Annotated in this window: 56 protein-coding genes and 1 riboswitch (2 of these 57 cut by a window edge); of the genes, 25 read left to right on the top strand and 31 right to left on the bottom strand. The window is 63.8% G+C overall.

The window, feature by feature from the left end; all coding sequences use genetic code 11:
* Positions 1-643, bottom strand: partial view of a Crp/Fnr family transcriptional regulator gene (locus FHP89_RS05270; protein ID WP_144179537.1) — the 5' portion only. Its footprint begins 29 nt before the window's first position; the window shows 643 of its 672 coding nt (coding positions 1-643); it begins with the start codon at positions 641-643; its stop codon lies beyond the left edge, outside the window.
* Positions 644-869: 226 nt separating this feature from the next.
* Here FHP89_RS05270 and trxB point away from each other — a divergent pair, with 226 nt between their 5' ends.
* Positions 870-1829 (top strand): thioredoxin-disulfide reductase, encoded by a 960-nt coding sequence (gene trxB, locus FHP89_RS05265; protein WP_144179536.1) that lies wholly within the window; start codon positions 870-872, stop codon positions 1827-1829.
* A 4-nt stretch (positions 1830-1833) separates the two neighbouring features.
* Positions 1834-2823 (top strand): Smr/MutS family protein, encoded by a 990-nt coding sequence (locus FHP89_RS05260; RefSeq protein ID WP_144179535.1) that lies wholly within the window; start codon positions 1834-1836, stop codon positions 2821-2823.
* A gap of 55 nt (positions 2824-2878) precedes the next feature.
* On the opposite strand, the gene FHP89_RS05255 is transcribed toward FHP89_RS05260, so the two are convergent.
* Together FHP89_RS05255 and FHP89_RS05250 are read right to left on the bottom strand one after the other, a co-directional pair.
* Positions 2879-3217 (bottom strand): P-II family nitrogen regulator, encoded by a 339-nt coding sequence (locus FHP89_RS05255; protein WP_144179534.1) that lies wholly within the window; start codon positions 3215-3217, stop codon positions 2879-2881.
* Between the two features lie 31 nt (positions 3218-3248).
* The gene (locus FHP89_RS05250) at positions 3249-4865 is read right to left on the bottom strand and encodes an NAD+ synthase (protein ID WP_144179533.1); all 1617 of its coding nucleotides are present in this window, start codon (positions 4863-4865) and stop codon (positions 3249-3251) included.
* Positions 4866-5079: 214 nt separating this feature from the next.
* Between FHP89_RS05250 and FHP89_RS05245 the strand changes: the two genes are divergently transcribed.
* Positions 5080-6216 (top strand): GNAT family N-acetyltransferase, encoded by a 1137-nt coding sequence (locus tag FHP89_RS05245; RefSeq protein WP_144179532.1) that lies wholly within the window; start codon positions 5080-5082, stop codon positions 6214-6216.
* A 45-nt stretch (positions 6217-6261) separates the two neighbouring features.
* Here FHP89_RS05245 and ppa read toward each other — a convergent pair whose 3' ends face one another.
* The gene (gene ppa / locus FHP89_RS05240) at positions 6262-6786 is read right to left on the bottom strand and encodes an inorganic diphosphatase (RefSeq protein WP_144179531.1); all 525 of its coding nucleotides are present in this window, start codon (positions 6784-6786) and stop codon (positions 6262-6264) included.
* A 182-nt stretch (positions 6787-6968) separates the two neighbouring features.
* Between ppa and FHP89_RS05235 the strand changes: the two genes are divergently transcribed.
* Entirely contained in the window at positions 6969-9905 is a 2937-nt protein-coding gene (locus tag FHP89_RS05235) for an EAL domain-containing protein (protein WP_186300391.1), read from the top strand.
* Here FHP89_RS05235 and FHP89_RS05230 read toward each other — a convergent pair.
* Positions 9869-10075: a heavy-metal-associated domain-containing protein gene (locus tag FHP89_RS05230; RefSeq protein ID WP_144179529.1), complete on the bottom strand. Its 207-nt coding sequence runs from the start codon at positions 10073-10075 to the stop codon at positions 9869-9871. The genes FHP89_RS05235 and FHP89_RS05230 overlap by 37 nt on opposite strands.
* 21 nt (positions 10076-10096) lie before the next feature.
* Entirely contained in the window at positions 10097-12493 is a 2397-nt protein-coding gene (locus FHP89_RS05225; protein WP_144179528.1) for a heavy metal translocating P-type ATPase, read from the bottom strand.
* Between the two features lie 62 nt (positions 12494-12555).
* On the opposite strand from FHP89_RS05225, the gene FHP89_RS05220 reads away from it, so the two are divergent.
* Complete coding sequence (locus FHP89_RS05220) at positions 12556-12996, top strand: MerR family transcriptional regulator (protein ID WP_144179527.1); 441 nt, start codon at positions 12556-12558, stop codon at positions 12994-12996.
* Here FHP89_RS05220 and FHP89_RS05215 read toward each other — a convergent pair.
* The 3 genes from FHP89_RS05215 to hemN all read right to left on the bottom strand — a co-directional run bounded on the left by FHP89_RS05215 (position 12969) and on the right by hemN (position 15628).
* The gene (locus FHP89_RS05215) at positions 12969-13352 is read right to left on the bottom strand and encodes a rhodanese-like domain-containing protein (protein WP_144179526.1); all 384 of its coding nucleotides are present in this window, start codon (positions 13350-13352) and stop codon (positions 12969-12971) included. The genes FHP89_RS05220 and FHP89_RS05215 overlap by 28 nt on opposite strands.
* A 77-nt stretch (positions 13353-13429) precedes the next feature.
* Positions 13430-14137 (bottom strand): sulfite exporter TauE/SafE family protein, encoded by a 708-nt coding sequence (locus FHP89_RS05210; protein ID WP_144179525.1) that lies wholly within the window; start codon positions 14135-14137, stop codon positions 13430-13432.
* 99 nt (positions 14138-14236) lie between these two features.
* Complete coding sequence (gene hemN, locus FHP89_RS05205) at positions 14237-15628, bottom strand: oxygen-independent coproporphyrinogen III oxidase (RefSeq protein WP_144179524.1); 1392 nt, start codon at positions 15626-15628, stop codon at positions 14237-14239.
* Positions 15629-15742: 114 nt separating this feature from the next.
* Between hemN and fnr the strand changes: the two genes are divergently transcribed.
* Complete coding sequence (gene fnr, locus FHP89_RS05200) at positions 15743-16486, top strand: fumarate/nitrate reduction transcriptional regulator Fnr (RefSeq protein ID WP_144224964.1); 744 nt, start codon at positions 15743-15745, stop codon at positions 16484-16486.
* Here fnr and FHP89_RS05195 read toward each other — a convergent pair whose 3' ends face one another.
* From FHP89_RS05195 to FHP89_RS05185, 3 genes are read right to left on the bottom strand one after another with little or no spacing between them, the layout of a single operon-like run.
* Positions 16487-17029: a hemerythrin domain-containing protein gene (locus tag FHP89_RS05195; protein ID WP_144179522.1), complete on the bottom strand. Its 543-nt coding sequence runs from the start codon at positions 17027-17029 to the stop codon at positions 16487-16489.
* A 10-nt stretch (positions 17030-17039) separates the two neighbouring features.
* Positions 17040-17426: a SirB2 family protein gene (locus tag FHP89_RS05190; RefSeq protein ID WP_144179521.1), complete on the bottom strand. Its 387-nt coding sequence runs from the start codon at positions 17424-17426 to the stop codon at positions 17040-17042.
* Positions 17427-17431: 5 nt separating this feature from the next.
* Positions 17432-18646 carry an NnrS family protein gene (locus FHP89_RS05185; protein ID WP_260851488.1) on the bottom strand — a complete coding sequence of 405 codons (1215 nt, stop codon included), beginning with the start codon at positions 18644-18646 and terminating at the stop codon, positions 17432-17434.
* A gap of 85 nt (positions 18647-18731) precedes the next feature.
* On the opposite strand from FHP89_RS05185, the gene FHP89_RS05180 reads away from it, so the two are divergent.
* Positions 18732-19424, top strand: coding sequence for a Crp/Fnr family transcriptional regulator (locus tag FHP89_RS05180; RefSeq protein ID WP_144179519.1), 693 nt, complete (start codon positions 18732-18734; stop codon positions 19422-19424).
* Here the strand turns inward: FHP89_RS05180 and FHP89_RS05175 are convergent.
* The 4 genes from FHP89_RS05175 to FHP89_RS05160 form a co-directional block, all read right to left on the bottom strand.
* Positions 19412-20653, bottom strand: coding sequence for a hypothetical protein (locus FHP89_RS05175; protein ID WP_144179518.1), 1242 nt, complete (start codon positions 20651-20653; stop codon positions 19412-19414). The genes FHP89_RS05180 and FHP89_RS05175 overlap by 13 nt on opposite strands.
* Positions 20654-20724: 71 nt before the next feature.
* Positions 20725-20964: a DUF2249 domain-containing protein gene (locus tag FHP89_RS05170; RefSeq protein WP_144179517.1), complete on the bottom strand. Its 240-nt coding sequence runs from the start codon at positions 20962-20964 to the stop codon at positions 20725-20727.
* Complete coding sequence (locus FHP89_RS05165; RefSeq protein ID WP_260851487.1) at positions 20961-21389, bottom strand: hemerythrin domain-containing protein; 429 nt, start codon at positions 21387-21389, stop codon at positions 20961-20963. Before FHP89_RS05165 ends, FHP89_RS05170 begins: the two co-directional genes overlap by 4 nt.
* A 522-nt stretch (positions 21390-21911) precedes the next feature.
* Complete coding sequence (locus FHP89_RS05160) at positions 21912-23567, bottom strand: PHA/PHB synthase family protein (protein WP_260851486.1); 1656 nt, start codon at positions 23565-23567, stop codon at positions 21912-21914.
* A 260-nt stretch (positions 23568-23827) separates the two neighbouring features.
* On the opposite strand from FHP89_RS05160, the gene FHP89_RS05155 reads away from it, so the two are divergent.
* Both FHP89_RS05155 and FHP89_RS05150 read left to right on the top strand, forming a co-directional pair.
* The gene (locus tag FHP89_RS05155) at positions 23828-24271 is read left to right on the top strand and encodes a universal stress protein (RefSeq protein ID WP_144179515.1); all 444 of its coding nucleotides are present in this window, start codon (positions 23828-23830) and stop codon (positions 24269-24271) included.
* 16 nt (positions 24272-24287) lie between these two features.
* Entirely contained in the window at positions 24288-24878 is a 591-nt protein-coding gene (locus tag FHP89_RS05150) for a hemerythrin domain-containing protein (protein WP_144179514.1), read from the top strand.
* 133 nt (positions 24879-25011) lie between these two features.
* Here FHP89_RS05150 and FHP89_RS05145 read toward each other — a convergent pair whose 3' ends face one another.
* The 11 genes from FHP89_RS05145 to FHP89_RS05095 form a co-directional block, all read right to left on the bottom strand.
* Complete coding sequence (locus FHP89_RS05145; protein WP_144179513.1) at positions 25012-25257, bottom strand: hypothetical protein; 246 nt, start codon at positions 25255-25257, stop codon at positions 25012-25014.
* 36 nt (positions 25258-25293) lie between these two features.
* Positions 25294-25440 (bottom strand): DUF3149 domain-containing protein, encoded by a 147-nt coding sequence (locus tag FHP89_RS05140; protein ID WP_144179512.1) that lies wholly within the window; start codon positions 25438-25440, stop codon positions 25294-25296.
* A gap of 12 nt (positions 25441-25452) precedes the next feature.
* Positions 25453-25956 carry a FixH family protein gene (locus FHP89_RS05135; RefSeq protein ID WP_186300390.1) on the bottom strand — a complete coding sequence of 168 codons (504 nt, stop codon included), beginning with the start codon at positions 25954-25956 and terminating at the stop codon, positions 25453-25455.
* A gap of 14 nt (positions 25957-25970) precedes the next feature.
* Positions 25971-27422, bottom strand: coding sequence for a cytochrome c oxidase accessory protein CcoG (ccoG, locus tag FHP89_RS05130; RefSeq protein ID WP_144179510.1), 1452 nt, complete (start codon positions 27420-27422; stop codon positions 25971-25973).
* A 95-nt stretch (positions 27423-27517) separates the two neighbouring features.
* Positions 27518-28438: a cytochrome-c oxidase, cbb3-type subunit III gene (gene ccoP / locus FHP89_RS05125; RefSeq protein WP_144179509.1), complete on the bottom strand. Its 921-nt coding sequence runs from the start codon at positions 28436-28438 to the stop codon at positions 27518-27520.
* A 4-nt stretch (positions 28439-28442) separates the two neighbouring features.
* Entirely contained in the window at positions 28443-28625 is a 183-nt protein-coding gene (locus FHP89_RS05120) for a cbb3-type cytochrome oxidase subunit 3 (protein ID WP_144179508.1), read from the bottom strand.
* A 17-nt stretch (positions 28626-28642) separates the two neighbouring features.
* The gene (gene ccoO / locus FHP89_RS05115; protein WP_144179507.1) at positions 28643-29263 is read right to left on the bottom strand and encodes a cytochrome-c oxidase, cbb3-type subunit II; all 621 of its coding nucleotides are present in this window, start codon (positions 29261-29263) and stop codon (positions 28643-28645) included.
* A gap of 15 nt (positions 29264-29278) precedes the next feature.
* The gene (gene ccoN / locus FHP89_RS05110; protein ID WP_144179506.1) at positions 29279-30703 is read right to left on the bottom strand and encodes a cytochrome-c oxidase, cbb3-type subunit I; all 1425 of its coding nucleotides are present in this window, start codon (positions 30701-30703) and stop codon (positions 29279-29281) included.
* A 367-nt stretch (positions 30704-31070) separates the two neighbouring features.
* Complete coding sequence (ccoS, locus tag FHP89_RS05105) at positions 31071-31280, bottom strand: cbb3-type cytochrome oxidase assembly protein CcoS (protein ID WP_144179505.1); 210 nt, start codon at positions 31278-31280, stop codon at positions 31071-31073.
* A 2-nt stretch (positions 31281-31282) separates the two neighbouring features.
* Entirely contained in the window at positions 31283-33751 is a 2469-nt protein-coding gene (locus FHP89_RS05100; protein WP_144179504.1) for a heavy metal translocating P-type ATPase, read from the bottom strand.
* Between the two features lie 140 nt (positions 33752-33891).
* The gene (locus tag FHP89_RS05095; RefSeq protein WP_144179503.1) at positions 33892-34659 is read right to left on the bottom strand and encodes an SDR family NAD(P)-dependent oxidoreductase; all 768 of its coding nucleotides are present in this window, start codon (positions 34657-34659) and stop codon (positions 33892-33894) included.
* 243 nt (positions 34660-34902) lie between these two features.
* On the opposite strand from FHP89_RS05095, the gene pyk reads away from it, so the two are divergent.
* The 7 genes from pyk (at position 34903) to FHP89_RS05060 (ending at position 43200) form a co-directional block, all read left to right on the top strand.
* The gene (gene pyk, locus FHP89_RS05090) at positions 34903-36348 is read left to right on the top strand and encodes a pyruvate kinase (RefSeq protein ID WP_144179502.1); all 1446 of its coding nucleotides are present in this window, start codon (positions 34903-34905) and stop codon (positions 36346-36348) included.
* Between the two features lie 161 nt (positions 36349-36509).
* Positions 36510-36717, top strand: a riboswitch (cobalamin riboswitch).
* A gap of 48 nt (positions 36718-36765) precedes the next feature.
* Positions 36766-37518 (top strand): 5,6-dimethylbenzimidazole synthase, encoded by a 753-nt coding sequence (gene bluB / locus FHP89_RS05085; protein WP_144179501.1) that lies wholly within the window; start codon positions 36766-36768, stop codon positions 37516-37518.
* A gap of 98 nt (positions 37519-37616) precedes the next feature.
* The gene (gene fba, locus FHP89_RS05080; protein WP_144179500.1) at positions 37617-38681 is read left to right on the top strand and encodes a class II fructose-bisphosphate aldolase; all 1065 of its coding nucleotides are present in this window, start codon (positions 37617-37619) and stop codon (positions 38679-38681) included.
* Positions 38682-38742: 61 nt separating this feature from the next.
* Entirely contained in the window at positions 38743-39171 is a 429-nt protein-coding gene (locus tag FHP89_RS05075) for a gamma-glutamylcyclotransferase family protein (protein ID WP_144179499.1), read from the top strand.
* A 93-nt stretch (positions 39172-39264) separates the two neighbouring features.
* The gene (locus tag FHP89_RS05070) at positions 39265-40557 is read left to right on the top strand and encodes a DUF3422 family protein (protein ID WP_144179498.1); all 1293 of its coding nucleotides are present in this window, start codon (positions 39265-39267) and stop codon (positions 40555-40557) included.
* Between the two features lie 142 nt (positions 40558-40699).
* Complete coding sequence (locus FHP89_RS05065) at positions 40700-42178, top strand: MBOAT family O-acyltransferase (protein ID WP_144179497.1); 1479 nt, start codon at positions 40700-40702, stop codon at positions 42176-42178.
* Positions 42178-43200, top strand: coding sequence for a hypothetical protein (locus FHP89_RS05060; RefSeq protein ID WP_144224963.1), 1023 nt, complete (start codon positions 42178-42180; stop codon positions 43198-43200). The genes FHP89_RS05065 and FHP89_RS05060 overlap by 1 nt, the downstream gene beginning before the upstream one ends.
* Positions 43201-43212: 12 nt before the next feature.
* On the opposite strand, the gene FHP89_RS05055 is transcribed toward FHP89_RS05060, so the two are convergent.
* Positions 43213-43428 (bottom strand): glycine zipper 2TM domain-containing protein, encoded by a 216-nt coding sequence (locus FHP89_RS05055; protein ID WP_260851478.1) that lies wholly within the window; start codon positions 43426-43428, stop codon positions 43213-43215.
* A gap of 263 nt (positions 43429-43691) precedes the next feature.
* On the opposite strand from FHP89_RS05055, the gene FHP89_RS05050 reads away from it, so the two are divergent.
* The 3 genes from FHP89_RS05050 to FHP89_RS05040 all read left to right on the top strand — a co-directional run bounded on the left by FHP89_RS05050 (position 43692) and on the right by FHP89_RS05040 (position 47713).
* Complete coding sequence (locus FHP89_RS05050) at positions 43692-44627, top strand: phosphoribosylaminoimidazolesuccinocarboxamide synthase (protein WP_144179495.1); 936 nt, start codon at positions 43692-43694, stop codon at positions 44625-44627.
* A gap of 97 nt (positions 44628-44724) precedes the next feature.
* Entirely contained in the window at positions 44725-45498 is a 774-nt protein-coding gene (locus FHP89_RS05045) for a DUF2189 domain-containing protein (protein ID WP_144179494.1), read from the top strand.
* Between the two features lie 145 nt (positions 45499-45643).
* The gene (locus tag FHP89_RS05040; RefSeq protein ID WP_144179493.1) at positions 45644-47713 is read left to right on the top strand and encodes a M3 family metallopeptidase; all 2070 of its coding nucleotides are present in this window, start codon (positions 45644-45646) and stop codon (positions 47711-47713) included.
* Between the two features lie 19 nt (positions 47714-47732).
* Here FHP89_RS05040 and FHP89_RS05035 read toward each other — a convergent pair whose 3' ends face one another.
* Positions 47733-49529 carry an EAL domain-containing protein gene (locus FHP89_RS05035; protein WP_144179492.1) on the bottom strand — a complete coding sequence of 599 codons (1797 nt, stop codon included), beginning with the start codon at positions 49527-49529 and terminating at the stop codon, positions 47733-47735.
* Between the two features lie 163 nt (positions 49530-49692).
* On the opposite strand from FHP89_RS05035, the gene FHP89_RS05030 reads away from it, so the two are divergent.
* The 6 genes from FHP89_RS05030 (at position 49693) to FHP89_RS05005 (ending at position 54218) form a co-directional block, all read left to right on the top strand.
* Complete coding sequence (locus FHP89_RS05030; RefSeq protein WP_144179491.1) at positions 49693-49992, top strand: antibiotic biosynthesis monooxygenase family protein; 300 nt, start codon at positions 49693-49695, stop codon at positions 49990-49992.
* Between the two features lie 8 nt (positions 49993-50000).
* Positions 50001-51071: a cobalamin B12-binding domain-containing protein gene (locus tag FHP89_RS05025; protein ID WP_144179490.1), complete on the top strand. Its 1071-nt coding sequence runs from the start codon at positions 50001-50003 to the stop codon at positions 51069-51071.
* A gap of 54 nt (positions 51072-51125) precedes the next feature.
* A complete protein-coding gene (locus FHP89_RS05020) occupies positions 51126-52019 on the top strand; it encodes a GGDEF domain-containing protein (protein ID WP_186300389.1) in 894 nt (297 codons plus the stop codon).
* Between the two features lie 66 nt (positions 52020-52085).
* Positions 52086-52847, top strand: coding sequence for an exodeoxyribonuclease III (xth, locus tag FHP89_RS05015; protein ID WP_144179488.1), 762 nt, complete (start codon positions 52086-52088; stop codon positions 52845-52847).
* The gene (locus FHP89_RS05010; RefSeq protein ID WP_186300388.1) at positions 52844-53581 is read left to right on the top strand and encodes an alpha/beta fold hydrolase; all 738 of its coding nucleotides are present in this window, start codon (positions 52844-52846) and stop codon (positions 53579-53581) included. The genes xth and FHP89_RS05010 overlap by 4 nt, the downstream gene beginning before the upstream one ends.
* The gene (locus FHP89_RS05005) at positions 53565-54218 is read left to right on the top strand and encodes a Crp/Fnr family transcriptional regulator (RefSeq protein WP_144179486.1); all 654 of its coding nucleotides are present in this window, start codon (positions 53565-53567) and stop codon (positions 54216-54218) included. The genes FHP89_RS05010 and FHP89_RS05005 overlap by 17 nt, the downstream gene beginning before the upstream one ends.
* A 4-nt stretch (positions 54219-54222) precedes the next feature.
* Here FHP89_RS05005 and FHP89_RS05000 read toward each other — a convergent pair whose 3' ends face one another.
* The gene (locus tag FHP89_RS05000) at positions 54223-55110 is read right to left on the bottom strand and encodes a toll/interleukin-1 receptor domain-containing protein (RefSeq protein ID WP_144179485.1); all 888 of its coding nucleotides are present in this window, start codon (positions 55108-55110) and stop codon (positions 54223-54225) included.
* A 91-nt stretch (positions 55111-55201) separates the two neighbouring features.
* Positions 55202-56612, bottom strand: the 3' portion of a protein-coding gene (locus FHP89_RS04995; protein WP_144179484.1) for a methyl-accepting chemotaxis protein. The gene runs 215 nt beyond the window's last position; the window shows 1411 of its 1626 coding nt (coding positions 216-1626); the start codon falls outside the window, past its right edge; it ends in the stop codon at positions 55202-55204.

Raw genomic sequence — 56612 nt, 5'->3', positions numbered from 1 at the left:
TGATCCCGTTCGGGGTTTCCTCGATCAGGCCTTGCAGCCCGAGATCCTTCATGACACGGCTGACCATCTCGCGCGACGCGCCGATCATCTTGGCGATATCCTGCTTCGAGATCTTGCGCACCACCACCATCTCGCCGTCCTGTTCTTCGCCCATTTCGAGCAACAGATGGGCGACGCGGCCATACACATCCATCAGCGCCAGGCTCTCGATCTTGCGATCGGCATTGCGCAGGCGGTCAGCCAGGTTGCTCATGATGCGCCAGGCGATGTCGAAGTCGTCGCGCATCAGCTGCTTGAAGTCGTGCTTGGAGATCATCACCAGATCGGAGGGCATCACCGCCACCACCGAGGCCGAGCGCGGCTGCTCTTCAAAGATGCCCATCTCGCCGAACAGCTCGCCCTGCCCGAGAATGGTGAGAATCACCTCGCGCCCGTCTTCATCGCTCACCAGCACCTTGAGGCTGCCCGTGAGCACGAAATAGACGTAATCAGGCGGATCGCCCGCACGCACAACAGCTTGGCCTCGCGGTATACGACGCATCATGGCGCAACGGGCCACGCTCACCAGGCGCTCATCACTGAGCCCCTGAAACAACGGAAAAGTACGCAATGCGATGTTGGAAACCGCGGCCGTCTGGACCATACAACTCTCCTGTCGGTAAGGCTGCTCCGGCGCTAAGCCCCTGAGACCACGGGCGATTCACTGCGAACGGGCAACTGCGACACTATCACGTTCTCATAGAAACGTAACGCCCCCCGGCACTGCAAAACCAGATATCTCAACAAATCGGCGGCTTGAAATGCCTCAAGGCCAGCTCCAGTTATAATCTGCCGCTACTGTCACTCCACCATCGAGAAGACCCACCACCATGAGCACCCGTCACGACAAACTCCTCATCCTCGGTTCCGGCCCGGCCGGCTACACCGCCGCCGTCTATGCCGCACGCGCCAACCTCAACCCCGTGCTGATCACCGGCATGGCTCAGGGCGGCCAGCTGATGACCACCACCGACGTGGACAACTGGCCGGCCGACGCCGATGGCGTGATGGGCCCTGACCTGATGGCGCGCTTCCAGAAGCATGCCGAGCGCTTCGACACCGAGATGGTGTTTGACCACATCCACACCACGCACCTCAACGAAAAGCCGATCCGGCTGGTCGGCGATCAGGGCGAGTACACCTGCGACGCGCTGATCATCTCCACCGGCGCCACCGCCAAATACATCGGCCTGCCGTCCGAAGAAGCCTTCATGGGCAAGGGCGTGTCCGCCTGCGCGACCTGCGACGGCTTTTTCTACCGCAACAAGCCGGTGGCTGTGGTCGGCGGCGGCAACACCGCCGTGGAAGAGGCGCTGTATCTGGCCAACATCGCCAGCAAGGTCACGCTGGTGCACCGTCGCGACACCTTCCGCGCCGAGAAAATCCTGATCGACAAGCTGATGGCCCGCGTCGACGAAGGCAAGATCGAGCTCAAGCTGTTCGCCACCCTCGACGAGGTGCTGGGCGACAACATGGGCGTGACCGGCATGCGCCTGCGCAATGTGCAGACCGACGCCAAGGAAGATATCGAGCTGATGGGCGTGTTCATCGCCATCGGCCACAAGCCGAACACCGACATCTTTGAAGGCCAGCTCGAAATGGAAGGCGGCTACATCGTCACCCACGGCGGCCGCGAAGGTAACGCCACCGCCACCAGCGTGCCCGGCGTGTTTGCTGCCGGCGACGTGCAAGACCACATCTATCGCCAGGCGGTGACCAGCGCCGGCACCGGCTGCATGGCCGCGCTCGACGCCGAGCGCTACCTCGACAGCCTGACCCAGGCTGGCTGAGGCCATGGCACGCAAGCGTCGCCCCGCCGCCGCGCAAGCGGCGTCGCCGGCGCGCTTGCCCGACACCCGCTTCGCCTCGCTCAAGCGGATCAAGCCGAACAAAAACAAGGCCTCGGAACATGTCGCCCCGCCGGCGGCCACCAACGCCCCGCCCGTCGACGAAACCCTGCCGCCGCCCGATCTGTTTCGCGCCAGCGTGGGCGACATCCAGCCCATCGCCGACACAAACCGCGCCGAGATAACCCCCCCACGCCCGCGGCCCGTCCCCAAAGCCCGGCCGGTCGACACCGACGACGACCTGCCGCGCCGTCATGCGCCACCGCCGGAACACGACGAAGGCGCCTGGTTTCAGCACCACATGCAGGACGTGGTCCCGCTGCCGCAGGACGATCGCGGTTGGCTCGACCCGCTGCCGCGCGCCGAAACCGCCAGGATTCTTCAGCCCAGCACGCCTCAACCCACCGACATCATGTCCTGGCTGGCCAGCGGCACGCAGCCGCTCAAACCCGCCAACCGCGCCGATATTGCCACCCCGCCACCGGTCGCTGCCCCCCGCCTGAGTGAGGCCGACGAGCAAGCCGCGCTGCGCGAGAGCATGGAAGCGCCGCTCAGCTTCGAAGACCGGCTCGACATGGGCGACGAGGCCGTATTTTTACGCGCCGGGCTGCCGCGCCGCGTGCTCACCGACCTGCGCCGCGGCCGCTGGGTGGTGCAGGGCGAAATCGACCTGCACGGCCTGACCCGCGACGAGGCCCGCACCGCGCTGGCAGAGTTCCTCGCCAGCGCGCTGCGCCGTGGCATCCGCTGCGTGCGGGTCGTGCATGGCAAGGGCCTGCGCTCGCCGGGCAAGGTCGGCATTCTCAAGCAGCTCTCCAAAGGCTGGCTATCGCAGCGCGAGGAAATTCTTGCCTTCTGCCAGGCCCGCGCCAACGAGGGCGGCAGCGGCGCCCTGCGCGTCTTGCTGCGCGCCCCCGACAAGATTCGCGCCCCGTAAACGGCACAGCGGCCACCCGTGGGCGGCCGCTGCATGACTCGGCGTCGGCGATCGATCAGATCGCGTCTTCGTTCAGCTCGCCGGTGCGGATGCGCACCACCTGCTCCACCGCCGTGACAAAAATCTTGCCATCGCCGATCTTGCCGGTACGCGCGGCCTTGATGATGGCCTCGATGGCCTGCTCGACCACGGCCTCGCCGACCACGATCTCGATCTTGATCTTGGGGAGAAAATCCACCACGTACTCGGCACCGCGATACAGCTCGGTGTGTCCTTTCTGGCGGCCGAAGCCTTTGACTTCGCTCACCGTCAGGCCGGTGATACCGACCTCCGACAGTGCCTCACGCACCTCATCCAGCTTGAACGGCTTGATCACCGCTTCGATCTTCTTCATGCATCGCTCCTGTGTCGTATCGTTCTTGTGTCTAGTACGGGTCCTGATACCGGGCCGTAATCGGGAAGCGCCAGTCCTTGCCAAAGGCCCGCCGGGTCAGGCGAATGCCCACCGGCGACTGACGGCGCTTGTATTCATTGCGTTTGAGCATGCCCACGGTGCGTCGCACCACCGCCTCATCATACCCTTGGGCGACGATCTCCCGCGGCGACTCGTCGCGCTCCATGTAGGCTTCGATGATCGCATCAAGCACCGCATACGGCGGCAGGCTGTCCTGGTCGACCTGATCCGGCTTGAGCTCAGCCGACGGCGGCCGGGTAATGATGTTTTCCGGAATGATCGCGCTGCGCGCATTGCGCCACACAGACAGGCGATACACCAGCGTTTTATAGACATCCTTGAGCACCGCAAAGCCCCCGGCCATGTCACCGTACAAGGTGGCGTAGCCGGTGGCCATCTCGCTCTTGTTGCCGGTGGTCAGCACGATACTGCCGGTCTTGTTCGACAAGGCCATCAGCAACATGCCGCGAATCCGGCTCTGCAGGTTTTCTTCGGTGGTGTCTTCAGCCAGGCCCGCAAACTGCGCCTCAAGCATGCCGGCAAACACCTTCATCGCCGGTTCGATCGGCAGTACGTCGTAGCGCACGCCCAGAATCCGCGCCATCTCGGCCGCATCATCCAGGCTCATCTGCGCCGTATAGGGCGAAGGCATCATCACCGCGCGCACCTTGTCGGCACCCAGGGCGTCGACCGCCACCGCCAGCGTCAGCGCCGAATCGATGCCGCCCGACAGGCCAATGATGGCGCCAGGGAATCCGTTCTTGCCGAGGTAATCGCGCACGCCCACCACCAGCGCGGTGTAGGCCTCTTCTTCGAGCTCTGGCAGCGGTGTGACCGTGGCCGGCAGCCAGGCCGAACCATTAAGCCGCAGCACACAGGCATGCGCGTCAAACGCCGGCGCCTGCCAGGCAATCGATCCATCGGTCTGCATGGCGAAGGACGCGCCATCAAACACCAGCTCGTCCTGACCGCCGACCATGTTGGCGTAGAGCACCGGCAAACCGCTTTCGCGGGCCCGATCGGCGGCCACCCGGTAGCGATCCTGCTGTTTGTTCAAATGACAGGGCGAGGCGTTGATCACCAGGATCACGTCCGCACCCGCCTCGATCAGCCCCTTGGTCGGTGCGGCGCCCCACAGGTCGGCGCAGATCAGCAGCCCGCAGCGCACGCCATCGATCTCAAAAACGCAGGCCGCGTCACCCTCGTCGAAATAACGAAGCTCGTCGAAGACTTCGTAGTTGGGCAGGCGCTGCTTGCGATAGTGCGCCACGATCCGACCGCGATGCAGCACCGCCGCCGCGTTGTAACGGACGTCGCCATCGGCCTCGGGGTAACCGACCACCACCGCCAGTTCGTCGGTCTGCAAGGCCAGCGTCTCGACGGCCTCGCGGCAGCGATCGTAAAAATCGGGGCGCAGCAGCAGGTCTTCCGGCGGATAGCCGCAAATCGACAGCTCGGGCGTGAGCAACAGCCGCGCGCCCTCGGCCGCGGCGGCATCCATGGCCGCGCGAATTTGCGCCACATTCCCGGACAGGTCGCCCACCACGGGGTTGAACTGGGCGACGGCAATAGCAAGCGATGTTTTCATAGGCGTGTAACTATACCGTCTGCCCCCGGATTTGTGCGGAGTGCGGCGCACTTCAAGCTATCCACAATTCCGGTGCACAAGCCTGTGGATAAACCGTGGATAAACCCCACAGGGCCGGAGCCCCCGTCAGGCGGGAACACTCTGCCCCATCATGCAGCAGTCGCCCCGTGCCGCATTGTCGGCGCGCGGCCGGCTCCGCGAAGAATGCCAACCGATGAGCGACACACTCCGATTTTTCAGCCGTATCGAAGACATTCCAGCATCGGCCTGGAACGCGCTGGCGGGCGACCACGCCGGGCTGCAGCACGCCTTTTTGCATGCCCTCGAAGTCAGCCAGTGCGCCAGCGCCGATACCGGCTGGACGCCGCACCACGCCACGCTATGGCGCGACAACACGCTGGTCGCCGCCATGCCGCTGTACCGAAAAACACATTCTTGGGGCGAATATGTTTTTGACTGGGCCTGGGCGCAGGCCTACGAGCAGCACGGCCTCGACTACTACCCCAAATGGCTGTGCGCCATTCCCTTCTCGCCGTTGCCGGGCCGCCGCCTGCTGGGCATCGACATCGCCGCACGCAACCAGTTGCTGCACAAAACGCTGGCGTGGATCGCCGCCGGCGACGGCAGCTCCTTGCATGTACTCTTCCCCAGCGAAGAAGACACCGAACTGCTCGCCGCCGCCGGGATGCAGATTCGCCATGGCGTGCAGTTTCACTGGCGCAATCGCAACTACACCGATTTCGCCGACTTTCTGAGCCACCTCACCCGCGACAAGCGCAAGAAGATTCGCCAGGAGCGTCAGCGGGTGGCCAAGGCCGGCGTGCACTTCGTCTGGAAGACCGGGGATGAGATCAGCGAGGCCGATCTCGACTTCTTTCACCACTGCTACTGCCTCACCTACGCCCTGCGCCGCTCGACGCCCTACCTCACGCGCGACTTCTTTGCGCGCCTGAATGCCGCAGCGCCGGCCTCGGTGCGTCTGCTGATCGCCTATCGCGATGGCCAGGCGGTGGCCTGCGCCTGGTTTCTGGCCGACGCGCAGGCGCTCTATGGCCGCTACTGGGGCGCAGTGGAGGACATCTCCTGCCTGCACTTCGAAGCCTGCTACTACCAGGGCATCGACTACGCCATCACGCACGGACTATCGCGCTTCGAAGGCGGCGCACAGGGCGAACACAAGCTCTCCCGCGGCCTGGCCTCGACGCCGATCACCTCGGCCCACTGGATTCGCGATGCGCGCTTTGCCAATGCGATTGCCGACTACCTGCGCCGCGAGCGCGACGGCATCGCGGGCTATCTGGACGAGCTGGACGAACGCAGCCCCTTCCGCCCCAAACCGCCCGCACCATGAAAAAAGCCCGCGCAAAGCGGGCTTTTCCAGACAACCGCGCGCGGATCAGCCCGCGTTGGCGATGCCGGTCAGGATTTCCTGGCGGGCGTCTTCGACGGTGCCCCAGCCGGTGACCTTGACCCACTTGCCCGGCTCCAGATCCTTGTAGTGCTCAAAGAAATGAACGACCTGCTTCATCAGCAGTTCGGGCAGGTCGTCGGTGGTTTCGACCTTGTTGTACAGCGGCGTGAGCTTGGACACCGGCACGGCGACCACTTTGGCGTCTTCACCCGACTCGTCTTCCATCTTCAGCACGCCGACCGGGCGGCAGCGGATGACCACGCCCGGCTGCAGCGGGAAGGGCGTGACGACCAGCACATCCACCGGATCGCCATCGCCAGCGACGGTGTGCGGCACATAGCCGTAGTTGCAGGGGTAGCGCATGCTCGTACCCATGAAGCGGTCGACGAAAACGCAGCCGCTATCCTTGTCGACTTCAAACTTGATCGGCTCGCCCTGCGCCGAGATCTCGATGATGACATTGACGTCGTTCGGTACATCCTTGCCGGCGGTGACTTGATCGAATCCCATACAACCCTCCCCTTGAAAAAATTCGGTCAATTATAGGGGTTTTTGCGGATGGCCAAAAACCTTACGGCCAAATCATTCCCCGCTCGACTCAAGCCTTGGCGCTCACCGCCGTTAATTCAAACGATTGATCGATTCCGATGCGCCGGCCATGCCCCGGTGCCAACAAGGAGACACACCGGCCGATGTCAGAGCCGTCCACCGACGCCGCCAGCGCCCGCACCGCTGGCAAATCTTCAGCCCGCGCTGAGCGCTGGCTGCCGCGCGTCATGCTCGGCGGCATGCTGGCGCTGGTGCTGGGCTTGCTGGTGAGCATGGGCAGCTACTACATTTACCGCCACGAACAGAACTTTCAGGTCCGCATCAACGACATCAAGACGCAAGCCTTCGCCCGCTTAGAGCAATCGCTTCAGGAAGAAATCCGCCACCTGGCAACCAGTCTGGCCGAGCGCCGCGAAGGCTTTGAACAGGACCTGGCCACCCAACTCCAGCAGGAAACAACGGTCGCAATCGAGGCCATCGAGCGCACCTATCAGGGTCTGAAGGGCACGGTCAGCGATGCGCAGCTACGGCTCATCCTGACCGAACTCTTGCGCCCCATGGGTCGCCCCACCCAGGGGTTTGCACCCTTCATCATCGAAGCGGACGGCAGAATCCGCCTGTTTGCCTCCGACCCCGGCCTAGAGGGGCAATCCCTGACCGGTCGCATCGACGATATCGGTCAAGACTTGATGGCGCGCCTGAGCGACGCAGCCACCCTGGGCGATGGACAGACACGGCTTCGCTGGCGCCCGACAAGCGATGCCAAGGCCATGAAGGACTACTTCGCTCACGCCACCCGCTTTGCGTCTTTTGACTGGATTGTGGGTATGGCCACGCTCAGTCAGCACGCACAGATATCGGCACGCGCTGAGGCACTTGACGCCCTCTCGCGCTACAGCCCGCTCGACGGCCGGCTCATCGTGGTGGTGAATCAACACAGTCAGCTTCTCGCCAGCAGCGCCAGCGCCAAGCCGCCCTCAGCCGACGGTTCGGCACCCGAGTGGGTCCATAAAATCGCCCGCGCCGGGCGCCTGGGCGGCCGCACCCTGCGGCTTGCGCTCGCACCGGGCGCGGCGGTGGGCTCGTCAAAGGCCCAGGAGCAGCACCTGGCCTATGTCGCCGGCCAGGACCCGTGGGGCTGGACCCTGGCGGCCATCGCCCGGCTCGACGACGCCAACCCGATGATTGCCCGCGAGCGCGCGCGCATGGAGGCCAACAAGGACGAAGACTTCACGGTGACGGTATTCACCCTGCTGATGGGCACCGCGCTGGCACTGCTCGCATCAATCATTTTCTACCGCTGGATCGACCGCCGCTTCCAGTACTACCAACGGGACATCGACGAACGCAAACGCGCCCTCAAGGAGAGCGCGCGCGAATTGCAGCTCTCGGCGCAAGTGTTCGACGCCAGCAACGAAGCGATCGCGATTCTCGATCACCGCTTCCGGATTGTGTCGGTCAACCCCGCGCTGGAACGAATCAGTGGGTATCGACAATCCGACGTTGTCGGCCGCCACTGCGCCGAACAGCTGATCGGCGAAGCGGCCGACGGCGAGAGCTGGCGCAGCACGGTCGCCCGCCTGCGATCGACCCGCCACTGGGCGGGCGAAGCGCAGTTGCTACGGGCTGACGGCAGTCATTACCCGGGCTGGATCTCGCTCGGCGCGGTCACCGGCGATGGCGGACGATCGACGCATTTCGTGGTATCGATTTCCGACATCTCCGAGCGCAAGCTCACCGAGCAGCGTCTGCGCCACATGGCCGAATATGACGCCCTGACCGGGCTGCCCAACCGCACGCTGCTGCTTGACCGCATGGGCAGCGCGCTCGAAAGCGCCCGACGCAATCAAAAGCACCTCGGTGTGCTGTTCATCGACCTCGACCGCTTCAAGAACATCAACGACTCGCTGGGCCACGCGGTCGGCGACGGTCTGTTGCGGCAGGTCGCCGCCCGCCTCAGCGCCGTCGTTCGCAGCGCCGACACGGTCAGCCGTCTGGGCGGAGACGAGTTCGTCGTCTTGCTCACCGAACTCGACACCGCCGGACGCGCCGCCGCGGTGGCCAGCAAGATCCTCAAGGCGCTCGCCACGCCCTACGAGGTGAGCGGCCACGAACTGTCGATCACGCCCAGCATCGGCATCACGGTCTCGCCAGAGGACGGCGACAACCGCGACCTGCTGCTGAAGAACGCCGACGCGGCGATGTATTCGGCCAAGGAAAACGGCCGAAACAGCTATCAGTTTTTCACCCCGGAACTGAACGAACGCGCCCAGACACGCCTGACGCTCGAAACCGAGTTGCGACGTGCCCTGCTGCGCGACGAGTTTTCGCTGCATTTCCAGCCCCAGTTCGATCTGGCAAGCGGTCGCCTGGTGGGCGCCGAAGCCTTGCTGCGCTGGCAGCATCCTGATCGCGGCATGATCCCGCCCGACCAGTTCATTCCCATTGCCGAAGAAACCGGCCTGATCCTGCCCATCGGCGCCTGGGTGTTGCAACACGCCTGCAGCCTCGCCCAAACATGGCGCAATGAAGGCCTGCAGGACATGTCGATCGCAGTGAATATCTCGGCGCTTCAGGTGCGCCGCGACATCCTCGAAACCACTGTCGTCGACGCGCTTGGCAACAGCGGCCTGCCCGCCCACCTGCTCGAGCTGGAAGTCACCGAAAGTGCGCTGATGGCGAACCAGGACGAGGCGACCAGCACGCTGGCGGCCATCCATACCCTGGGCGTCAAACTTGCCATCGACGACTTCGGCACCGGCTATTCATCGCTGGCCTATCTCAAACGCTTCAAGCTCGACAAACTCAAGATTGACCGCGCCTTCGTGCGCGGGCTCCCCGAGGACGCCGAAGACGCGCACCTGACCGAAGCCATCATCGGCATCGCCCACCACATGGGCATGGCCGTCGTCGCCGAAGGCATCGAGACCGAAGCCCAGGCGGCCTTCCTGACGCACCTCAAGTGCGATCTGGCGCAGGGCTACCTCTACGCCAAACCGCTCAAGCCCGACGCCTTCCGCCAGCTACTGATCAAGCTGGGCGATCACCCGGCCTCAAAGCCCGCGTCTTCAACGGCCTGATTCAGCGCCGCCGGCGTAACCTGCGTCGGGTCGAAGTCGACACGCGCTTCGCCCGCGCCCAGATCCACGCTCACCGTCGCCACGCCGGCCACCGCCCCCAAGGCGGCGGTCACGCCTTTGACACAACCCTGGCAGCTCATGCCGCCCACCTTGATCGTCACCTGCTCCATGTCTTTCTCCTGACTGTCTGTTCACAAAACCGGCTTGCTCGGCCGCCAGCGCTTGAGCAGCAGCGAATTGCTCACCACCGACACCGAACTGAGCGCCATCGCCGCCCCCGCCACCACCGGATTGAGGAACCCGAAGGCGGCCAGCGGAATGCCGAGCACGTTGTAGATAAACGCAAAAAACAGATTCTGACGAATCTTGACCAGCGTCGCACGCGACAACTCCACCGCATCGGCTACGCCGTTCAGGTCACCCCGCATCAAGGTGATGTCCGCCGCCGCCACCGCCACATCGGCGCCAGTGCCGATGGCAAAGGACACATCCGCCGCCGCCAGCGCGGGCGCGTCATTGATGCCATCCCCCGCCATGCCGACGCGATGGCCGTTGGCCACCAGGGCCTGCACCGCCTTCGCCTTATCCGCCGGCAGCACGCCGGCCTCGAAACGTGAAATCCCCACCGCCTCGGCCACCGCGCGTGCCGTCGCCGGATGGTCGCCCGTCAGCATCACCACGTCGATGCCTGCGCGCTGCAAACGCGCCACCGCGCCCGCCGAGCTGCTGCGCAGCGGATCGGCCACACCGATCACCCCCGCCAGGCGGCCATCGACGGCCACCGCCACCAGCGTGCGCCCCTGCGCGGCCAAGACGTCGACGCTGCCATCCGGCACATCCACGCCGTTATTGCGCAAGAAGACCGGACTCCCCACCAACACCAAGCGCCCGCCCAGCGTTCCGCGCACCCCCTGCCCGGGCACGGTGTCGACCGCTTCGGCGGTGGCAACCTGGCCGGCCGCCGCGACGATCGCCCGCGCCAGCGGATGGCCACTGGCCGACTCCAGCGCCGCGGCCCAGCCAAGCACCTCGTCCCGCGAAAATCCGTCAGCCGGCACCACATCGGTCACCGCCGGGCGACCCTCGGTGAGCGTGCCGGTCTTGTCGACCGCCAGCACCGTCAGGTTCTGCGCGCGCTCCAGGGCTTCGGCGTTCTTCACCAGAATGCCGTGGTTCGCTCCCAGACCAGTGCCCACCATGATCGCCGTCGGCGTCGCCAGACCAAGCGCACAGGGACAGGCAATCACCAGCACCGCGACCGCATTGACCAGGGCCTCGGTCACCGAGCCGCCCCACCACCAGCCGCCGAAAAACGTCAGCACGGCAATCGCCACCACCACCGGCACAAACACCGCGGCCACCTGATCGGCCAGACGCTGAACCGGCGCTTTGCTGCCCTGCGCCTGTTCAACCAGGCGGATGATGCTCGCCAGCATGGTTTCGCTACCCACGCCGGTCGCTTCGCAATGCAAGGTGCCATCGCTGTTCACCGTTGCGGCAAACACCGTGTCGCCCTCGGCCTTGGCCACGGGCAGACTCTCGCCAGTGAGCATGGATTCATCCAGCGCCGACTGCCCGGCACGCACCACCCCGTCGACCGGCACGCTGTCGCCAGCACGCACCACAAAGCGGTCGCCCGGCGACAGCGACTCAACCGGCACCTCCTGCAACACGCCGTCGCGCGCCACCCAGGCGCTGCGGGGCTGGAGCCGCACCAGTGCTTCGAGCGCCTCGGAGGTACGCGCCTTGGCCCTCGCCTCAAGCAGCTTGCCCATCAGTACCAGGGTAATGATCGTGGCCGAGGCCTCGAAATACACATGCAGGTCCATCCGCCCGAGCAAGGTCACGACCAGGCTGAAGCCATAGGCCACCGAGGTGCCCAGCGCCACGAGCACGTCCATGTTCGCACCGCCGCCGCGCAAGGCCGAGCCGGCACCGCGATAGAAGCGCCAACCGATCCAGAACTGCACCGGCGTCGCCAGCACCCACTGCACCCAGCGCGGAATGAATTCATGCTCGCCCGAGCCGAAGAACATGGCTGGCATCTGGGCAAGCAAAGGCGCGGTCAGCACCAATGAGATCAGGAAGCGCTTGCGCTCCGCACGCCACTCGGCCGCCTTGCGCGCCTTCTCTTCTGCGCGGGCCGCCGCGCCCCGACGGTGGGCGACAAAGCCCGCCCCGTCGACGGCAGCGATCAGCTCTGCCTCGGTCACGCCACCCGGCGGCAAACGAATCTGCGCGGTTTCGGTGGCGAAATTCACCGTCGCGCTCACGGCGGGCAGACGATTCAAGACCTTTTCAAGGCGGGTGGCGCAGGCGGCACAGGTCATGCCGGAGATCGCGAATTCGAGCCGCGTGTCCGGCACCTCGAAACCCGCCTGGCGAATCGCCGCCACCACGGCGTCAGCGCCCGCGGCGTCCGGGCCGGTCAGCTTTACCGTGGCGCGCTCGGTGGCGAGATTGACCTGCGCCTCGACACCGGGCAGGCGTTGGAGAACGCGCTCGATGCGACTGGCGCAGGCGGCGCACGTCATGCCGTGGATGGGCAAGTCGAGGCGCTGGGGGTGGGTGGGGTTTTGCGTGTTCATGATTTGACCTTGTGAGTCTGACAGGCGCAGTCTAAAGTCTGTAGTCAGGTACGGAGTCAAGCATGACATCAATGACCATTGGCCGCCTCGCCGCGGCCGCCGGGGTGGGCGTCGAAACGGTCCGCTACTACCAGCGTCGCGGCCTGCTCGCAGTGCCCATGCCGACGCACGGACAGGTGCGCCACTACGGCGAGAACGCCGTCGCGCGGCTACGCTTTATCCGCCGCGCACAACAACTCGGTTTCAGCCTGGATGAAATCGCCGATCTGCTGGGGCTGGACGAGCACACCGACCGCAACGCCGCCCGCGCATTGGCCAAGGAAAAGCTCGCCCAGATCGACGAGCGCATGGCGCAACTGGGTGCGATGCGCAGCGCGCTGTCCGAGCTGGTGAGCTGTTGCGAACACACGTCGGCGGCACAGCCCTGCCCGATCCTGCATACCCTCGCCCATCCGGACGAGGACCAAAACGCGGCTTATTCGAAATCGATCGCGGCGGGTTGATCCACCGGCAGGCCGCCGCCCACCCAGGCGTCGAAGCCCCCCGTCAGCGACACCGCGCTCGACACACCCATCACCTGCATGACGGCGGTGGCCAGCGCCGCACGACCACTGGTTTTGCAATACACCAGGATCGGCCGATTCGGGTCGTTCAATTCGGGCACCGAGGCCAGCTTGAACTCAAGCAGGCCGCGCGGAATATTCATCGCGCCCGGTACATGCCCGGCCGAAAACTCTTCAGGCTCGCGCACATCAAGCACCACGGCGCCGTCCTGAATCAATTGCCGGGCACCCTCGAGACTCACTTCTTGAATAAGGTTTTTGGCCTCGACAACCAGATCATGGCTGGACTTGCTCATTGTCAGACTCCAGATTCGCCACGGCGCCACCCCGGCGCCGAAAGAACATTAGAATAGCCTGATACTCCCGGATCGCGCTATGTCACGCACAGCACGCCATTCCACAGCCGACTCCCCAGCGTCGAGGCATTGAGCAAGCCGAACACACCAAATCCCAGCACCACCGCGCCGGCAAAGGTCCGCACCCAGGGCCGGCGGGTCACGCCCTGCAGCCGTTTGAGCAGCATGCCGGCCAGCATCAGATTGGGCAGCGTGCCCAGGCCAAAGGCAAGCATCAGGCTGGCACCACCGCCGGCCGAGCCGGTCACCAATGCCGTGGCCAGCACGCTATACACCAGCCCGCAGGGCAAAAAGCCCCACAACAGACCCAGCGGCAAGGCCTGACGCAAACCACGCACCGGCAGGAAGCGGCGCGTGAGCGGTTGCACGCGCCGCCACAGCGATTGCCCCGCCCGCTCGAGCGGCGCCAGCAGCCGGGTAAAACCGGTCAGATACAGCCCTAAGGCCACCAGCATGAGATTGGCCATGATGTACAGGCCCATCTGGATCGGCAGGAAGTCTTCGAACAACAGGCCCAGGGTCCCGATCGCGCCAAACAGCGCGCCGAGCATGGCGTAAGTGGTGATCCGGCCAAGGTTGTAGGCCAGATGAATCGGCCACTGTCGCTTGACCTGGCCGGGAATCTGCACCGTCAGCGCGCTGACGATGCCGCCGCACATGCCGACACAGTGCGTGCCGCCAAGCAGGCCAATGAGGAAGACAGCGATGTAGCCGGTTTCAGGCATGTGTCAGCTCAAGGAATCAGCGAACAAAAAACAGGGGGCGAGCCTATCACAGCCCGCCCCCTTGCCTGTTTTGCTGACACCCACCGAATGCCGCCCGGCTCAAATCACCTTCGAGTAGCGGGCACGCTCACGGTCGGAGCGCAGATAACGGTCGAACACCATGGCGATACCGCGCACCAGCATGCGCCCGGCGGGCAGCACGGTGATCCACTTGTCTTCGAGCTTGACCAGACCGGCGGACTCCATCGTGCGCAAATCGGCGATCTCGTCGGCAAAGTAGCGCTTGAAATCCACCATGTGGGAGACCTCGATGGCATCGATCGACAACTCGAAGTGGCACATCAGCGCCTGGATGATCGAGCGGCGCAGGATGTCGTCCGGCGTGAGCTCAATGCCGCGCAGCACCGGCAAGCGATCCTGATCAAGGATGTCGTAGTACTCATCAAGCGTCTTGACGTTCTGGGCGTAGGTCGGGCCGACCTTGCCGATGGCTGACACGCCAAAGGCCAGCAGGTCGCACTCGGCGTAGGTCGAATAGCCCTGGAAGTTACGATGCAGCCGCCCCTGACGCTGCGCTACCGCCAGTTCGTCATCAGGCTTGGCGAAGTGGTCCATGCCGATATACACATAGCCCGCCTCGGTCAGCCGACGAATGGCCAGCTGCAGAATCTGCAGCTTGGTGTCGGCCGAGGGCATGTCATTGGGCTCGATACGGCGCTGGGGCTTGAACAGGCCCGGCAAGTGCGCGTAGCTGTAGAGCGAAATACGATCGGGCGACAGCTCAAGCACGCGCTCCAGCGTATTGTTGAAGCTGATCACGTTCTGCTTGGGCAGGCCGTAGATCAGGTCCATGCTCACCGACTTGAAACCGGTCTGGTGCGCGGCATCCTGTACCAGTTTGGTCTCTTCGTAGCTCTGCACGCGATTGACCGCGCGCTGCACGTCGATGTTGAAATCCTGCACGCCAATGCTCATGCGATTGAAGCCGAGCTCAGCCAACAGCGCCACGGTTTCGAAATCTACTTTGCGTGGATCGACCTCAATGGAATATTCTCCATCAGGCAGCAGCGTGAAGTGCTCGCGCACCGTGGCCATCAACTGGCGCATTTCGTCGTGAGACAAGAAGGTTGGCGTACCACCGCCAAGATGCAACTGAATGACGTTTCGCCCGCCATCAAGGCTTGCCGCCTGCATGGCGACTTCCTTGGCCAGGTATTTGAGGTACTTTTCTGACCGCCCGTGATCCTTGGTGATGATCTTGTTGCAGGCGCAGTAGTAGCAGATCGTGTTGCAGAAGGGGATGTGGAAGTATAATGACAGCGGTCGGCCAAATCCGCCGACGGTGCGCTGCCCCAACCAACTCTCCAATGCATCAGCATTAAACGCCTCGACGAAACGGTCTGCCGTCGGGTACGAAGTGTACCGCGGGCCATTGACGTCGAATCGGCGGATCAGTTGCGGGTCGAAAACGAGTTCTTTCTGGTTATCCATAATCTGGCTTTAACGTATTAGCAGTCACGATCTCAAAAAGCCGAACCAAGCGGGTTGACGTGGATCAAACGCCCCAAAGCAGCGCAAAAAAACGAATCAAGGAGAACGCAGGTTATGCCTCAACGGGCCGTTGTGCCAATTACTGCTGAAGGGCTGAAGACCGCCTGTTCGCAATGCAACCTGCAGGAGCTGTGCTTACCTTTTGGCATGAGTGATGGCGACATCGACCAGCTCGACGGGCTGGTCGGCGCACGTCGAAAGGTCAAGCGCCACCAACATCTGTATCGCGTTGGCGACACCTTCGAAGCCATTTTTGCCGTGCGCACCGGCTCATTCAAGACCGATGTGCTGCTCGAAGACGGTCGTGAGCAGGTCACCGGTTTTCAGATGTCGGGTGAGATTATCGGGCTCGACGGCATCAGCACCGATGCGCACACCTGCAACGCGGTCGCACTCGAAGACAGCGATGTGTGCATCATCCCCTTTGCCAATCTGGAAACCCTGTCGCGCGAGGTTGAATCGCTGCAGCACCAGTTCCACAAGGTGATGAGCCGCGAAATCGTGCGCGTCCATGGCGTGATGATGCTGCTCGGCTCGATGCGCGCCGAAGAGCGCCTGGCCGCCTTCCTGATCAACATGTCGCAACGCTTTACTGCGCGCGGCTTCTCGGCCGCCGAATTTCACCTGCGCATGACGCGCGAGGAAATTGGCTCTTACCTGGGCCTCAAGCTTGAAACGGTCTCCCGGGCCTTTTCACGCTTCCAGGAAAACGGTCTGATCAAGGTGCAGCAAAAACACATCCGCATCGTAAACATCGGCGGCCTCAAGGCCCTGCTGAGCCACCTGCCCAGCGTCTGATCAGCGCGGCAGGCGCCGACGCGCCACCATCTGCTCGCTCAAGGCCGTCAAATCGGCCGGGGTGAGCAGTTGGGCGGCATAGGGAAACAATTCGTTGTCTTCCCGATCGATATGGCTGTGGTAGCGCGAGGCAAAATTCGCCACCTCGTCAGCACACAGCTCGGCCGACTCACCCGCCGCAATCGCCAACAACTGGCGTCGCAAACTCTCCCACGCGGCGGTCATCTCGACATGATCCTGATGAATCCAGTCAACCAGCTTCCTGAGACGCGGCCGACCAGCGGTGGACACCCGCTCGAACAGGATCGGGAACAGACTGTCTTCTTCGTCCTGATGATGATTCACCGCGGCGGTATCGAAATAGCGAACCACGTTCGTCGCCGCGCGACAAGCGTCTGCATCGGCCCCATGCTCGGGGAGCCAGCGCACCAGCCGGTCAAGCGTCTGCAATTGCGACATCATCCGGCCATGGCAGGCGGTCAGCACTTCCAGCGGCTGATCCAGCCCCGGCGCCAATGGTTTCGACAACAAGGATTCGCTCATCCAGCCCCCTTCAGATCACACTGAAAATCCCGGCGGGCGACTTGGTCAGCGCTACCGAAACAATCCAGCCAAATGTCAGCACCGCAGCCACTAGCGCCGCGCGCCTCACGCCTGCGCTGCGCCCGCGCTTCAAGGCGACGGTACCAAAACCGATGTACGCCAGCAGGCCGAGCACCTTGGCGCTCACCCAGCCATGCACAAATGGATACTGCGCCATCATGACCGACAGGGCAATCGCCGTGCTGAGCAAGAGGGTGTCAATCACATGCGGCAGGATGCGGGTCAGCCGGTGCTGCAAGCGTGGCGAAGCACTCAACATCCACCAGGCACGCAGAAGAAAGCCCAGGCCACTCAGCACGACGCAGGTAATGTGAATATGTTTGATTGCCAGATACATCGCCCTTACCCCGCCTTGCCATCAACGCGTGGGCGCAAGTAGATCGGCACATACCGCCTAGCCCACAATCCAAACACCCCCAGCCAGCATGCGACGGTGAGCACCAGCAAGAGGCCGTTCGCCGCAGGCCACAACTCGGCCGCGATACGCAACACCGCCACCCCCTGCACCGCCCAGCACAGTCGCCAGGTCATCGCATCGGCCGACAGCGCCTGCCCCGAATGGCCAAGCGTCACCCGCGACACCATACTCATCGCCACGACTGTAAACATGCCGATCACCAGCGCATGCAGCGGCGCCAGCCCCAACACGGCAACGCCCTGCCAGGCGGCGAAACTCTGTACGCCAAACAGGGTCAGCGCGATCCCCAGCCACATGAAGCCGAGATGGAGCATGGCCAGCAACTGCACCGCAAAGCTCCGCACCAAGCCCCAGCGTATCGTCAGAAAAAACGCCAGCGCGGCGGCGGGCAGATCAATCACCCAGGTCATGGCCGCAGCACCGAGCAGCACCAGCGCGCCATGCCCGAGCGCTGCGCCGAGCATCATGAACAAGGCCCAGGGCGGACGAAAGGCATCGTAGTCAGGCAGTACGGCGCTGGAGAAGAAGGGAATCATCCGATGGCTGACGGTAAAAAATACCGGCAGCAAAAAGCACCAGACACCCAGCTCAATCGCGGCGCGCGCCCAGCCCCCGTCGCCGGTGACGGCGAACAGCCCCCACAGCGCCCAGCCGGTCAAACCGAGCACCGTCGCCACCCAGGCCGGCACCGCGTGCAAGCGGCCATTGCCGGCGCGAAACGCAATCGGCGCAAGCACGATGACAAGCCAGGCCCAAGCCACAAACACCAAGGCCACACCAGGCACGCGAAGCGCCGGCAGCAACATGCTCAGGTAGATCAGACCCCAACCGAGCAGCAGCAAATACCATGGCCGCCGAAACACCTCACGCGGCAGGTCGCCATAGCCTTGCCAGCGCGGCATGGCCGTCAGCAGGAAGCCGAACACAAAGAACGGAAAGATGCCATACACCGCCAGCATCGCGTGCCACCACCCCGGCGGCCAAGCCCACGGCAGGGCCACGCCGATCAGCCGCGCGAGCATTTCGGCCGCCCACGGCAGCATGGCGAGCAACAGCTGCACCGCCCCGCTAAAAAACATGGCGCGGTGAGGCGCCGCCAAAAGCCATCGGAAGTGAGTTGTCGGTGATTGCTGATTCATCATAGGTTTCTGATATGCGGCCACCCATTACGCTGGGCTTGGGAGCGTGGTACATTCTGCCGCTACTGGTGACGTTTGCTCAAAAATGAGTCAAGAAAAAATCGATATCCACGGATTACTGGGCCGCATGCCGCTGTTTAGCGCGCTGTCGACGGACGACTTGCAACATGTTGCCGACGCCACGCGCGAAAGACGCATCCAGAAGGGCGAGATGCTTTTCCAGCGCGGCGACCAACCCAAAGGCTTTTACTACGTCATCTTCGGCCAGATCAAACTGGCCTTCTCCTCGCCCAACGGCAACGAGAAGGTGGTCGAGATCCTCGGACCTCACCAAAGCTTTGGTGAAGCCGTGATGTTCATGGATCGCCAGTACCCGGTCTTCGCCGAATCCCTGGCCGACACCCTGTTGCTGCACATTACCCGCGACGCGGTTTTTAACCTGATCGACCAAGACTCAGGATTTGCCCGCCGCATGCTCGCCGGCATGGCCATTCGCCTGCACAGCATGGTGCGCGACGTCGAATCCTACTCGCTGCGCTCGAGTACCCAGCGTGTCGTCGGGTATCTGCTCCAGCAAGTGCCTGACGCCCCCTGCCTCAATTCTCAGGTCGACGTCGATCTACCGACCAGCAAGCAGATCATCGCCTCGCGCCTGAACCTTACGCCCGAGACCCTGTCGCGCATCTTCCACGATCTGAGCGATGCCGGCCTGATTACCGTGCAAGGCAAGCACATCGCCCTGCACAACGTCGACAAACTGCGCAATTACGAAGGCTGAGCCAGGCGCAAGGCCTGGCGGGCGTGACCCACGACACGTAGCAACTGCCCCCCCAACAAGATCGCCGACACCACCATCAGGCCGCCCGCCAGATACACCGCGGGCCACCACAGCGTCGCCAGCACACCAGCCCCGACCATCGCCACATGCACGCGCCAGTGCCATAGCACCCAGCGCTCATTAAGCATGCGCGTCATCGGCGGCACCCCCTTCACCCGAGGCTGAAGATAGAGCCAGAGAATGAAAGGCACAATCTTGTAGAGCATGCCGGAAATCACCGACACAAACCCGCCCAGAATCGCCAGCACGCCCACCGCGAGCGGCAGCGCGTTACCCCCGACAGAGAAGATCACCAGCGCCGTCCCGACGCAGGCGAGCAACACACAGCCCATCGCAAAACGCCAGAAGCGAAAGGTCGCGTCCAGCTTGGCGCGACGCCGGCGCAGTTGCCGGTCCAGCGTCACACCGGCAAACAGTGCAATCAGCGCCACCAACGGCAACCAGGCGGCCGGATGCGACACCCACATGCCAACCCCGATCGCCAGCGCGATAGCTGGTGCAAAACTGCGGGCAAACCACCGCGGATAGGCTGGCGTAAGCTGAAACATGGGCACGACCAGATACCCCACCGCCGCCACCAGCACACAGCCCCACCCCGCGAGCCCGAGCGCCACATGGCTGGACGACAGCCGCAGCCACTGCGCATCAAGCACGCCCGCCCGCGCAAGCGCCATCGTGCCGCCGACGAGTACTGTCAGAAAGAACGCCAGCAGCGCGATCCGGAACGCGGTCAGCGAATGACTTGAGGCCGGCGTACGCCACAACGCGAGCATGCCTGCCGGAAAAAAAACCAGCACACTGCCACCGATCGCCACCACCCCGGCCTGATACGCCCAGGCGATCTGATGGTGAAACGCGGCCACCAGCACCACGGCCCCAAGGGCAGACAGCAGGTGCACCGGGATCGCCAGCGCCCGCGGACGCCAGAGATTGGCGCCGGCGGCAACGGGCATGAGTTGGAACAGCGCGCCGAGCATGACCTGGAGCATGAAGCCGGCGGTCATCAGGTGCGTGAGGCCGAGCGCAGCAGGCGTCCAGCGCGACGCCATCACCGCTTCGCCATCAACCAGCAGGAGCAGTCCGCCAAGCAGCAGAAACAGCGGCGCCGTCAGAAAAAACCTCAGCGGGACCGACGGTGGCGGCGCCTGTTCGAAGGACAGAGCCTGCATGATTGCCGCGCTAAGCGAGCGTCGCCGGATGGCGCACTGAGCGCACCGCCCGAGGACCGAACACCCTCACCTCAGTCAGCCGAGGCCTGACGGATGGTGATATGAAACACCCCGTCCGGCTGCGGTTCAACGGTGTAGGCATAGCCATTGTTGCGCAGCATATCGAACAGCGGCGCCGGCTGGCGGGGAATCATCAACAAGACTTCCTGGCCGGGCTGCAGCTCGTCCAATGCTTCGAGCGTGCGCTCCATTGGCTCGGGTGGCAGCAGGCGGCGGGCATCGACGACGATAGGGGGAAGACGGTCCGTCATGAGGCGCCCTTTTGACCAAGCGCCTCGATCGCGGCGCCGACGACCGGGTCGTTTCCGACCGTCTGGTCGCACATCGGATAGAGGATGTTCTCTTCTTTCATGTTGTGCTGCTGCATCAGGATCAAGAGTGTTTCGGCCGCATCCGAGAAGGCTTCGGCATCGGATGCGTCGGCAGCGGCGACCAGCGCGGCCATCAGGTCTCGCATTTGGACATGCTCGCCGCGCATCACCCGCGTTGGCCCCTCGGTCATGCCCGTTGCGGCTTCAAATGCCGGAAAGATGGTGCCCTCTTCCACTGCGAAATGCGCCAGCACATCGTCCCGAAACGCGGTCGCAGACTGCGCACAGGCAGCCCAGTCTCCGCGCTCTGCGGCGGCCTCGGCGCGCGCAAACACGTCATCACACTGGGTGTGATGCGCTGCCATTTTTTGGGATAGAACTGCCATACCGTCCGATGCTCCGTGAATGCTGTCGATGTCTGGGATTGATTGTCTCGCACCGACAGCCCACCGCATTGACACGCATCAACCGATGATTTCGGCTATATCGAACAGGTTTGAAAAATCATCCTCGAAACGGCAGTTGGACGCGCCCGAGTGTGCGGCTGGCGGGCTGGCAAATCGCGACGACGCACAACCTGCACGTTGCAAGGAGGAGTAACGCGGCCGGGCAGCCCGCCAACCGTGCAATCGTGTGCGTAGCGTTCTCACCTGCGCGCTGATCGCCGTTAGCCACAGAACCTTTTGAATATTCAATTTTTTGCTGGCGGGCACAAGCGATCAGCTGCCGCTTCCAGAATCATGGGAAGACGCCCCGGGGTGCACCCGTCTGGCGCCCGTGGACGCGTAATATTGGTGCAAGCACAGTCTTGAGATCATGCCGCGCGCGTCCGCGAATCGGCGCCCCATGCCTGTGTTGCCCCGCCGCGACGCGAGCCTCAGGCGCGCTCAGTGTTCGTGCACATACACGCCTGGCGCCGGTGCGAGGCTGGGGTGCTCGGCATCGACCGCCGGCCGCGCCCGGACGAGCGCGCCGCTGCGCGGCTTGAGCCAGCGCATCCAGTCCTCCCACCAGCTGCCGTCGGTCGATGTCGCACGTTCGCGCCACGCCTCCCAACGGTCAGCCCGATGGGCGGTCTCGGCCCAGTACCGGCGCTTTGCCGGCTTGGTGGGCGGATTGACGATTCCCAGAATGTGTCCGGAGCTCGACAGCACAAACCGTTTTTCGGCGGTAACAAAGTGAATGATGCGGAAGGTTTGCTGCCAGGGTGCGATGTGATCGTCCTCTGCCGACACCACATACAAGGGTTGGGCGATCTGGTTCAAATCGATCGGCTCACCGGCGACGGTCAGGGCGTTGGGTTCAATCAGGCGATTGTGCAGATAGAGCTCACGCAAGTACCACGCGTGCATGCGATACGGCATGCGGGTGGTGTCCATATTCCAGAACAGCACATCGAAGGCCGGCAGTTTTTCACCATACAGCCAGCTTTGCACCGCGAAGTGCCAGATCAACGAGTTGGAGCGCAGCAAGCGAAAAGCCGAGGCCATCTGCCCACCGTCCAGATAGCCTTTGCGCGCCATGCCGGTGGTGATGAAATTGACGCTCGCCTCATCGACAAACACCTCGATATCACCCGGTTTGCGAAAATCGACCAGCGTGGTGAGCAAGGTCCAGTCAGCCACCGGCATCGCCTCGGCGCCGAAGCGCCGATTGGCCCAGGCCATATAGGTCGACAAGGCAGTGCCGCCAATGCAGTAGCCAACCGCGTGAACCGTCGCTTGGCCGCTTTGTGTGCGCGCGGCCTCGATCGTGGCGTGCACGCCATCGACGATGTAGTCGTCGAAGCTGACCTCACGCTGATCCGCGCTGGGGTTCTTCCAGCTCGTGATGTAGACATCCAGCCCCTGATCGAGCAGATAGCGCACCATGCTTTTGCGCTCGTTCAGATCCAGGATGTAGAACTTGTTGATCCAGGGCGTGATGATGACCACGGGTCGGGCGCGGACCCGGCCACGGGTCGGCGCGTAGTGGATGACTTCGACCAGGGCGTTGCGAAACACCACCTCGCCCGGCGTCGTCGCCAGGTTGCCGCCGACCTTGAACCCGTCCGGATCACTCATGCGCACCATGCCGGCCTGCATGTCATCAATAAAGTTCCGGTATCCGGCGTGCAAGCTGCCGCCCAGAGTCTCGGCGGCCTTGCGCAGCGCCACCGGGTTGGTCATCAGAAAATTGGTGGGCGCCACGGCGTTCAGCCAATTCCGCCACCAGAACGCCGCGCGCCGGCGCTCGGCATTCGACAGGCCCGGTGTGCTGTAAAGCATGTCTTGCGTGTGGCGGGTGGTCATCAGGTACCACGATTTGACCAGATCCCAGGTCGCCGAATCGTGCCAGACCGGGTCATCGAAGCGCGTATCGCCCTCGTGAGGCCGCACGGGGTCAACACTGGGCGCGCCGATCATGCGTCGCAGGCTATGCCACTGCAAGGCCCACAGATGCCCCGAAAAGCCGACCATCGATTCAGCCAGCTCCTGCGGATGGGACCACCAGCCAAGCTGGGCGTGCACCAGGGGCGCAAACACGCCCATGGGATCAACCATCGACTCCCACTGCACATGAAGCTGGCGAAGTGCCTGATCGGCCACTTGAACCGGTGCCAGTTTGTGATTCGCCCCCGCATCGGTGCGTCGCCGCGTGTTCATACGAAACTCCTATTGAGCACATCGTTTGTCGTGTGCTGTCGGCATGCCTGAGGGATCATTGTGCGCTGCTACTCCCCGCGGTGTTTGATCGGCGTCAATCACGGTTTTCGCCATGCGACGACTATAATCATTACGACCATTCGAAAAGGAGCAAGACCATGTTCAAGCATCTGCTGGTGCCTACTGACGGCTCCGACATCTCCGAAGCCACCGTCAACCGTGCCATCTCGTTTGCCAAGGACGCTGGTGCACAGATCACGTTTTTCTATGCCCAGCCCGACTTTCCGATGCCAATCTATGGCGAAGGCGCACTGATCGACCCCACCACGCCGGAACAGTTCGCCAAGGGCGCAGAAGAAGAAGCCCAAAAGATTCTCGCCAGCGCAAGGAGCAAGACCGAGGCGGTGGGCGTCAGTTGCAACACCGACACCGTCGTCAATGAAGTGCCCTACGAGGCCATCATCAGCGCCGCCGAGCGCCATGGCTGCGATCTCATTTTCATGGCGTCGCACGGCCGTCGCGGTCTGGCCAGCCTGCTGCTAGGCAGCGAAACACAAAAAGTGCTGACTCACACCAAGATTCCGGTACTGGTGTTCCGCTAAGCGAGGGAGGCAAGCCATGTTCAATACCGCCATCAATATCATTCAAGAAGAACACCGCTCACTGGCGGCGATCGTTCATGGCCTGAAATACCTCGTCAACGACGCGCGCAGCAATGGCGCACGCGCCAATTTCAAGGTGCTGCGCGCGATGCTGCACTACATCGACAACTTCCCCGAACGGCTGCACCACCCCAAGGAAGACGTCTACGTCTTTGCTCGCCTGCTGACCCGGACACACGAAGCCGATGAGGTGGTCGAGGAACTGACCAGGCAGCATCAAGACGGCGGGCAACTGGTCACCGCCCTCCACACGCAACTGGATGCTTACGAAGCCGGCGAGCCCGGCGGTCTGGCCGCCTTTGGCGAAGCGGTTGACGCCTTCACCGAAGCCATGTGGCAGCACATGGCGCTCGAAGAGAAGGTGTTGTTGCCGCTGGCCCAAAAGCACCTGACCGACGCAGACTGGGTGGAGATCGCCGAAGCCTTCGGCGAAAACGGTGATCCGCGCTTCAGCGCCGATGCCGAGAATGAATTCAGCGCCCTGTTCTCACGCATCGTGACACTGGCGCCGCCACCGATCGGTGTCGGCCCGTCACCAGGCAACTGACGCCAGAAGCATCCGGCGCTTCCGTACCCGACAGGCGTCGGTCCGTGGATTGCCGGCGACACGCTCGGCACACTGTTGACGCTCAGTGTGCGCAGCCCATCGCCGCCATCACCGCCCCTTGTTGACGCGCGCCTCAGCCCGCTGAGCCACTGCTCCGGTTAAGATCATCTGCCGAACGCTGAAAGAACACCGTCAGCATGCTGGAGGCCGCACATACCAGCCAGAAGCCGAAGAAGCCGATCGAATACGTCGCGATCGGCGAGAACTCAACGGGCTGTCCGAACAGATACAACTGCTGCGGATCCATCACTGTAAAAAACACCATCTCAGCAATGCCGGCCACTAGAAATGATGGCCAAAATACGAGAATCTGTTTCATGCTTGATCCCTGTCTGATCCGCAGCGGTCGCGGTGCTTACTGCCCTTGACCGTGGGTGCGCTCATCTTCCTCGACATGCTGCTTGACGTAGCGCCCGAGAAAAACCGCCATGCCGATGATGAACGCAATGGTAAAGACGCTCAGCAAACCGATATCGGTACTGAACAATTCCTTGAAAGCCATGATGCTTCTCCTTCAGTTCACAGGTTTTTGCGCCGCCAGGCGCACTTCTGTCTCTGCGGGGAGTTCAATGGTCCCGGTCAAACGCCATGCGCGGGACTCGTCTTCGAGCAAGACTTGCCAACGCCCGTCCAGCGCGTCGGTGCTTGCCGTGTAGTTTCCGTTATCACCCACCAGCGAAATGGCGCGATCCATATCTGGCTGGGTCGGATGCACCAGCCGCAGGAACACGGTCGCTGGCGCAGCGCCGTCGTTACTCGACAAGCTCAGCGCGATCTGGCCGCCGTCGAACCGGAGCTTGGCCGCCAGTCCGAGGCGCGCGGCTTCGTGGTCGCGCACAATCGATTGCTGCAGCGCGAGCCCTTGCTTGTAGTAGTCGTCAGCCACCAAGCCATCGTCGGACTCGACCGCCAGCCAGAGCGTGATGAACCCGGCAATCACGGCCGTCGCAGGCAGCGACACCAGAAACCAGGGCCAGGCTTGGCGAAACCAGGGCGACGCAGTTTTATTCAGAGCCATGCTCATACTCATACTCAACGGGGCAACAGAAAAGTGGAGGCTTCACGCACACCGACGGAGGTGTCATCGCTCGCCTTGATTTCAAAATGGATCACATTCGACGAGCCGGGCTCACCCGTATCGACGGGCACCTGAACCCGCACCGTCACGGCCTGCATCGTTGCCGGTGCGACGTCGATCTTGCCGCTGAAGTCAGATATCCGGATGCCATCGAGCCCGTCGACGGTCACGTCGAAACTCCGCGGCGCCTCGGTCATGTTCATGACCTGAAGCTGATAGACGTTCTCGATAAAGCCCCCGGCCACCTCGCGGGAGAGCGTCGCACGGTCGCGGATGATGTCCATTCGCAAGGGCTCGCGCGTCGCCAGGCCCCAGACAAAGGCCAGACACACGGCCGCCAGAATGCCACCATAAATCAGGGTTCTCGGCCGCATCACATGGCCAAGGATTTCCTTGCGCCCCCAGTGCTTCTTGATCGCGTTCTCGGTTGAGTAGCGGATCAGGCCGCGCGGGTAGTCCATTTTGTCCATGACCTGGTCGCAGGCATCGATACATGCCGCACAACCAATACACTCGTACTGCAAGCCATCACGGATGTCGATGCCCGTCGGGCACACCTGAACACAGATACCGCAATCGACGCAGTCGCCCTTGCCGACCGAGGCCGGATCGACACCCTTCTTGCGCGCCCCTCTCGGCTCGCCGCGCTCTTCGTCATAAGTGATGACCAAGGTATCCGGGTCGAACATCACGCCTTGAAAGCGAGCATACGGGCACATGTACTTGCACACCTGTTCGCGCATGATGCCGGCGAAGAAGTAGGTGAAAGCACCGTAGAACAGAATCCAGAAAATCTCCCACCCGCCAAAGCTAAAGGGCGAGAAGGACGCCAGCAATTCCTTGAGCGGCGTGAAGTAGGCCACAAAGGTAAAGCCGGTCCACAAGGCGACAGCCGCCCAGACCGCATGCTTGCTTGCCTTGAGCCGGAACTTGCGCGCGCTCATGGGCGCGTTGTCCAGCTTCATGCGCTTGTTCCGGTCGCCCTCGATCTTCTCCTCGATCCAGAGGAATATCTCGGTGTAGACCGTTTGCGGGCAAGCATAGCCACACCACAATCGACCCGCCACGGCGGTAAAGAAGAACAGCGCGTAAGCGGAAATGATCAGCAGGATCGCCAGAAAGAACACATCCTGCGGCCAGAACACCCAGCCAAAGATATAGAACTTGCGCTCGACCAGATGAAACAGCACTGCCTGCCGACCGTTCCACTGCAACCACGGCAGGCCGTAATACAGCAACTGCGTAACCCACACCAGAATCCATCGCCAGTTGGTGAACACACCACTGATGGCCCGCACATAGATTTTCTTGCGCGCCTCGTAGAGCGAACCCTCCTGGCCTTCCAACGCGGCCGCTTTCTTTTTGGGAGGCACGATTTTGATGGGCTGGGGAGTGGGGTTTGTCATGAGATCGCAATATCAATATGTTCTAATTTTGTTGCCGCAAATATCCCCGGGCGTACCCGGGGAGACCTGCGCTTTCAAAAGACAGACTGACAGTATTACTTGGCGCCCGCCTTGTCCGACAACCCGTACACATAGGCGGCCAGAAGATGCGTTTTGTCGTTGCCCAAGAAGGCTTCGAACGCTGGCATCCGGTTGCTGCGACCCTTGGTAATGGTCTCGATGATAGTGGCCTTCGACGAACCATACAGCCAGGTTTCGTCAGTCAGGTTCGGCGCGCCGACGGCGTGCATCCCCTTGCCATCCGCACCGTGGCAGGCCGCACAGTTCTGCTCGAACATTTCCTTTCCGCGACCGGCGCGCAGCGAGTCATGGGCCAGACCGGAGAGCGAGCGCACATAGTTGGCCACATCTTCAGTGCCGTCGCCGCCCAGGGCTGCGCCCATCGGCGGCATGATGCCCTGACGGCCGCCAAGGATCGTAGTCTTGATCACATCGGGTTCGCCGCCATACAGCCAATCATTGTCGGCCAGGTTCGGGAAGCCCTTGGCACCCCGCGCGTCACCGCCATGACACTGCGCACAGTAGGTCAGGAACAGACGACGCCCCATGGCCTTGGCTTCCGGGTCCGCCGCAACAGCCGCCAGATCCATTTCCGCATACTTTTTGAAGATCGGTGCGTAGGTCGCCTCCGCTTTGGTCATTTCTCCGTCGTACTGACCGGCGGACGACCAGTTCAGGAAGCCTTTAACGTTACCGAAACCCGGGTAAGCCGCCATATAGAAGATCGCGAAAAACACGGTGATCCAGTACAGGTACTTCCACCACTGCGGCAGCGGATTATTGTACTCCGCCAGCGTTTCGTCCCACACGTGTCCGTGCAGTTCGACCTTTTCGCCCTTCCGGGCGCCTTTTCCTTCGCCCATATTGGACATCAGAATGAATACACAGAACGCGATACTCAGGCTCACGAGAACCATGACGTAAGCATTCCAGAAGCCGCTCACAAAGTCAGCCATTTTCTTATCCTTCCTTCCGTTGCTGGCCCGGATCTTTCCGGACCGGCAGATCGTCATCGGTGAAGGGCAGTTGCGCCGCTTCGTCAAACCCCTGCTTTGCCGACTTGCTGTACGCCCAGAAACAAATCCCCAGGAAACACACCAAACCCAGCACCGTCAGGATTGAACGCAGATCATTGAGTTCCACGACGCCACCTCACCCTGTCACTGCACGTTCTGAAGCGCGAGACCCATACCCTGAAGGTACGCGATCACGGCATCCATCTCGGTCTTGCCTTCGAGGGCCGCCTTGGCGCCGGCAATCTCCTCGTCCGAATACTTGTGCAGACCAACCATGTTCAACGCGCGCATCTTGTCTTCGATGTCGCTCACCGAGACCGGACGCTCCAGCCACGGAAAAGCCGGCATGTTCGACTCAGGCACCACGTCGCGCGGGTTGTTCAGGTGAATACGATGCCATTCGTCCGAATAACGACCGCCGACACGAGCCAGATCCGGCCCGGTACGCTTGGACCCCCACTGGAAAGGATGGTCATAGACAAACTCACCAGCGACCGAATAGTGGCCATAGCGCTCGGTTTCGGCACGGAAAGGACGAATCATCTGCGAATGGCAGTTGTAGCAACCTTCGCGGATATACACGTCCCGCCCGACCAGACTGACCGGATCGTAGGGTTTGACTATTTCGTTGGTCGGCGTCGTCGTCGATTTCTGGAAGAACAGCGGAACGATTTCCACCAGACCACCAATACTGATCACCAACAGCGTCAGGACGATCATCCAACCGACGCTGCGCTCGATAAAATCATGCTTCGATTGAGCCATTTTCGTCTCTCCGGATTAGGCGTGTGCGGCCTGCGGCGCGACCACCGGTGCGCTGTAGGCTTTCTGACCAGCGATCGTCTTCACCATGTTGTAGAACATGAGAAGCATGCCGCCGAGGAAGAGCACACCACCGAGCAGACGGATCGACCAGAACGGATAGCTGGCCTTGACCGACTCAACGAAGGAGTAGGTCAATGTGCCATCCGGGTTGGTGGCACGCCACATCAGGCCCTGCATAACACCGGCAATCCACATCGAGGCAATGTACAAAACGACACCGATGGTCGCGATCCAGAAGTGGGTCGTGATCAGCTTGGTCGAATACATTTCAGTCTTGCCGTACATACGCGGCAGCAGGTAGTACATCGCACCAATCGACACCATGGCCACCCAGCCAAGTGCGCCCGAGTGCACATGACCGACGGTCCAGTCGGTGTAATGCGACAGCGCATTCACGGTTTTCACCGACATCATCGGACCTTCGAAGGTCGACATGCCGTAGAAGGACAGCGAGGTGATCAGGAATTTGAGAATCGGATCAGTACGGAGCTTATGCCACGCGCCCGACAAGGTCATGATGCCGTTGATCATGCCGCCCCACGACGGTGCCAGCAGAATCAGCGAGAAAACCATGCCCACAGACTGAGTCCAGTCCGGCAACGCCGTGTAGTGCAGGTGGTGAGGGCCGGCCCACATGTAAGTGAAGATCAGCGCCCAAAAGTGCACCACCGACAGGCGATAGGAATAGACCGGACGGTCGGCCTGCTTTGGCACAAAGTAATACATCATGCCCAAGAAGCCAGCGGTCAGGAAGAAGCCTACCGCATTGTGGCCGTACCACCACTGGATCATCGCATCCTGCACACCCGCATAGGCGGAGTAGGACTTGGTCAGGCTGACCGGAATCGCCGCGCTATTGACGATATGCAGCAAAGCCACCGCAAGGATGAATGCACCGTAGAACCAGTTGGCCACATAAATGTGCGACGTCTTGCGCTTGGCGATGGTCCCGAAGAAGACGATCGCGTAAGACACCCACACGACCGCAATCAACAGATCGATCGGCCACTCGAGCTCGGCGTATTCCTTGCTGGTGGTAATCCCCAGCGGCAAGGTGATCGCGGCGAGCAAGATGACGAGTTGCCATCCCCAGAACGTAAATGATGCCAACTTGGGTGCAAACAAGGGCACATGGTTCGTGCGTTGCACCACATAGTAAGACGTTGCAAACAGCGCACAGCCGCCAAAGGCAAAGATCACGGCGTTTGTGTGTAACGGGCGCAGTCGACCAAAGTGGAACCACTCGGCGAAGTTCAGTTCGGGCCATACGAGCTGTGCTGCGACGATCACGCCGACCAGCATGCCCACGATCCCCCACACCACCGTCATGATGGCGAACTGGCGCACGACTTTATAGTTGTAAGTCGCTTGCGATTGCATGTGAGTCACCTCTTAGAATTAAAACCTGGAACCCCCCTGCATACTGGCATGGCTGCCGAATATGCACCGGACGAAGGATACCCCTAGACCGGGTCGAGCTTTTGATACAGGTCAATATTGTATTGCACTGCAAGATGCGCGCAAAGCCTTGACGCTATGGGGGTTAAGGGTATACGAGGCGCAAAAAAAAGGGTGCGTTTGCACGCACCCCCAACCCCAACAGAGAGACTTGAAACCGTTTGGCTGGCACGCCAGCGCCGCGTCGGCGCGGCACATGCCAATACCCATGTGCGTAGTATGACTATGCGCAAAATAGGGGCGTTGACATGGATCAATCTGGAAAAATAGTCAGCCGAGATGCGATCAATCAGCCGACGTCCCGCCCGTTTTTTGGGGTATTTCCGGCCGGACCGTCGGCATCCTTCGCCGACGGCGGTTTATCGTCGTCCATCATCATTCTATACGCGGGCCCCTCGAGGTCGTCGAACTGCCCCGAGCGCACCGACCACCAGAACAGCAGGCCGATCACAAAGACCAGGAAGACGGAAAGTGGAATCAGCAAATACAAGCTATCCATGATCACTCACGCGCCGAGCGTCCACGCTGCAAACGCAAAGCGTTGAGCACGACAAAAAGGGAGCTGGCTGACATGCCGATACCCGCCATCCAAGGCGTCACCCACCCTGCCACGGCCAGCGGAATGGCCAGAAAATTGTAGCCGAATGACCAGAACAGGTTTTGCCGGATGATCTTCAGTGTGCGCCGCGCCAGCACAATGCCCTCGGTCAGCGCCATCATCTGACCGCCCAGCAGGACGATATCAGCGTGCGTCCGGGCCAGCTCGGTGCCCTCGCCCATCGCAATCGACACATGCGCCTTGGCGAGCACCGGCGCGTCATTGACGCCATCACCGACCATCGCCACCACGCGCCCCTGCGCCTGAAGCGTCTCGATGGCCGCATGCTTGTCCTGCGGTGACAGCCCGCCAGAGGCATTCGCCACACCGAGCTTTTCCGCAAAGGCCTTGACCGTCTGCGGCGCATCGCCGCTCAGAATGCCGAGCGCCAGACCGTGAGAGGCCATCCACTGCAGCGCCTCGCGCGCCTGCGGCCGGGTCTCGTCCTCCAGCAGCAAGATGGCCAGCCAGCCTTTGTCGCCGCCCAAAAACACGGGCGTCCGAACGTCGCCCGGGGCGGCACGGAGCGCCACCGGCAACGGAGAGCGCGCCAACTCTTCGACAAAATCCTCGCGTCCGATGCGATAACGCTGCCCATCGATCACGCCTTCGACGCCGCGCCCGGTCTGCGCGATGACGGCCATGGCCTGCTTGCGCACGCCTTTCGAAGCCGCGCGGACACCGGAGGCGATGGCATGCTCCGAGCCCTGCTCGAGCGCCGCGGCGATGGCCAGCGCGATCTGTCGATCCACGCCGTCGGCGGTATGTATGTCCGCCAGACGCACCGCGCCCTCGGTCAGCGTGCCCGTCTTGTCGAACATGATGGTATCGGCGCTCGCCAGTGCTTCAATCGCGTGGCCGCGGGTGACCAGCACGCCGCGCCGAGCCAGTGCATCCGACGCCACCGTGAGCGCTGCCGGCGTGGCCAGCGACAGGGCGCAAGGACAGCTCACCACCAGCACCGACACAAACACCCACAACGCGCGATCAGCATCCACCAGATACCAGCCGATGCCGGCCGATACCGCCAGCACCAGCAGCGCCGCGATGAAATAGCCCGCGATGCGGTCAGCCTGCCGCACCAGTTGCGGCTTCTCGGTGGCGGCGCGCTCCATCAATCGCAAAATGGCGGCCAGGCGCGTGGCGTCGCCAACCTGCTCGACCTCCACCACCACCGGGCTGCTGATGTTCAAGCTGCCGCCCGTCACCACCGCACCGACCGACTTGGGCACCGGCCGGCTCTCGCCGGTCAGCAAGGATTCATCGGCCGCACTTTCACCCTCGAGCACCCGCCCGTCCGCAGGAATCGCCTCGCCCGGCTTCACCCGCACACGGTCACCCGGCACCAGCGTCGACACGGGCACGCGCTCATCGCTGCCATCGACCAGCACCCGCTCGGCAAACGCCGGCAAGACTTTGCCCAGGGCCTCGACGCCGCGCACGGCCTTCTGCCGCGCGATCATCTCTAAATAGCGACCACACAGCAGGAAGAACACAAACATCGCCACCGAGTCGAAATACACCTCGCCCGAGGCAATCACCGTGGCGTAGCAACTCGCTGCAAAGGCGCTGCCGACCCCTAGCGCCACCGGCACATCCATGCCGAGGCGCATCAGGCGTACATCGCGCCAGGCCCGCTGAAAGAAGGGCGCGGCCGAGTACAGCACCACCGGCACGGTCAGCACCAGGCTGGCCCAGCGCAAGAGCTGGTCGATATCGGCGGTGATGTCGCCCTCGCCCGCGACATAGGCGGGGATGGCGTACATCATCACCTGCATCATCCCGAAACCAGCCACAAACAGGCGCCACAGGGCGCTGCGGCGCTCGCGCCGGGCGATCTCCTCCGAGCGGGCTTCGTCATAGGGATAGGCGCGGTAACCGATGGCCTGAATGGCACCGAGAATGTCTGACAGCTTGACCCGCTCGGCGTCCCAGCGGACGCGGGCACGGCGGGTCGCGTAGTTGATCTCGATCGCTTCAACGCCAGGCAGCCGCGCCACATGCTGCTCGTTCAGCCACACACAGGCCGCGCAGGTAATGCCCTCGAGCAAGAGCGAAGCCTCGCGACTGCGCTCGCTAAGGGGGCGAACGAAGGTCTTCTGGAAGTCGGGATGATCAAACAGCCCGAGCTCGCCGAGCGCCTCGGGCAGCGCTTCCTTGCGCGACTCGGGCAAGGCGTCGCGATGGCGGTAGTAGTCGGTCAGGCCGGTGTCCACGATCGCCTGCGCCACCGCCTGACACCCCGCACAACACATGTGACGGCGCTCGCCGCCAATCACCACGTCGTAACGGACACCGTCAGTCGCGGGCAGGCCGCAGTGGTAGCACTCGCCGCTGTCATCAACCGCCGCGTCGGATCGATCAGACACCATAAACCTCGATGAAAAACCTCGGTGCACATTGCGCCGCACCAACCGACGCCTTGTATCACACTTGCGCGAACGCCCCAAACCGCACGCCCATGAAAAACGCGACCACCCGGGTCGCGTTTTTGTCCGACAACACCGCGAGATTACTTCGGCGCCATGCGGATCGAGCCATCCAGACGAATCACCTCGCCATTCAGATAGCTGTTCTCGGCGATGTGACGCACCAGCGCCGCGTACTCCGACGGCTTGCCCATGCGCGAGGGGAAGGGCACCATCTTGCCCAGCGCGTCCTGCACTTCGGCCGGCATGCCCATCAGCATCGGTGTTTCCATGATGCCCGGCGCGATGGTCATCACGCGAATGCCCGAGCGCGCCAGCTCGCGCGCCACCGGCAAGGTCAGCGCCACCACGCCGCCTTTCGATGCGGCATAGGCCGCCTGACCGATCTGACCATCAAAGGCGGCCACGGAGGCGGTGCTGACGATCACGCCACGTTCGCCCATCGCGTTGGGCGTGTTCTGGCTCATCGCTTCGGCGGCCAGACGGATCATGTTGAAGGTGCCGATCAGGTTGATCCCGACCACCTTGGCAAAGGAATCCAGGCGGTGCGCGCCTTCGCGCCCAAGCACTTTCTCTGCCGGCGCCACACCCGCGCAGTTCACCAGGCCGGTGACCGGGCCAAAGGCTTCGGCTGCCGCGGCAAAAGCGGCGCGAGCGCTGCTTTCATCCGTCACGTCAGTTGTTACGAAGCGTGCCGCAGCGCCCAGTTCGGCTGCGCGTGCTTCGCCGGCTTCGACGTTTACATCCACCAACACCACGCTACCGCCGGCCTCGACCACCATCTGTGCCGTCGCGGCGCCCAATCCTGAGCCGCCGCCGGTTACGACAAAAACACTGCCTTTCAAATCCATCGCCCTGCCCTCGAAAAAGTTATCCGGAACACAATAAGCGACGTTGACGTCAACGTCAACATGCTTCCCGCTCGCCAATCGATCAGCGCAGCATGCCACGTGGCTCACGCACAGTCCTGCCAAAGAGACGACCGGCAGGAACGTGCCAGATAGCCGCTGTCACGACGCCTGTCGTGCCCAAGACCAGCACAGCCGCTAGAATAGAACGCTACCGTCGCCCACATCACAACAACAGGACGCCACATGTCTCGCCACACCAAGATCGTCGCCACGCTCGGCCCTGCCTCTTCCGACCCCACCGTCCTCGAAGCCATGGTGCATGCCGGGGTGGATGTGGTACGCATGAATTTCTCGCACGGCACGGCCGAAGATCACATTGCCCGCGCCAACGCCATTCGCGAGGTGAGCGCACGCACCCGGCGGCCGGTCGGCATTCTGGCCGACTTGCAAGGACCAAAGATCCGGGTTGGCAAGTTTGCCGACGGCAAGGTCACGCTCAAGAAAGACGCGGCCTTCATTCTCGACGCCACCTGCGAACTGGGTGACGAAACCCGTGTCGGCCTCGACTATCCCGACCTGCCCGGCGATGTCGGCCCTGGCGACATCCTGCTGCTCGACGATGGCCGGCTCAAGGTCAGCGTCGAGAAAGTGATCGGCACCGCCATTCACTGCACCGTCCGCGTCGGCGGCCTGCTCTCCAACAACAAGGGCATCAACCGCCAGGGCGGCGGCCTCTCGGCCCCGGCGCTGACCGCCAAGGACATGGACGATGTGCGCACCGCGGCCAAGATCGGCGTGGATTTCATCGCCGTGTCCTTTCCCAAGAGCGCGGCCGACATGTACATGGCCCGCCAACTGATGCGCGCCGCCGGCGGCAAGGCGCTGCTGATTGCCAAGATCGAGCGCACCGAGGCGGTTACCAACCTGGAAGAAATCCTCGACGCCTCCGACGGCATCATGGTGGCGCGCGGCGACCTGGCCGTCGAAGTGGGCGACGCGGCCGTGCCGGCGCTGCAAAAGAAGATGATTCGCGCCGCCCGCGAGAAAAACAAACTGACCATCACCGCCACCCAGATGATGGAGTCGATGATCACCAGCCCGGTACCCACCCGCGCCGAGGTGTCCGACGTGGCCAACGCCGTGCTCGACGGCACCGACGCCGTCATGCTGTCGGCCGAGACTGCCGCCGGCAGCTTCCCGGTCGAAGTGGTCGAAGCCATGTCGCGGGTCTGCCTGGAAGCCGAGAAGTCATCGGAGGTGACGCTCGACCGCGATGTGCTCAACCGTACCTTCACCCGCATCGACCAATCCATCGCCATGGCCGCCATCTGGACGGCCCACCACCTCAAGGTCAAGGCCATCGCCGCCCTCACCCAGACCGGCTCCACCGCGCTGTGGATGAGCCGGCTCAACAGCGGCGTGCCGATCTACGCCCTCACGCCCGAAAAAGCCGCGCGCAACCAGATGACGCTGTACCGCGAGGTGTATCCGCTGCTCATGTCGCAGCCACACCAGGACCGCGACATGCTGTTGTGGGAAGCCGAGCGCATCCTCATCGACCAGGGCGTGGTCACCTACGGCGACCTGATCGTGCTCACCATCGGCGAGCCAATCGGCACCGCCGGCGGCACCAACACGCTGAAGATCGTGCGGGTCGGCGAGCACACGGCACCGAACTCGGCCGACTGAAAGAGAATACCGGCCCCCACGCTTGCCGCTGCGCGTCTGCGCTGCCGCCCAAGGGGGCGCAGCCCGGCTTGGGGCGGCCCTGCGCCGGGCGGGAACGGCCCAAGCTTGACGCCGCACCGCAGCAAGATCCCGACGGCCGCCGCTCTGCTAGACTGGCGGCCGTTTTCATGTCGCTTTCCGGTGCCCGTCTCAAGACGGGAGAATCGGGAATGCGGTGAGGCGGCGGGGCCTGCCCCGGCTGCCGATTCCGCAACGTGCCCAACGCTGTGAGGGGGATGTCTGCCGCAACATGCCACTGCCCAAACGGGCGGGAAGGCGCGGCAGACGCTGAACCCGAGTCAGAAGACCGGCCGGAGAGCGTTTTTATCGGCGGTCAGGCCCGGCCGCCGTGCACTACGCTTGAATCAAGGGGACTCCATGCAAGCGACCCAAGGCCACCAGGCCATCCATCAATTCAGCGACGCCGATCGCGCCGTCATCTACCGCAACATCCTCACCCGCCGCGATGTGCGCGGCCAGTTCCTGCCCGACCCGGTGCCGGACGACATGCTGGCGCGCATCCTCACCGCCGCCCACTTCGCGCCCTCGGTGGGCTTCATGCAACCGTGGAGCTTTGTGCTGGTGCGCGACGCGGCGATCAAGCGGCAGGTACATGACGCCTTCACCACCGCCAATGCCGAAGCCGCCGACATGTTCGAAGGCGAGCAGCGCGAGACCTACAAAACCCTGCGCCTCGAAGGCATCGTCGAAGCCCCGATCAACCTGTGCATCACCTGCGACCGCGACCGCGCCGGCCCGGTGGTGATCGGCCGCACGCATATCAAGGCGATGGACATCTACAGCTCGGTCTGCGCCGTACAAAACCTGTGGCTGGCCGCGCGCGCCGAAGGCCTTGGCGTGGGCTGGGTGAGCATCTTCAAGCAATCGGCCATTCGCGAGATCCTGCAGCTGCCCGAGCGCATCATGCCGGTGGCCTACCTGTGCATCGGCAAGGTCAGCCATTTCTTCGACAAGCCCGAACTTGAAGCGGCCGGTTGGCGCCAGCGCCTGCCGCTCGAAGAACTACTGCATTTCGACACCTGGGGTGGCGCCGACAAAAATGCCGATGGCCTGAACGCCGAACTCCGCGCCTGCCAGGCCAAGGCCTCGCAAGGCATTCCGCCCGTGTGACGCCTGACGCACCGCAACAGCGGCACTCACGGTAAAATAATCGCGTTTTGCCGGCGCCCGATGCGCCGGCACGCTTCGACCCCAATCAGGAGACACCCATGCCGCTCGTATCCATGCGACAGCTTCTCGACCATGCAGCAGAGCACAGCTATGGCCTGCCCGCCTTCAACGTCAACAACCTGGAGCAGGTCCAGGCCATCATGGAAGCGGCCGCCGAACTCGACAGCCCGGTGATCATGCAAGCCTCGGCCGGTGCCCGCAAATACGCCGGCGAAGCCTTTCTGCGCCACCTGATCGACGCCGCCGTCGAAGCCTACCCGCACATCCCCGTCGTCATGCACCAGGACCACGGCCAGTCGCCGGCGGTGTGCCTCACCGCCATCCGCTCCGGTTTCTCGTCGGTGATGATGGACGGCTCGCTGCTCGAAGACGGCAAGACCCCGGCCTCCTACGACTACAACGTCGAAGTCACCCGCAAGGTGGTCGAGATGTCCCACGCCATCGGCGTGACGGTCGAGGGCGAACTGGGCTGCCTCGGTTCGCTCGAAACCGGTGAAGCCGGCGAGGAAGACGGCCACGGCGCCGAAGGCAAGCTGGACCACTCGCAGCTGCTCACCGACCCCGACCAGGCCGCCGACTTCGTCAAGCTAACCGACTGCGACGCCCTGGCGATCGCCATCGGCACCAGCCACGGCGCCTACAAATTCACCCGCAAGCCCACCGGCGACATCCTCGCCATCGACCGCATCAAGGCCATCCACCAGCGCATCCCCAACACCCACCTGGTCATGCACGGCTCCAGTTCGGTGCCGCAAGAGCTGCTGGCGATCATCCGCGAGTTTGGCGGCGACATGAAAGAAACCTACGGCGTGCCGGTCGAGGAAATCGTCGAAGGTATCAAGTACGGCGTGCGCAAGATCAACATCGACACCGACATCCGCCTGGCCATGACCGGCGCGATCCGCAAGTTCATGTTCGAGAACCCATCCAAGTTCGACCCGCGCGAATACCTCAAACCCGCCCGCGAGGCCGCCAAGCTGGTGGTCAAGGCGCGCTTCGAAGCCTTCGGCTGCGCTGGCCAGGCCAGCAAGATCAAGCCGGTCTCGCTCGACAAGATCGCCGCCCGCTACAAGGCTGGCGAGCTCACCCAGGTCGTGCGCTGATCCACACGACTCGGGCGACATCAACGGCACCTGCGGGTGCCGTTGTCGCATCCGGCCCACCATGACACCCCCGACCGCCTGCTTCACCTACGGCTCGCTGATGTGCGACGACATCTTTCGCGCCGTCACCGGTCAATCCTGCCCCGCCGAACCCGCTCGGCTGAACGGCTACCGCCGCCATCCGGTGCGCGGCGAAGACTACCCCGGCATCCGCCCCGCCGGCGATTCGAGCGTCGACGGCGTGCTCTATCACCTGCGCGATGCCACCGCGCTGGCGCGCCTCGACACCTTTGAAGGCGCGCAGTACCAGCGCGAAGCCGTCGAGGCTCTGACACGCGATGGCATCACCATCATCGCCTGGGCCTTTATCTTTCACCCCGCCCACGCACACCGGCTTGCGCCTGGCGACTGGGACGCCGAGCATTTCATGCGCCACAACAAAGCGCACTTCCTACGCCGACATTTTCCGACCGACCGGTCAGACATGTAACCCGCGCCGTCACCGCCCTACCCGGGCGTAAAACAGGCTGCTAAAGTAGGCCGCTTCCGGCGCTACGCCGCTCGCATCACGGTGCCTACGCCCATGACCCTGTTTGAAGAACACCCGCTCCGGCAAAGCCTCAACGACGAAGTCCACTCACGCCCGCCGATTCCGCTACGCGGCCCGACCCGCATCAGCTACCTGGCCTTCGTGCACGACAGCGGCAGCAGCGATCAGGAGCACCATCACCTTCAGCAACTCGCCCGTCAGCTGCAAATTGCGCTGCCCGAAACTGCCAAAGGCCACCTCCTGCTGGACGCCGGCGACTTCCGCCTCAAGTGGGAGCGCCACAACGAGTTCTCCAGCTACACCTTTCTGCGCGACGTCGACGACGCCGAACCCGAAGACAGCGCCGCCCTGCTCGCCGTGCCTGCCGCCTGGCGCAAGGCCATTCCCGGCAAATTGATGGTCGCCTCGAACGTGGCCGTGCTCTCTGCCGGCAAACACCCCGCCGAAGCCCGCGCCGCCCAACTGGCCGATCCAGACCGCTCCATCATCGTCACGCGTTTTGCCGATGGCGCCGGCTGGCTATTTACCGATTTCCAGATCCACGACGGCTTCTCCCGCTTCACGATCATTGACGACGGACTCGACCGCCGCCAGGCCGGCCGCAACGTACAACGCATTCTGGAAATTGAAACCTACCGAATGATGGCCCTCATGGCCTTCCCGGTCGCCAAGGCCATCAGCAAGACACTCAAGGCCGCCGAAGACGAACTGGCCGACCTGATGGACGCCATGAGCCAGACCGCCATCGCCAACGACGAGCGCGACATCCTCACCCGCCTCACCCGTCTGGCCACCGAGGTCGAGCACGCCGTCGCCCGCACTACCTACCGATTCGGCGCGGCCGCGGCCTACTACCGGCTCGTCCAGCAACGCACCGCCGAACTGCGCGAACAACGCCACGCCGGCTACCCGAACATCACCGACTTCATCGAACGCCGCCTCGCGCCGGCCGTCAACACCTGCGCCGCCATCGCCCGCCGCCAAGAAGAACTCTCCGCCCGCATCGCCCGCAGCAGCCAGTTGCTCCGCACCCGTGTCGACATTGCCCTGCAGCAGCAAAACCAGGAGCTGCTCGGCCAGATGAACCGCCGCGCCAAACTTCAGCTACGCCTGCAGGAGACCGTCGAAGGCCTGTCGGTGGTCGCCATCACCTACTACGCCTCGCAGCTGGTCAACTACATGGCCAAGGGCGCCAAGTATGTCATCCAGCCGCTGACGCCAGAGATCCTCACCGCCATCACCATCCCCATCATCGCCACCGCGGTCGCGCTGGGGATGCGGCGCATGCGCAAGGCACTGGCGGCCGAGGAGTCGGGCGGGCATTGACCGACGAGGCTCGCGGCCACACCATAGCCAGCGCACAGACAGCGAGCCGCCCACACGGCAGTTTACAAAACGGAGCAGCATGGCAGCGCAGAATGATCTAGGCTAATACAAAAGCACTAGCCTCGGGGATCAGACTGCACCCATGCTCTTCACCAGCGCGGCCTTTGCATTCCTCTATCTCCCGATCGTTGCCCTTGTCTTCTATCTGCTGCCTCGCCGCCATCGCACGCTGGCGGCTGGCTGGCTGTTCGCCGCCTCGGTGTTTTTCTACGGCTACTGGATGCCGGAATTCGTGGCGCTGCTGCTCGGCTCCATCGTCTGGAACTACAGCGTCGGACGCCGCATCGCCACACGCGGCGCGCGCACACCGGCCGCAAAGCGCTGGCTGATCGTAGGCGTCACGGTCAACCTGCTGCTTCTGGGCTATTTCAAGTACGCTAACTTCTTCGTCGACAGCGTCAATGCGCTCGTCGGCGCCGGCTGGCATTTGGGCGAGGTGTTGCTGCCGATTGGCATCTCCTTCTTCACCTTCACCCAGATCGCCTTCCTGGCCGACGGCTACCAGAAAGGCGTGCGTGAATTCGCATTTACGCACTACGGCCTGTTCGTCACTTACTTTCCGCATCTGGTCGCCGGCCCGGTGCTCCACCACGCGCAAATGATGCCGCAGTTCCGCGATGCAGCGAACTACCGCTTCAATACCGGCAACTTCATCGGCGGTCTCGCGATCTTTGCGCTCGGCCTGTTCAAGAAGGTCGTGCTTGCCGATGGGATTTCGCCCTATGCCGACACCGTCTTCAACGCCGCTGAAGCCGGCGCGCAGCCCGATCTTGCCGAAGCCTGGATCGGTGCGCTGGCCTACACCTTCCAGCTGTACTTCGACTTCTCGGGCTACTCGGACATGGCGATCGGGCTGTCATGGATGTTTAACATCCGTCTGCCCTACAACTTCAACTCCCCCTATCGCGCCCTGTCAATTTCCGACTTCTGGCGCCGCTGGCACATGAGCCTGTCGGCGTTCCTGCGCGACTACCTCTACATTCCACTCGGCGGCAGCCAGAAAGGGCCGTCTCGGCGCTACATCAACCTCTTCATCACCATGCTGCTCGGCGGCCTTTGGCACGGCGCTGCGTGGACTTTTGTCGTCTGGGGCGGCCTGCACGGGCTATATCTGGCAATCAACCATGCCTTCCGGGCGACAGTCGCCAAGCACGCGCCGCGTTTGAGTGAGCACCTCGCCTACCGCCTGAGCGCATGGGCAATCACCCTGCTGGCGGTGATCATCGGCTGGGTGTTTTTCCGGGCCGAGAGCTTCGGTGCGGCCGGCAGGATACTGAGCGGCATGACGAGCCTGGCGATTCCGCCGGACGGCCCCCACGTCCTGCTATGGAACGCCGGGCTCGACACAATGCGCGGCTGGACGTGGTGCCTCATACTCGGCGCACTGGCCTTTCTTTGCCCAAACAGCAATCGCATCGGTGAAGCCCTGCTGGCGCGTACCCGCGCACGGCCACGGTTTTGCGCAACACTGGGCGGCACCGGTTTAAGCTTGGCCGTCTTGCTGGTTTTCATCAACGAAACGCGCTCGGCCGCCAGCGCGTTCATTTACTTCAACTTCTGATGAAAACGCTGCGCCCTGCCCTCTATCTCTTGCTTGGCGGCCTGCTCACGGTCATCGGCCTTGAGCTGACCCTACGCCTGCTGCCGGTCTCAAGCGCCACGATGGTCGACTACCATGTGAGCCCGACCATCCTGACCTATCCGCCGCACCATGACTTCACGGTGTCGACGGGCTGGGACATGAAGAACGCGCAACGCCTGCGCAGCAACAACTTCGGCTTTGTCGACACTCAGGACTTCGTGCCCAACCCAAGCGCCATCGCCGTGATCGGCGACAGCTTCGTCGAAGCCAACATGCTCGCACCGGATCAACGGGTCGGGCCCGCATTGGCACGCGTGCTGAACAACGCCACCGTCTATTCACTGGGGGGCCCCGGATCCAGCTTGCTGGACTATGCCGAACGCGCCCAACTCGCGAGCCAGCAATGGGGGGTTCAGCGCTTCGTCTTCGTACTGGAAGTCGGTGACGTGCGACAAGCACTTTGCGGATCGGGGAACCACCAAGGCCCCTGCATCACCCCCGGCTCCGGCGCCCTCGAAGCCTTCCGGCGGCCAGCAGCCAGCGGGCTGAAAACCTGGGCGCGGCACTCGGCACTGGCACAGTACGTATTCTCGCAACTCAAGTTCAACCCGTCCGCGTTGCTGGCGTCGCTACGCTCAAAAAAAACGGCACAACACACAGGCGAAAACCAATCCGATCCCGTTTCACCACAACTGGCGCGCGCCATCATCGCCCGCTTTATCGATGCACTACCCCCGACCGCGCAGCCTCCTGTACTGCTCATCGACGGACCACGCGGTCGCAGCAGTACCGACATGAGCTGGAATCTCGCCCACATGGCGCTCCTGAAGGAGATGGCCGAAACCGCTGGCGCCCGGATGATCGATCTGGCACCACGCTTTGACGCCTGGCACGCCACCAGCGCGCTATCGCTGGAGGTCGGTCCCTACGACGGCCACTGGAACCCGATCGGACACCAGATCGCGGCCGAGGCGGCGGCAGAGGCGCTTCGCGGCGACTAAGCTCAACGGCCGCTATTTCCCGACCTGATCCCCGATCACCCCGCCAACCGCCGCGCCGCCGATGGTGCCAAGCACCCCGCCATCGGTCATCACCGCTCCGGCCACGCCGCCCACGCCGGCGCCAATCGCGGCGCTGCGCTCGCGGGCGGACAAGTTGTCCCATGTACTGCATGCGCTCGTAGCCAGCAATACGATCCCTGCCAACACACCAAACATCTGCGTTTTCATATGGCCTCCTCGGACGAACGAAAATGTTTTCATTCCTGTCCGGTGGACCGCGACAACGCGCGGGAGTGCATCGCAGATGTATCCGCGCGTGTCGGCACCCCCCATCGGTGGCGCGAACATCTCAACAAAACCGCCGATATCACGTCATTGGAGGGGACATGGGCGTTACATCCGATTACCGTCGATCAACCGCACACCGCCGAGTCCACGACAGCCGCCAAGCCCCGCTATAATTCCGCTTTGACCCGTTCTGGCCGACCTCCATGACCACGCCCCTGTTCCAGTCCAGCATCACTTCCCTGCCCCTGCTCGCTCGCGGCAAAGTGCGCGACATCTACGCTGTTGATGACGAAAAATTGCTGATCGTCACCTCCGACCGCTTGTCCGCCTTCGACGTGATCCTGCCCGACCCGATTCCGCGCAAAGGCGAGGTGCTCACCGCGCTGGCCGGCTTCTGGTTTGACCGGCTGGCCCATGTGGTGCCCAACCAGCTCACCGGCATCGCGCCGGAGACTGTCGTAGCCCCGGACGAGCGCGATCAGGTCGTTGGCCGCGCGCTGGTGGTCAAACGGCTCGCCCCGCTGCCGATCGAGGCGGTGGTGCGCGGCTATGTGATCGGTTCGGGCTGGAAGGACTACCAGCAAACCGGCGCGATCTGCGGCATCACCCTGCCGGCCGGCCTCAAGCAGGCCGCCAAGCTGCCGTCGCCGATCTTCACCCCCGCCTCCAAGGCCGACGTGGGCGACCACGACGAGAACATCTCCTTCGCCGAAGCCCAGACCCGCACCGCCGCCGTACTCTCCGGCCTGCTGGCCGGCACCGGCAAGAACGGCGCCCAACTGGTCGAAGAGGCCCGCAAGGCTGCCCTGCAGCTCTACACCGAGGCGGCCAACTACGCCGCCGGCCGCGGCATCATCATTGCCGACACCAAGTTTGAATTCGGCGTCGACGCCGCCGGCACGCTGCACCTCATCGACGAAGCGCTCACGCCCGACTCCTCCCGTTTCTGGCCGGCCGACCAGTACCGCGAAGGCATCAGCCCGCCGTCCTACGACAAGCAGTACGTGCGCGACTACCTCGAAACGCTGGACTGGAACAAAACCGCGCCCGGCCCGCGCCTGCCCACCGATGTGGCGGCCCGCACCGGTGCCAAGTATGTCGAAGCCTACGAGCGCCTGACCGGCCGTCAGCTCGGCTGAACCTGCCCTGCGGCGCGCCATGCCGCAGTGCAGCTTTCCTTCGCCGTGAATGCGTTCTAGATTGACGGGGATACCCTTTCTGATCTGGAGCGTATTCATGGACAGACATGCCGACTTTCTGTCGCAGCATTTCGACCTCCCCCGCATCCGCGAAGTCCCCCCGCAACGACCGCTCGACTGGCTTCAGCGCGGCTGGTCCGACATGCGCGAAAACCTTAGCGCCAGCCTCGCCTATGGGCTGTTCTTTGCACTCGTCGGCTATCTGCTGCTGATGTTCGCCGCACCGCGGCCGTATCTGTTCTCCACCGCCATTTCCGGCTTCTTGCTGATCGGCCCGCTCGCCGCTGCCGGGCTGTATGAGATTTCGCGGCGCCATGAAGCCGGCGAACGCACCAGCCTGCGCGCTTCGCTCGCCGGCCTCCGCCAGCGTGCCGACGTGCTGTTTCATTTCGGCATCCTGCTGGCCCTGATGCTGATCGTCTGGGAGCGCGTCTCGGCCGTGGTCTTTGCACTGTTCTATGCCGACAACGTGCCCGATCTGAGCAATTTCTTCCAGTCGATCTTCTTCTCCGGTGACTACACCTTGCTGGTGCTGGCCTACATCGCCGTCGGCGGCATCCTGGCCACGGTGGTATTCAGCGCCACGGTCATCGCCATTCCGATGATGATGGGGCGCGACACCGACATGATGACGGCCATGGCCACCAGCATCCGGGCCGTCGCCACCAACCCGCTGCCCATGCTGGTCTGGGCGGTGCTCATCGTCGTGCTGATGCTGCTCGGCTTTGCCACCCTGATGGTCGGCATGGCGATCCTGCTGCCGCTGCTTGGCCACGCCTCCTGGCACGCCTACCGCGACCTGGTGGATTAACTTACCCCCGGCCGCTGCGCCGGGGGGGGGTTGATTCCCCGCCCCACGCCCCGATCTGTTTCCTAACCCCCTTCGGCCCGACCGCCGCCGCGCAGTCGCGGCCGAGTTTGCCTACAATCGGCCCATTCGCCTTTCTGGAACCGCCATGTCCGCTGTCTCCGACAACCCCCTGCTCGACTTCACCGACCTGACGCATTTCGACCGCATCACCCCGGCCGATGTCGAGCCGGCGATCCGCCATCTGCTCGACACCGCAAGCACCACGCTGGCCACCCTCGAAGCCGCCGACACCCCGGCCACCTGGGACGATTTCGTCATCCCCATGACCGAAGCCACCGAGCACCTCGGCCGCGCCTGGGGCGTGGTCGGCCACATGCACAGCGTGATGGACACGCCGCAGTGGCGTGCTGCCTACAACGACTTGCTGCCAGAAATCAGCGGCTTTTACGCCGAACTGGGGCAAAACGAAGCGCTCTACGGCAAATACCGCGCGCTGCACGACAGCGCCGAATACGCCAACCTGTCACCGGTTCGCCAACGCATCATCGACCACGAACTGCGTGACTTCCGGCTCTCCGGCGCCGAACTACCCGAGGCACAAAAGCCGCGCTTCAAGGCCATCTCCGAAGAACAATCCGCCCTCGGCGCCAAGTTCTCCGAAAACCTGCTCGACGCCACCAACGCCTTCGCCGAATGGGTCACCGACGAAGCCGAACTGGCCGGCCTGCCGGAGGACGTGGTCGCCGCCGCCCGCGCTGCGGCAGAGAAAGAAGACCGCCCCGGCTGGAAGTTCACCTTGCAGGCGCCCTCTTACGTGCCGGTGATGCAGTACGCCGACAGCGCCCGCCTGCGCGAAGTGATGTACCGCGCCAACGGCACCCGCGCCTCCGAGCATGGCAAGCCCGAGTGGGACAACGGCCCGATCATCGGCCGCCTGCTCGCGCTCGCGGCCGAAGAGGCGAAGATGCTCGGCTACGCCAGCTATGCCGAGTTGTCGCTGGTGCCCAAGATGGCCGACAGCCCCGAGCACGCACTCAGTTTTTTGCGCGAACTCGGCGTCAAGGCCAAGCCCTACGCCGAACGCGATCTGGCCGAACTGAAAGCCTTCGCGGCCAAGGAACTGGGCATCGCCGAACTAAACCCCTGGGACATGGGCTATGCCAGCGAGAAGCTGCGCCAGGCGCGCTATGCCTTCTCTGAAAACGAGGTGCGCCAATACTTCCCTGAGCCGCGCGTGCTCGACGGGCTGTTCGGCGTCATCGAATCGCTCTACGGCGTGCAGCTCAGTCACGACCGCGCCGCCGTGTGGGACCCGTCCGTCAAAGTGCTGCGTATCGAGCGCGCCGGCCAGCTCATCGGCCAGCTCTACCTCGACCTGCACGCCCGCGACACCAAGCGCGGCGGCGCCTGGATGGACTCCGCCCGCAACCGTCAGCGCAGCGGCAGCCGTCTGCTTACGCCGGTCGCCTACGTGGTGTGCAACTTCTCGCCGCCGGTCGGCGACAAGCCCGCGACGCTCACCCACGACGACGTGGTCACGCTCTTCCACGAGTTCGGCCACGCCCTGCACCATCTGCTCACCGAGGTCGATGAAGTCGCCGTCTCCGGCATTCACGGCGTGGAATGGGATGCCGTCGAGCTGCCCAGCCAGTTCATGGAAAACTTCTGCTGGGAGTGGGATGTGCTCAGCGGCATGAGCGCGCATGTGAACACGGGCGAGCCACTGCCACGCGAGCTATTCGACAAGATGCTCGCCGCCCGCCACTTCCAGAGCGGCATGCAGATGGTACGCCAGCTCGAATTCAGCCTCTTCGACCTGCGCCTCTATCACGAAGTGGACGCGACTCAGCCGGTGCCCATCGACACCGTGCTGAGCCTGCTTGAAGACGTGCGCAAGGAAGTGGCCGTCACCAAAACACCGGCCTGGCACCGCTTCCCCTTGAGCTTTTCGCATATCTTCGCGGGCGGCTATTCGGCCGGCTATTACAGCTACAAATGGGCCGAGGTGCTCTCGGCCGACGCCTTCGCGGCCTTCGAAGAAGCCGGCGAAGGCCGTGGCAGCCTGCTCGACGCCGCCACCGGCCAGCGCTTCTGGCGCGAGATCCTCGCCGTCGGCGGCAGCCGCCCGGCGCTGGAATCCTTCATCGCCTTCCGTGGCCGCGAACCACAGGTCGACGCCCTGCTACGCCACAGCGGCATGCTCGAAGCGGCGTAATGGCTGCCTCCGGGGCGGCTCAGGCCGCCTCGGCGCAGCACACCTCGGCCGGCAGCACATGGAAGTAGTCCGGCCGCCCCTTGGCCACCTTCTTCGCCGCCGCGGCCGCCGAGGCGATCGCCTCCGGGTCGCGCTGACAGTCGCGCGGAATCACCACCACCCCGACGGACAAGGATGTAATCGGGAAGAAGGCCTTGAAGCCACGCCGGTCCTCGGCATCAAGTCCGCCCTGCGCCCGCTCGGCATCGTCGTACAACGACGGCGCCTTCTCGCCAAAACTGCTGATCACCGCCCGGCAGCGCGCCGCCCAGTCTGCGCTCTGGAACAGCACCACGAAATCGTCCCCGCCGACATGCCCCAGAAAGTCACAGGTCTTGTCGCACTGCGCCGAGATGGCGCTGGCCGCCAGCTTGATCATCTCGTCGCCCCGCCAGTAGCCATAGCGGTCGTTGTAAGGTTTGAAATTGTTGAGGTCGAAATAGGCCGCGGCAAAGTCGGCACGAGCATCAAGCAGACGCCGGATATGCGCGGTAATCGGCAGGTTGCCCGGCAGACAGGTCAGCGGATTGGCCAGGCGCGCCGCCTCGATGCGCCGCTCGGTTACCGCCCGCACCAGGCCGTCGCCGGTGGCCAGCCCGGCGTAACGCCCGCCATCGGTGAGGATGAAGCCCTCACTCAGATACCCCTGGTTTTCACCCATCAGAACGCTCACCAGTGAGTCGATGGTGCTCGCCCGGTCCACCCGCAGCGGCTCGGCGTTCATGAACAGCGTGCAGGAGCGCCGGCCAAACAGATCCGAATGAAACGGCCGCGCCAGCTGGTCGACGAACATCTGCCGATGAATCAGGCCGATTGGCGTCTCGCCTTCCAGCACGGCCACCGCATGCAGCGCCGGATGCGCCGAAAACAGACGCAGTACACCCTGGCAAGTCTGGCTTGCCGTGACCGTGGGCGCGGCAATGCGCAGCGCGTCGACGGTCAGCAAGGGGTCGGCATGTTGGGGGGCGCTGGGCAAGACCGCAAGCTTCGATGAACGCAGCACCGCCATCACCGCCTCACTCAAGACGCGCGGCGGTTCGGCCTGCGGGCGGGCGAGAAAGAAGCCCTGCGCAAACCGGCAACCCAGATCGCGCACCACCGCCAGCTCTTCGGCCGTCTCGACCCCCTCGACCACCAGCGGCGTGCCAAAGGCCTTGGCCAGCCCCATCACCGTACGCAACACCTCCAGCTTGCGGCTGTCGCGGTGCACCTCGTGGACAAAATAGCGATCGATCTTGACCACTTCCGGATTGAGCTGCGACCACAGACGCAGGCTGGAGCGCCCATCGCCAAAATCGTCGATCGCCAGCTGCGGCCCCTCGGCACGCAGCGTCGCCACTGCCGCCTCGAGTGCCGCAATGTCCTCGACACGCTCATGCTCTGTCAGCTCGAACACCAGCCGCTCTGGCGCGACACCGACCTCACGCGCCAACTGAAGTACATGCCCCCCGGCGCCGACCGCAATGCGCTGCAGGGTCGGCGCGCTGACATTGAGAAACAGCTTGCCGCCCAGGCGCTGTCGTGCAAAGGCCTCGATCGCCAGCTCGCAGCAACGCTGCTCGAAGAGTTCCGTCATGCCGGCCTGGCGCGCCGCGTAAAGCAAGGCGTCAGGGGTGGCAAACGCCGTGTTTGCTGGCCCCCGCACCAGCGCCTCGTAGGCGTACACGTCACCGGCCTTGAGGCCGACAATCGGCTGAAACACGAAATGCAGCCCATCGCCCTCGATCAGTGGCTGGATGCGCTTAGCGTGGATGGGATTGAAACGAGCCGGAGTCATGGTATTCCTTGTGCGCCGCACCTAATGCTTTCGGCTGAGTGATCGACAACAACACGCCGACCTTGAATGAACTTTTCATGACACGCACAGGCGCCCGCGCTCAAGAGTGCCGCGCCGTCGCCGTTGACCCTGATGAAGCTGAACAACCGCCGGAGAGGCGCGCATGTTTGTCGCCGTGAGTCGATTCGTCATTGCCAACGGGATGGAAGAGGCCGTTAGGGCGGCCTTTGTTCACCGCCCGCATGGCGTCGACAGCGCCCCCGGTTTTCAGCGCATGGAGGTCCTACGCCCAATGGGCGAGCCAGCCGAATTCTGGTTGATGACCTGGTGGGACGACGAAGCCACGTTTGACGCCTGGCACCACAGCCACGCCTTCAAGGATGCGCACAAGGGGATGCCACCCGGCCTGCGCCTCAAGCCCGGTGAAAACCACATCACCCGCTTCGAGCGCGTCGCGGAGTAGATCGGATCATGAGCGCGACTTTCGCCCCCCTCGACCCCGAGCAGCTCACGGCGTTTTCCGCGCTTCGGGATGCCGCCATTGCCCACGCCCTAGCGGCCAGCGAAGCCGCGCACCCGGCAGTCTTTGCCCGTTTCGGACCGCGTGGCCGGGCCGCCTGCGCCGAAGACATCGCCTACCACCTGGACTTTCTCGAACCCGCTCTCGAGAGCGGTCAGGCCGACGCCTTTCTCAGCTATCTGGCCTGGCTCGCCGAGGTGCTGCGCAGCCGTGGCGTGCCGACCGGCTCGCTGCCGGACTCATTGCGCCACCTCGATGCTTTCTATCGTGGCGCCTTGCCGACGGCCGCGGCCGACACCCTCAGCCATGTGCTGAACACCGGCGTGATCCACCTGGCCAGCGGCGCCCCACCGCCCGCCTACGACCGCCCCGGCCCCGACCCCTGGGATGAAGCCGACGCCTTCCGCGACGCCATTCTCAAGGGAGAACGACGGGGCGCTCAGCGGTTGTTCGAAAGGGCGCTTGACCGAAGCAGCACGCTGATCGGCAGCGAAGTCCACGTGATCCAACCCGCCATGTACGCCATTGGTCGCGCCTGGCAAGAAAACCGCGCCAGCGTCGCGCAGGAGCATCTCGCCACGGCCATCTCCCAGTCCTTGATGGCCGCAGCCTTCGGTCAGGTCCTGCCGGCCGACGACAACGGCGGGCGGGCGCTGTTCGCCTGCACACCCGGCAACCATCACGACGTCGGCCTGCGCATGGTGTCAGACGCCTTCGAGATGGACGGCTGGCAAGCCCAGTTTCTCGGTGGCAACACCCCGCTGCCCGCACTGCTCAGCCAGTGCAGCGAATACGCCCCCCATGTCCTGTGCCTGTCGGCATCGCTGCCGCAGCACCTGCGCGCCCTCAGGACGACACTGGCCACATTGCGCCAGCACCTTGGCGACGCCTGCCCCAAGGTCATCGTCGGCGGCCTGGTGTTCAACCAGTTCCCGTCGCTGGCCGACACGCTGGACGCCCAATGGCTCGGCCCCACCGCTGAAGACGCAGCGCTCGCCGCACGCGCGCTTCTGCCACACTGAGCCATGGGCCTGCCTTCACTTCCCGACGCGCTAGACGCTCTCGAATCAGTTGTGGTGGCCGAATTCGACGCCAACATGACCCTGCACTACGGCAATGCCGGCCTCCGCCGACTGCTCAGCGACGAAAACATCGGCGCCTGGCAACTGTTCGCCGAGCCCATGCTCATCCGGTTCGATCTGCCAGACGACGGCATCCGCGTCTGTTTCGAAGGACTGATCACGGTGAATGGCCCCGGTGACCGCATGAGCTCGCTGCGTGGGCGCATCGAGGCCGACCCGCAACGCCTGCGGGTTGTCGCCGGCTACGATCTGGACCACATCCTCACCGCGACCGACACCTTGATGGAAGTGAATGCCGCGCTGGTCACCACCCAGCGCGAACTGGCACGCGCCAACCACCAGCTCACCCGCAGCGAGGCGACCATCCGGCGGCTCTCACTGACCGACCCGCTCACCGGCATCGCCAACCGGCGCGCGCTCGACTCCCACACCCAAGAGACCTTCGCCAATGGCGATGCGGACGACACGCCGGTGTGGCTGATCATTGCCGACATCGACCATTTCAAGCACGTCAACGACACCTGGGGCCATGACGCCGGCGACCAGGCGCTCACGGCAGTGGCCGCCGCCTTGCGCGAGCAATCGCGCGACTCGGATTTTGTGGCGCGATTCGGTGGCGAGGAGTTCGTCATCCTCGCACCCGGCCTGAGCCGCAACGCGGTACGCACCTACGCCGAGCGCCTGCGCCAAGGCATTGAAAACATCGACCTCCCGCTGATCGGCCGCATCACACTCAGCTTCGGCGTCGCCCGCCGCCACACCGACGACACCGGGCGCGACCTCTTCGCCCGCGCCGACGCTGCGCTCTACCGCGCAAAAGCCAATGGCCGAAACCGCGTCGAGATTGCCGACAACCGCGCTCCCGCAGCCACCGAGACGCCCCCCTGACGCGGCGGCTTGGTCGCAAGGCAAGGTCGCTGGCACAATGGCCGCTCCCTCTCCCGACGCCCCGCCATGAAGATCGCCACCTGGAACGTTAACTCCCTCAAAGTCCGCCTGCCGCATGTGCTCGACTGGCTGGCCGCGGAACAGCCCGACGTGCTCTGCCTGCAGGAATTGAAGATGGAGGACTCGGTCTTTCCGCTGGCCGAGATCCAAGCGGCCGGCTACCAAGCGGTGTTCCACGGACAAAAAACCTATAACGGCGTGGCGATTCTCAGCCGACACGCGGCGGTCGATGTCATCAAAGACATCCCGGGCTTCGATGACCCGCAGAAGCGCATCATCGCCGCCACAATCGACGATGTTCGCGTCATTTGCGGCTACTTCCCTAACGGCCAGGCGGTCGGCTCCGACAAGTTCGCCTACAAGCTGGACTGGCTCGCCGCCCTCACCGAGTGGGTGCGCGACGAGCTGCGCCAACACCCCCGACTGGTGCTGACCGGTGACTTCAACATCGCCCCCGAAGACCGCGACGCCCACCCGGCCTGGAAAGACGAGATCCATGTCTCCGCCCCCGAGCGCGCGGCTTTCGTCGCCCTCGAACTGCTCGGCCTCACCGACGCCTTCCGCCTGTTCGACCAGGACGACAAAGCCTTCTCGTGGTGGGACTACCGCATGAACGCCTTCGAACGAAACTTCGGCCTGCGCATCGACCACCTGCTCATCTCCGACCCGCTGGTGGCCGAATGCCGCCGCTGCTGGACAGACACCGCACCGCGCAAGCTCGAGCGCCCGTCCGACCACGCCCCGGTATTGATCGAACTGACCAAGTGAGCACGGGCGTCGTCCTGCTGCATGGCAAGTGGGATCAAGCGCCCTTCGCCATCGCGGCACTGACCGACGCGCTCACCGCCGCCGGCCACCGCTGGCGCCTGCCGACCCTGCCATGGGCGTTGCGCCGCCTGTACGACGCCTCTTTTGACACCGCGCTCGATCAGATCGCCGACGAAGCCGCCGCCCTGCGCCACGCCGGCTGCACTCGCGTCATCCTGTGCGGACACAGCCTCGGCGCCTGCGCCGCGCTGGCCACGGCCGTGCATCGCGGCGGCGTCGATGGACTGATTCTGCTCGCCCCCGGCCACTTCCCCGAGCGGCTCGCCGCCGACGGCCACACCGCCGCCTCACTCAGCATCGCAAAACAGGCCTTGGCGAATGGCCGTGGCCAGACGCGCATGCCGCTCATCGATGTGCATCAGGGGCGGCCCCGCCAACTGCGCATCCGCCCCGACCACTACCTCAGCTACTTCGCGCCGGAGGGCGCCGCCGCCTGGCCCGACAACTGTCGACGCCTCCCCGCGCCGCTGCCCATGCTGTGGCTGGCCGAGCGTAGCGATGGCGCAGCGCCCCCCGGAATCGACTATGCTTTCCGGCAGGCGGGCGCGCATCCGGCGAGTCGGTGGCTGCAACTCGACGCCACTCACCACGCACTGCCAGCACAAGCCATCGACACCGTGCTCGACTGGCTACCCCCTCAACACGGGCAATCCGATCATGACCGCCACCGCTGAACTCGCCGACCGCTACCCCGTCCTCTCCGAGCTGCCCCCCGCCGTACGCGACACGGTCATGGCGCGGCTTCACACCATGCAGGTGCCCGCCGGCACGGTGCTGTTCGACGACCACCAAGCCTGCGAGGGTTTTCCGTTTGTGGTGAAGGGCTCGATCCGCGTGATCAAGGCCTCGGCCAGTGGCCGCGAACTGCCGCTCTACCGGGTCGCGCCGGGCGAGACCTGCGTGATCTCATCGTCCTGCCTGCTCGGCCACGAAGACTACAACGCCCGCGGCATCGCCGAAACCGATACCGAACTGGTACTGCTGCCCAAGGCCGTCTTCGACGAACTGCTCGCCGAACCGGCCTTTCGCGGCTTTGTCTTCCATCTGTTTGCCGACCGCATCGCCGATCTGATGCACCTGATCGAAGAAGTCGCCTTTCACAAACTCGACCAGCGCCTCGCCGCACTCTTGCTCGGCAAAGGCCGGCTGCTACACACCACGCACCAGCAACTGGCCGACGAACTGGGCAGCGTGCGCGAGATTGTCAGCCGCTTGCTCAAGGGCTTTGCCGCGCAGGGGTTGGTCAAGCTGTCGCGCGAGCAGATCGAGATTGTCGACGCTGCCGGGCTACGGCGCATGGCCAGCGGCTGAACGCCTACTTTGCCGGCGACGCCGTAAACACCATGGGCGGCGGCGACTCGAAGCCCCCGGCGGTGCTGTAGCGCACCTTGAGCTGTTCGCCCTCGCGGGTGATGAAGTAGCGATGCGTACTGGTGCGGGTTTCGCTGCCCATGGTCGATTCGGAATGGGTCACAAAAGAGAGCTGCCCGTCGGTCCAAGTGGCCTCTTCCAAGGCGCGGGCGCGCCCCACAAAGCTGGCGCTGCCAAGCACGGCATTGCCCGCCAATTCAAACTCGAAGCGCTCCTGATAGGTGTCGCCCCAGTGATAGCGCACCTCGGCTTGCCAGGCGCCCGCCGGAAACGGCGGCGCTTGCGGCCCCAGCCACCACCACACGCCGGTCGCCAGCGCCGCCACCACGCCGGCCAACGCGACGCGACGATGCATCGACGGTGGCGCGCCCTGGTCGCCCAGCTCGGCCGTCAACGCGCTGATCAAGCGCGCCACATCGTCGGCCCAGCCGGCATCCGAGACCCGCACCGCGTGCCGTTGCACCAAGGGCTGCAGGTCGGACGGCAATTGGTCTTCGGTGGGGAGGGTCGCTTCGTCGAGCAGCACCGGCACCACGGGGATGCCCCGGCCCAGCGCCCGCGCGACCTCCATACGGACATAGTCGTCCGGCAAACTCAGGCGCTGCACGCCATCGCGCTCGGCACTGAGCCAGCGCGGGCCGATCAACACCAGCGCCAGATCGGCACTGTGCAAGCGTGCTTGAAGTGCGGCGGGAAAGGGCTGGCCCGGCGGCAGGTCTTCGACATCACGAAACACGCTGCCCGCGCCAAAGTGGCGCTCCAACGCATCTTCCAGCCGACCGGCATGGCCGGCGCTGTCTTCGCGTCGATAGGAGATGAAGATCTGACTCATGGGTTCCGGTCGGTGGTCGCGCTCCTTCACTCTAGTGGAGCGACAGTCCCCATGCCAGGCCAAACGGGCCAGCGCCTGCCGGCCCGCCCCGTCAGACGGTGAAGCGCGAGACCGCCCCCTGCAACTCGCCGGCGAGCGCCTCCATCTGCTCGGCCGAACTCACCGTCTGGCTGACCGCAGCATCGTTCTTGCGCGCCATCTCGGCAATGGCCTCGATGCTGTCGGTCACGCTCTGGCTGGCGGTGCGCTGGTCGTCGGTGGTCTGGGCGATCTGATCCAGCCCGCCGCGCACCTCGGCCACCGACGCATTCGCCGCATCAAGCCCGCTGGCCACCTCCTGCGCCACCGCTCGGCTGGTGGCCAGACGATCCATGCCGCTGCTCAGCGAACGTTTGACCGACCCGGACTGCGTCGACAGGGTACGCGTGATGGCGTCAATCTCGCCCGCCGAGCGGGCCGACTTCTCGGCCAGCTTGCGCACCTCGTCAGCGACCACGGCAAAGCCACGCCCCTGTTCGCCCGCCCGCGCCGCTTCGATGGCCGCATTGAGCGCGAGCAGGTTGGTCTGGTCGGCAATCTCCCGCACCTCCTGCGTCATATGGGAAATCGCCGCAGTCGACGCCACGAAGGCCTCGACAGTATCGGCCATCTCGCTGACCGCCGATTCGACCTCGGTCACCTCACCGATCAGGCGGGTCAGGCTTTTCTGCCCCGCCTGCGAACGCTCGAGACTCTCGTGTGAGCGAGCGCGCACCGCCTCCGCGCTGCCGGCAATATGGGCGATGTTTTCCATCAAGCCCTCGACCGCGGTGGCGGCGGCGTCGGTCTGCACCCGCTGCTGATGCGAACCGCCGGCCACCTGACGGGCCCCCGTCGACACCTCGCGGGCCGCACGCGCGACCTCCCCGGCCGAGGTGCTGACCTGGCGGACCAGGTCGCCCACCGTGCCCAGCATGCGGTTGAAGCTGCGCGCCGTGCGCCCGATCTCGTCCTGGCGCTCGACCGTCAGACGACGGGTCAGGTCGCCACCGCCGGCGGCAATCTCTTCCAGCCCGGCGCTCATGTGCGCCAGCGGGGTGGTGACAAAGCGACGAATGAACAGAAACACGCAGAGCATCAAGGGCACCGAAACCAGCGCCGCGAACAGGATGCTCTTGTTGCGAAAACTGCTCACTGCCGCATCGACCTCGTCAAGCGAGATGCGCATGCTCACCGCGCCCAGCGGCGTGCCCTCGGGGACCACATGGCAGGAGATGCAGTTCTTGCCCAGATAGTTGGTCGAGGCCAGCGCCGGCACGACGACGCGCAGCGCCTGCCCGGCCTCGCCGGAATTCTGCACCTCGAACTGGGCGCGGCCCTGGCGCATCGCCGCCTGCTCCAGCGCGTCCAGACCGGTGGACTCGCCCGCCGAGCCGGCCCCGAACTGGGCGCGGACCGCCTCGCCGCGAATGACCCGCAAGCCACGCACCGACGACAGCTCCTTGACCTGGTCGAGAAACACA

Origin of the sequence: Denitromonas ohlonensis, from assembly GCF_007625205.1 — a bacterium.
GTDB classification, from domain to species: Bacteria; Pseudomonadota; Gammaproteobacteria; order Burkholderiales; family Rhodocyclaceae; genus Nitrogeniibacter; species Nitrogeniibacter ohlonensis.
This window is presented reverse-complemented; position numbering and strand designations above follow the sequence as displayed.

Coding starts and splice junctions, on each gene's coding strand:
- trxB (WP_144179536.1), top strand. CDS start 870: ATGAGCACCCGTCACGACAAACTCCTCATCCTCGGTTCCGGCCCGGCC.
- FHP89_RS05260 (WP_144179535.1), top strand. CDS start 1,834: ATGGCACGCAAGCGTCGCCCCGCCGCCGCGCAAGCGGCGTCGCCGGCG.
- FHP89_RS05255 (WP_144179534.1), bottom strand. CDS start 3,217: ATGAAGAAGATCGAAGCGGTGATCAAGCCGTTCAAGCTGGATGAGGTG.
- FHP89_RS05250 (WP_144179533.1), bottom strand. CDS start 4,865: ATGAAAACATCGCTTGCTATTGCCGTCGCCCAGTTCAACCCCGTGGTG.
- FHP89_RS05245 (WP_144179532.1), top strand. CDS start 5,080: ATGAGCGACACACTCCGATTTTTCAGCCGTATCGAAGACATTCCAGCA.
- ppa (WP_144179531.1), bottom strand. CDS start 6,786: ATGGGATTCGATCAAGTCACCGCCGGCAAGGATGTACCGAACGACGTC.
- FHP89_RS05235 (WP_186300391.1), top strand. CDS start 6,969: ATGTCAGAGCCGTCCACCGACGCCGCCAGCGCCCGCACCGCTGGCAAA.
- FHP89_RS05230 (WP_144179529.1), bottom strand. CDS start 10,075: ATGGAGCAGGTGACGATCAAGGTGGGCGGCATGAGCTGCCAGGGTTGT.
- FHP89_RS05225 (WP_144179528.1), bottom strand. CDS start 12,493: ATGAACACGCAAAACCCCACCCACCCCCAGCGCCTCGACTTGCCCATC.
- FHP89_RS05220 (WP_144179527.1), top strand. CDS start 12,556: ATGACATCAATGACCATTGGCCGCCTCGCCGCGGCCGCCGGGGTGGGC.
- FHP89_RS05215 (WP_144179526.1), bottom strand. CDS start 13,352: ATGAGCAAGTCCAGCCATGATCTGGTTGTCGAGGCCAAAAACCTTATT.
- FHP89_RS05210 (WP_144179525.1), bottom strand. CDS start 14,137: ATGCCTGAAACCGGCTACATCGCTGTCTTCCTCATTGGCCTGCTTGGC.
- hemN (WP_144179524.1), bottom strand. CDS start 15,628: ATGGATAACCAGAAAGAACTCGTTTTCGACCCGCAACTGATCCGCCGA.
- fnr (WP_144224964.1), top strand. CDS start 15,743: ATGCCTCAACGGGCCGTTGTGCCAATTACTGCTGAAGGGCTGAAGACC.
- FHP89_RS05195 (WP_144179522.1), bottom strand. CDS start 17,029: ATGAGCGAATCCTTGTTGTCGAAACCATTGGCGCCGGGGCTGGATCAG.
- FHP89_RS05190 (WP_144179521.1), bottom strand. CDS start 17,426: ATGTATCTGGCAATCAAACATATTCACATTACCTGCGTCGTGCTGAGT.
- FHP89_RS05185 (WP_260851488.1), bottom strand. CDS start 18,646: ATGAATCAGCAATCACCGACAACTCACTTCCGATGGCTTTTGGCGGCG.
- FHP89_RS05180 (WP_144179519.1), top strand. CDS start 18,732: ATGAGTCAAGAAAAAATCGATATCCACGGATTACTGGGCCGCATGCCG.
- FHP89_RS05175 (WP_144179518.1), bottom strand. CDS start 20,653: ATGCAGGCTCTGTCCTTCGAACAGGCGCCGCCACCGTCGGTCCCGCTG.
- FHP89_RS05170 (WP_144179517.1), bottom strand. CDS start 20,964: ATGACGGACCGTCTTCCCCCTATCGTCGTCGATGCCCGCCGCCTGCTG.
- FHP89_RS05165 (WP_260851487.1), bottom strand. CDS start 21,389: ATGGCAGCGCATCACACCCAGTGTGATGACGTGTTTGCGCGCGCCGAG.
- FHP89_RS05160 (WP_260851486.1), bottom strand. CDS start 23,567: ATGGTTGATCCCATGGGCGTGTTTGCGCCCCTGGTGCACGCCCAGCTT.
- FHP89_RS05155 (WP_144179515.1), top strand. CDS start 23,828: ATGTTCAAGCATCTGCTGGTGCCTACTGACGGCTCCGACATCTCCGAA.
- FHP89_RS05150 (WP_144179514.1), top strand. CDS start 24,288: ATGTTCAATACCGCCATCAATATCATTCAAGAAGAACACCGCTCACTG.
- FHP89_RS05145 (WP_144179513.1), bottom strand. CDS start 25,257: ATGAAACAGATTCTCGTATTTTGGCCATCATTTCTAGTGGCCGGCATT.
- FHP89_RS05140 (WP_144179512.1), bottom strand. CDS start 25,440: ATGGCTTTCAAGGAATTGTTCAGTACCGATATCGGTTTGCTGAGCGTC.
- FHP89_RS05135 (WP_186300390.1), bottom strand. CDS start 25,956: ATGGCTCTGAATAAAACTGCGTCGCCCTGGTTTCGCCAAGCCTGGCCC.
- ccoG (WP_144179510.1), bottom strand. CDS start 27,422: ATGACAAACCCCACTCCCCAGCCCATCAAAATCGTGCCTCCCAAAAAG.
- ccoP (WP_144179509.1), bottom strand. CDS start 28,438: ATGGCTGACTTTGTGAGCGGCTTCTGGAATGCTTACGTCATGGTTCTC.
- ccoO (WP_144179507.1), bottom strand. CDS start 29,263: ATGGCTCAATCGAAGCATGATTTTATCGAGCGCAGCGTCGGTTGGATG.
- ccoN (WP_144179506.1), bottom strand. CDS start 30,703: ATGCAATCGCAAGCGACTTACAACTATAAAGTCGTGCGCCAGTTCGCC.
- ccoS (WP_144179505.1), bottom strand. CDS start 31,280: ATGGATAGCTTGTATTTGCTGATTCCACTTTCCGTCTTCCTGGTCTTT.
- FHP89_RS05100 (WP_144179504.1), bottom strand. CDS start 33,751: ATGGTGTCTGATCGATCCGACGCGGCGGTTGATGACAGCGGCGAGTGC.
- FHP89_RS05095 (WP_144179503.1), bottom strand. CDS start 34,659: ATGGATTTGAAAGGCAGTGTTTTTGTCGTAACCGGCGGCGGCTCAGGA.
- pyk (WP_144179502.1), top strand. CDS start 34,903: ATGTCTCGCCACACCAAGATCGTCGCCACGCTCGGCCCTGCCTCTTCC.
- bluB (WP_144179501.1), top strand. CDS start 36,766: ATGCAAGCGACCCAAGGCCACCAGGCCATCCATCAATTCAGCGACGCC.
- fba (WP_144179500.1), top strand. CDS start 37,617: ATGCCGCTCGTATCCATGCGACAGCTTCTCGACCATGCAGCAGAGCAC.
- FHP89_RS05075 (WP_144179499.1), top strand. CDS start 38,743: ATGACACCCCCGACCGCCTGCTTCACCTACGGCTCGCTGATGTGCGAC.
- FHP89_RS05070 (WP_144179498.1), top strand. CDS start 39,265: ATGACCCTGTTTGAAGAACACCCGCTCCGGCAAAGCCTCAACGACGAA.
- FHP89_RS05065 (WP_144179497.1), top strand. CDS start 40,700: ATGCTCTTCACCAGCGCGGCCTTTGCATTCCTCTATCTCCCGATCGTT.
- FHP89_RS05060 (WP_144224963.1), top strand. CDS start 42,178: ATGAAAACGCTGCGCCCTGCCCTCTATCTCTTGCTTGGCGGCCTGCTC.
- FHP89_RS05055 (WP_260851478.1), bottom strand. CDS start 43,428: ATGAAAACGCAGATGTTTGGTGTGTTGGCAGGGATCGTATTGCTGGCT.
- FHP89_RS05050 (WP_144179495.1), top strand. CDS start 43,692: ATGACCACGCCCCTGTTCCAGTCCAGCATCACTTCCCTGCCCCTGCTC.
- FHP89_RS05045 (WP_144179494.1), top strand. CDS start 44,725: ATGGACAGACATGCCGACTTTCTGTCGCAGCATTTCGACCTCCCCCGC.
- FHP89_RS05040 (WP_144179493.1), top strand. CDS start 45,644: ATGTCCGCTGTCTCCGACAACCCCCTGCTCGACTTCACCGACCTGACG.
- FHP89_RS05035 (WP_144179492.1), bottom strand. CDS start 49,529: ATGACTCCGGCTCGTTTCAATCCCATCCACGCTAAGCGCATCCAGCCA.
- FHP89_RS05030 (WP_144179491.1), top strand. CDS start 49,693: ATGTTTGTCGCCGTGAGTCGATTCGTCATTGCCAACGGGATGGAAGAG.
- FHP89_RS05025 (WP_144179490.1), top strand. CDS start 50,001: ATGAGCGCGACTTTCGCCCCCCTCGACCCCGAGCAGCTCACGGCGTTT.
- xth (WP_144179488.1), top strand. CDS start 52,086: ATGAAGATCGCCACCTGGAACGTTAACTCCCTCAAAGTCCGCCTGCCG.
- FHP89_RS05005 (WP_144179486.1), top strand. CDS start 53,565: ATGACCGCCACCGCTGAACTCGCCGACCGCTACCCCGTCCTCTCCGAG.
- FHP89_RS05000 (WP_144179485.1), bottom strand. CDS start 55,110: ATGAGTCAGATCTTCATCTCCTATCGACGCGAAGACAGCGCCGGCCAT.